Annotated in this window: 50 protein-coding genes and 2 tRNA genes (1 of these 52 only partly in view); 18 read left to right on the top strand and 34 right to left on the bottom strand. The window is 66.2% G+C overall.

The window, feature by feature from the left end:
• The 4 genes from IL252_RS10655 to IL252_RS10640 all read right to left on the bottom strand — a co-directional run.
• Positions 1–396 carry the 5' portion of a carbohydrate ABC transporter permease gene (locus tag IL252_RS10655; RefSeq protein WP_208627984.1) on the bottom strand. 597 nt of this gene lie to the left of the window's left edge, so the window shows 396 of its 993 coding nt (coding positions 1–396); its start codon is at positions 394–396; its stop codon lies off the left edge, out of view.
• 1 nt (position 397) lies between these two features.
• Complete coding sequence (locus IL252_RS10650) at positions 398–1,387, bottom strand: carbohydrate ABC transporter permease (RefSeq protein WP_170094249.1); 990 nt, start codon at positions 1,385–1,387, stop codon at positions 398–400.
• Between the two features lie 77 nt (positions 1,388–1,464).
• Positions 1,465–2,994, bottom strand: a complete 1,530-nt coding sequence (locus IL252_RS10645; protein WP_208627983.1) for an extracellular solute-binding protein — start codon at positions 2,992–2,994, stop codon at positions 1,465–1,467.
• A 501-nt stretch (positions 2,995–3,495) separates the two neighbouring features.
• Positions 3,496–4,572: a TrmB family transcriptional regulator gene (locus IL252_RS10640; protein WP_208627982.1), complete on the bottom strand. Its 1,077-nt coding sequence runs from the start codon at positions 4,570–4,572 to the stop codon at positions 3,496–3,498.
• Positions 4,573–4,841: 269 nt separating this feature from the next.
• On the opposite strand from IL252_RS10640, the gene IL252_RS10635 reads away from it, so the two are divergent.
• Together IL252_RS10635 and gfcR are read left to right on the top strand one after the other, a co-directional pair.
• Positions 4,842–5,633, top strand: coding sequence for a hypothetical protein (locus tag IL252_RS10635; protein WP_208627981.1), 792 nt, complete (start codon positions 4,842–4,844; stop codon positions 5,631–5,633).
• A 359-nt stretch (positions 5,634–5,992) separates the two neighbouring features.
• On the top strand, positions 5,993–6,625 hold the full coding sequence (gfcR, locus tag IL252_RS10630; protein WP_153553338.1) for a transcriptional regulator GfcR: 633 nt from the start codon (positions 5,993–5,995) through the stop codon (positions 6,623–6,625).
• Here the strand turns inward: gfcR and IL252_RS10625 are convergent.
• From IL252_RS10625 to IL252_RS10600, 6 genes are all read right to left on the bottom strand, one after another.
• Positions 6,622–8,280 carry an alpha-glucosidase gene (locus tag IL252_RS10625; protein WP_208627980.1) on the bottom strand — a complete coding sequence of 553 codons (1,659 nt, stop codon included), beginning with the start codon at positions 8,278–8,280 and terminating at the stop codon, positions 6,622–6,624. The two genes, gfcR and IL252_RS10625, sit on opposite strands and share 4 nt — an antisense overlap.
• 78 nt (positions 8,281–8,358) lie before the next feature.
• Positions 8,359–9,456 (bottom strand): Xaa-Pro peptidase family protein, encoded by a 1,098-nt coding sequence (locus tag IL252_RS10620; protein WP_208627979.1) that lies wholly within the window; start codon positions 9,454–9,456, stop codon positions 8,359–8,361.
• On the bottom strand, positions 9,453–10,559 hold the full coding sequence (locus IL252_RS10615; RefSeq protein ID WP_208627978.1) for a Gfo/Idh/MocA family protein: 1,107 nt from the start codon (positions 10,557–10,559) through the stop codon (positions 9,453–9,455). The genes IL252_RS10620 and IL252_RS10615 overlap by 4 nt, the downstream gene beginning before the upstream one ends.
• A 67-nt stretch (positions 10,560–10,626) precedes the next feature.
• Positions 10,627–11,349 (bottom strand): TIGR00266 family protein, encoded by a 723-nt coding sequence (locus IL252_RS10610; protein ID WP_208627977.1) that lies wholly within the window; start codon positions 11,347–11,349, stop codon positions 10,627–10,629.
• 97 nt (positions 11,350–11,446) lie between these two features.
• A complete protein-coding gene (locus IL252_RS10605; RefSeq protein ID WP_208627976.1) occupies positions 11,447–12,412 on the bottom strand; it encodes a sugar phosphate isomerase/epimerase in 966 nt (321 codons plus the stop codon).
• Positions 12,413–12,471: 59 nt separating this feature from the next.
• Complete coding sequence (locus IL252_RS10600; protein WP_244257060.1) at positions 12,472–13,944, bottom strand: methyl-accepting chemotaxis protein; 1,473 nt, start codon at positions 13,942–13,944, stop codon at positions 12,472–12,474.
• A 184-nt stretch (positions 13,945–14,128) separates the two neighbouring features.
• Here IL252_RS10600 and IL252_RS10595 point away from each other — a divergent pair, with 184 nt between their 5' ends.
• The 3 genes from IL252_RS10595 to IL252_RS10585 all read left to right on the top strand — a co-directional run bounded on the left by IL252_RS10595 (position 14,129) and on the right by IL252_RS10585 (position 17,344).
• Positions 14,129–15,373, top strand: a complete 1,245-nt coding sequence (locus IL252_RS10595; RefSeq protein WP_208627974.1) for a mandelate racemase/muconate lactonizing enzyme family protein — start codon at positions 14,129–14,131, stop codon at positions 15,371–15,373.
• 240 nt (positions 15,374–15,613) lie between these two features.
• Positions 15,614–16,294, top strand: a complete 681-nt coding sequence (locus tag IL252_RS10590; RefSeq protein ID WP_208627973.1) for a class I SAM-dependent methyltransferase — start codon at positions 15,614–15,616, stop codon at positions 16,292–16,294.
• Positions 16,295–16,357: 63 nt separating this feature from the next.
• Entirely contained in the window at positions 16,358–17,344 is a 987-nt protein-coding gene (locus IL252_RS10585; protein WP_208627972.1) for a 1,4-dihydroxy-2-naphthoyl-CoA synthase, read from the top strand.
• A gap of 51 nt (positions 17,345–17,395) precedes the next feature.
• Here IL252_RS10585 and IL252_RS10580 read toward each other — a convergent pair whose 3' ends face one another.
• On the bottom strand, positions 17,396–17,836 hold the full coding sequence (locus tag IL252_RS10580; protein WP_208627971.1) for a DoxX family protein: 441 nt from the start codon (positions 17,834–17,836) through the stop codon (positions 17,396–17,398).
• Positions 17,837–18,051: 215 nt separating this feature from the next.
• Here IL252_RS10580 and IL252_RS10575 point away from each other — a divergent pair, with 215 nt between their 5' ends.
• From IL252_RS10575 to IL252_RS10565, 3 genes are read left to right on the top strand one after another with little or no spacing between them, the layout of a single operon-like run.
• A complete protein-coding gene (locus IL252_RS10575) occupies positions 18,052–19,002 on the top strand; it encodes a 1,4-dihydroxy-2-naphthoate polyprenyltransferase (protein ID WP_208627970.1) in 951 nt (316 codons plus the stop codon).
• Complete coding sequence (locus IL252_RS10570; RefSeq protein ID WP_208627969.1) at positions 18,999–20,036, top strand: mandelate racemase/muconate lactonizing enzyme family protein; 1,038 nt, start codon at positions 18,999–19,001, stop codon at positions 20,034–20,036. Before IL252_RS10575 ends, IL252_RS10570 begins: the two co-directional genes overlap by 4 nt.
• Entirely contained in the window at positions 20,030–21,571 is a 1,542-nt protein-coding gene (locus IL252_RS10565; protein ID WP_208627968.1) for a class I adenylate-forming enzyme family protein, read from the top strand. The genes IL252_RS10570 and IL252_RS10565 overlap by 7 nt, the downstream gene beginning before the upstream one ends.
• Here IL252_RS10565 and IL252_RS10560 read toward each other — a convergent pair.
• The 3 genes from IL252_RS10560 to IL252_RS10550 all read right to left on the bottom strand — a co-directional run bounded on the left by IL252_RS10560 (position 21,568) and on the right by IL252_RS10550 (position 24,248).
• Positions 21,568–22,356, bottom strand: coding sequence for a mechanosensitive ion channel domain-containing protein (locus IL252_RS10560; RefSeq protein WP_208627967.1), 789 nt, complete (start codon positions 22,354–22,356; stop codon positions 21,568–21,570). The genes IL252_RS10565 and IL252_RS10560 overlap by 4 nt on opposite strands.
• Positions 22,356–23,165, bottom strand: coding sequence for a diadenylate cyclase DacZ (dacZ, locus tag IL252_RS10555; RefSeq protein ID WP_153553351.1), 810 nt, complete (start codon positions 23,163–23,165; stop codon positions 22,356–22,358). Before dacZ ends, IL252_RS10560 begins: the two co-directional genes overlap by 1 nt.
• Positions 23,166–23,237: 72 nt before the next feature.
• Positions 23,238–24,248, bottom strand: coding sequence for a nicotinate-nucleotide--dimethylbenzimidazole phosphoribosyltransferase (locus IL252_RS10550; protein ID WP_208627966.1), 1,011 nt, complete (start codon positions 24,246–24,248; stop codon positions 23,238–23,240).
• Between the two features lie 96 nt (positions 24,249–24,344).
• On the opposite strand from IL252_RS10550, the gene IL252_RS10545 reads away from it, so the two are divergent.
• On the top strand, positions 24,345–24,572 hold the full coding sequence (locus IL252_RS10545; RefSeq protein WP_018256071.1) for a hypothetical protein: 228 nt from the start codon (positions 24,345–24,347) through the stop codon (positions 24,570–24,572).
• 303 nt (positions 24,573–24,875) lie between these two features.
• Positions 24,876–25,901 (top strand): sensor histidine kinase KdpD, encoded by a 1,026-nt coding sequence (locus IL252_RS10540; protein WP_208627965.1) that lies wholly within the window; start codon positions 24,876–24,878, stop codon positions 25,899–25,901.
• A gap of 106 nt (positions 25,902–26,007) precedes the next feature.
• Here the strand turns inward: IL252_RS10540 and IL252_RS10535 are convergent.
• Positions 26,008–26,091, bottom strand: a tRNA-Leu gene (locus IL252_RS10535).
• Between the two features lie 33 nt (positions 26,092–26,124).
• Positions 26,125–26,643, bottom strand: coding sequence for an MOSC domain-containing protein (locus IL252_RS10530; protein WP_208627964.1), 519 nt, complete (start codon positions 26,641–26,643; stop codon positions 26,125–26,127).
• A gap of 94 nt (positions 26,644–26,737) precedes the next feature.
• Between IL252_RS10530 and IL252_RS10525 the strand changes: the two genes are divergently transcribed.
• Entirely contained in the window at positions 26,738–27,049 is a 312-nt protein-coding gene (locus IL252_RS10525) for a transcription initiation factor IIB family protein (protein WP_153553354.1), read from the top strand.
• A 62-nt stretch (positions 27,050–27,111) separates the two neighbouring features.
• On the opposite strand, the gene IL252_RS10520 is transcribed toward IL252_RS10525, so the two are convergent.
• The 5 genes from IL252_RS10520 to IL252_RS10500 form a co-directional block, all read right to left on the bottom strand.
• Positions 27,112–27,600, bottom strand: a complete 489-nt coding sequence (locus tag IL252_RS10520) for a phosphopantetheine adenylyltransferase (RefSeq protein ID WP_170094226.1) — start codon at positions 27,598–27,600, stop codon at positions 27,112–27,114.
• A gap of 62 nt (positions 27,601–27,662) precedes the next feature.
• Positions 27,663–28,274, bottom strand: coding sequence for a winged helix-turn-helix domain-containing protein (locus tag IL252_RS10515; RefSeq protein ID WP_208627963.1), 612 nt, complete (start codon positions 28,272–28,274; stop codon positions 27,663–27,665).
• A gap of 288 nt (positions 28,275–28,562) precedes the next feature.
• On the bottom strand, positions 28,563–29,645 hold the full coding sequence (locus IL252_RS10510; protein WP_208627962.1) for a glutamate--cysteine ligase: 1,083 nt from the start codon (positions 29,643–29,645) through the stop codon (positions 28,563–28,565).
• 25 nt (positions 29,646–29,670) lie between these two features.
• Positions 29,671–30,312 (bottom strand): fibrillarin-like rRNA/tRNA 2'-O-methyltransferase, encoded by a 642-nt coding sequence (locus tag IL252_RS10505; RefSeq protein WP_208627961.1) that lies wholly within the window; start codon positions 30,310–30,312, stop codon positions 29,671–29,673.
• Positions 30,309–31,148, bottom strand: coding sequence for an NOP5/NOP56 family protein (locus IL252_RS10500; RefSeq protein WP_208627960.1), 840 nt, complete (start codon positions 31,146–31,148; stop codon positions 30,309–30,311). Before IL252_RS10500 ends, IL252_RS10505 begins: the two co-directional genes overlap by 4 nt.
• Positions 31,149–31,324: 176 nt before the next feature.
• Between IL252_RS10500 and IL252_RS10495 the strand changes: the two genes are divergently transcribed.
• Entirely contained in the window at positions 31,325–33,298 is a 1,974-nt protein-coding gene (locus IL252_RS10495) for a long-chain fatty acid--CoA ligase (protein ID WP_208627959.1), read from the top strand.
• A gap of 196 nt (positions 33,299–33,494) precedes the next feature.
• Here IL252_RS10495 and IL252_RS10490 read toward each other — a convergent pair whose 3' ends face one another.
• From IL252_RS10490 to IL252_RS10470, 5 genes are all read right to left on the bottom strand, one after another.
• On the bottom strand, positions 33,495–34,946 hold the full coding sequence (locus tag IL252_RS10490; protein WP_208627958.1) for a DASH family cryptochrome: 1,452 nt from the start codon (positions 34,944–34,946) through the stop codon (positions 33,495–33,497).
• Positions 34,947–35,070: 124 nt separating this feature from the next.
• Positions 35,071–37,062, bottom strand: coding sequence for a SpoVR family protein (locus IL252_RS10485; RefSeq protein WP_208627957.1), 1,992 nt, complete (start codon positions 37,060–37,062; stop codon positions 35,071–35,073).
• On the bottom strand, positions 37,059–38,375 hold the full coding sequence (locus IL252_RS10480) for a YeaH/YhbH family protein (RefSeq protein ID WP_208627956.1): 1,317 nt from the start codon (positions 38,373–38,375) through the stop codon (positions 37,059–37,061). The genes IL252_RS10485 and IL252_RS10480 overlap by 4 nt, the downstream gene beginning before the upstream one ends.
• Entirely contained in the window at positions 38,366–40,648 is a 2,283-nt protein-coding gene (locus IL252_RS10475; protein ID WP_208627955.1) for a PrkA family serine protein kinase, read from the bottom strand. The genes IL252_RS10480 and IL252_RS10475 overlap by 10 nt, the downstream gene beginning before the upstream one ends.
• Positions 40,648–42,720 carry a PrkA family serine protein kinase gene (locus IL252_RS10470; RefSeq protein WP_170094214.1) on the bottom strand — a complete coding sequence of 691 codons (2,073 nt, stop codon included), beginning with the start codon at positions 42,718–42,720 and terminating at the stop codon, positions 40,648–40,650. The genes IL252_RS10475 and IL252_RS10470 overlap by 1 nt, the downstream gene beginning before the upstream one ends.
• A 423-nt stretch (positions 42,721–43,143) precedes the next feature.
• Between IL252_RS10470 and IL252_RS10465 the strand changes: the two genes are divergently transcribed.
• Entirely contained in the window at positions 43,144–43,527 is a 384-nt protein-coding gene (locus IL252_RS10465) for a DUF5820 family protein (protein ID WP_208627954.1), read from the top strand.
• Positions 43,528–43,632: 105 nt separating this feature from the next.
• Here IL252_RS10465 and IL252_RS10460 read toward each other — a convergent pair whose 3' ends face one another.
• Positions 43,633–45,612, bottom strand: coding sequence for an ATP-binding protein (locus IL252_RS10460; protein ID WP_208627953.1), 1,980 nt, complete (start codon positions 45,610–45,612; stop codon positions 43,633–43,635).
• Positions 45,613–45,658: 46 nt separating this feature from the next.
• Positions 45,659–47,617, bottom strand: coding sequence for a PAS domain-containing protein (locus IL252_RS10455; RefSeq protein ID WP_208627952.1), 1,959 nt, complete (start codon positions 47,615–47,617; stop codon positions 45,659–45,661).
• An 87-nt stretch (positions 47,618–47,704) separates the two neighbouring features.
• Here IL252_RS10455 and IL252_RS10450 point away from each other — a divergent pair, with 87 nt between their 5' ends.
• Positions 47,705–48,166, top strand: coding sequence for a UPF0179 family protein (locus tag IL252_RS10450; protein WP_208627951.1), 462 nt, complete (start codon positions 47,705–47,707; stop codon positions 48,164–48,166).
• A 149-nt stretch (positions 48,167–48,315) separates the two neighbouring features.
• Here the strand turns inward: IL252_RS10450 and IL252_RS10445 are convergent, their stop codons facing one another.
• From IL252_RS10445 to IL252_RS10435, 3 genes are read right to left on the bottom strand one after another with little or no spacing between them, the layout of a single operon-like run.
• Positions 48,316–49,110, bottom strand: coding sequence for a succinylglutamate desuccinylase/aspartoacylase family protein (locus IL252_RS10445; protein WP_208627950.1), 795 nt, complete (start codon positions 49,108–49,110; stop codon positions 48,316–48,318).
• Between the two features lie 48 nt (positions 49,111–49,158).
• Positions 49,159–49,653: a DUF309 domain-containing protein gene (locus IL252_RS10440; protein ID WP_208627949.1), complete on the bottom strand. Its 495-nt coding sequence runs from the start codon at positions 49,651–49,653 to the stop codon at positions 49,159–49,161.
• 50 nt (positions 49,654–49,703) lie between these two features.
• Positions 49,704–49,985 carry a DUF4187 domain-containing protein gene (locus tag IL252_RS10435; protein WP_208627948.1) on the bottom strand — a complete coding sequence of 94 codons (282 nt, stop codon included), beginning with the start codon at positions 49,983–49,985 and terminating at the stop codon, positions 49,704–49,706.
• Between the two features lie 99 nt (positions 49,986–50,084).
• On the opposite strand from IL252_RS10435, the gene IL252_RS10430 reads away from it, so the two are divergent.
• The 4 genes from IL252_RS10430 to IL252_RS10415 all read left to right on the top strand — a co-directional run bounded on the left by IL252_RS10430 (position 50,085) and on the right by IL252_RS10415 (position 53,118).
• Positions 50,085–50,168 (top strand) — tRNA-Leu (locus tag IL252_RS10430).
• A gap of 521 nt (positions 50,169–50,689) precedes the next feature.
• Positions 50,690–50,887, top strand: a complete 198-nt coding sequence (locus tag IL252_RS10425) for a hypothetical protein (protein ID WP_153553377.1) — start codon at positions 50,690–50,692, stop codon at positions 50,885–50,887.
• 57 nt (positions 50,888–50,944) lie between these two features.
• Entirely contained in the window at positions 50,945–51,787 is an 843-nt protein-coding gene (locus IL252_RS10420; protein ID WP_208627947.1) for an inositol monophosphatase, read from the top strand.
• A gap of 164 nt (positions 51,788–51,951) precedes the next feature.
• Entirely contained in the window at positions 51,952–53,118 is a 1,167-nt protein-coding gene (locus tag IL252_RS10415) for a DUF63 family protein (protein ID WP_208627946.1), read from the top strand.
• On the opposite strand, the gene IL252_RS10410 is transcribed toward IL252_RS10415, so the two are convergent.
• From IL252_RS10410 to IL252_RS10400, 3 genes are all read right to left on the bottom strand, one after another.
• The gene (locus IL252_RS10410; protein ID WP_208627945.1) at positions 53,115–54,431 is read right to left on the bottom strand and encodes a hypothetical protein; all 1,317 of its coding nucleotides are present in this window, start codon (positions 54,429–54,431) and stop codon (positions 53,115–53,117) included. The genes IL252_RS10415 and IL252_RS10410 overlap by 4 nt on opposite strands.
• Before the next feature lie 104 nt (positions 54,432–54,535).
• Complete coding sequence (locus tag IL252_RS10405; RefSeq protein ID WP_208627944.1) at positions 54,536–56,263, bottom strand: YcaO-like family protein; 1,728 nt, start codon at positions 56,261–56,263, stop codon at positions 54,536–54,538.
• Positions 56,264–56,296: 33 nt separating this feature from the next.
• Entirely contained in the window at positions 56,297–57,115 is an 819-nt protein-coding gene (locus IL252_RS10400; RefSeq protein WP_153553382.1) for a transcriptional regulator TbsP, read from the bottom strand.
• Positions 57,116–57,227 lie beyond the last annotated feature (112 nt).

Genomic DNA, 57,227 nt, shown 5'->3' with positions numbered 1-57,227 from the left:
GCCGAAGACGTAGCCCGCCAGACTGGCGACGACGAGTACGATGATCGTCGTCGTCACCGCCAGCGCGAAGCTGTTCAGCATGTACAGGTGGAACGGGATCTCTCTGAACACGTCGACGAACGCGCCCGGATTGAACCCCTGTGGGACCGGCAGCGGGAACGGGACCGTCGCCCCGAACAGCTCGATTTCGGGGATGAAACCGCCGCCGATGATCTCGCTGTTGGGCGTCACCGCCAGCACCAGCAGCCAGTAGAAGGGAAACAGCGTGGTGACCATGAAGAAGATCATCGCGGTGTAGAACAGCGCCCGGTAGACGCGTTCCGGGTCTTCGATCGCCCGCTGGACCCAGCGGTTGAGCGGTCCGTCCGGCTCGTCGGTGTCGTCTATCGTCGCCATGTTAGATCGCCTCCTCTCCCTGCCAGAGGATCAGCGACATCACGACCAGCCCGATGATCGCCGCCGTCGTGAACGCGATGGTCCCGGCGGCCGCGTTGAAGCCCGAGAAGAAGGACTCGACGACCATACAGGACAGCGAGGGCACGACGGTACAGCTGGAGACGATGTCGATGATCCCGTACACCCGCATGGCCGCGACCGACCGGAACAGCACCGCGACGGCGATGGTCGGCAGGATCAGCGGGAAGGTGATGTGTTTGAACTGCTGCCACTTCGAGGCCCCGGCGACTTTCGCAACGTCGTAGAGGCCACGGTCGATGCTCTGGAGGCCGGCGAGGATCAGCAGCGCCATGAACGCCGAGGTCTTCCAGATGTCGGCGACGATGATGACGAACGTCGCACTGGCCGGATCGTTGAGCGTGTTCGTGGGGGCGAGCAGGCCGAGGTCTGCCAGTGGCGGCGTCAGGAACCCGATGCTGGGCTGGAACATCAGGTAGAACATCATCCCCTGAATGACGACCGGCACCGCCCACGGGATGATGATCGCAGCACGGATCCAGCGGCGACCGTAGAAGTCCTGGTCGAGGATCAGCGCCTGCCCCATGCCGATGATCGTCTCGAAGAACACGCTCACGAACGCGAAGAGCAGCGTCATCGTCAGCGCGCTCGTCACGAGGCCCTGAATACCGAAGCTCTGTGGTAGGAACGTCGGCTGTCCGGGGAGGTACCGATCCATGTTCCCGGTGAACAGGTCGACGTAGTTCCCCGGGCCGACGAACTCGCCGAGTCCGGTAAACGTCTGCGCGAACAGCGACATCTCGAAGGTCCGCAGGAGGGGGTAAATAGCGATGCTTCCCAGCAACACGAACACGGGCGTCAAGAGCAGGTACGCGTAGGTGGTGTCGCTGAGGTTCTCCATCCAGCGGGTGACACGAACCAGCGGCCCCGAGCGGCGTGATTCGCGTTCACCACCCGCCGTCTCGGTACTCACGGGCGGTCACCTCTCATATCGACATCCCATCCATGTTTAGTGATGACATACCAGAGTTGTAAAGCTAGGCGCTGGGTTCAGTTCTGTTCGGTGGCTTCGAGGCTGGAGGTCAGCGAAGCCATCGCGTCCTCGGCCGAGGTTTCCTGGCCGACGACCCTGTTGGCCGACTGGGCGATGTCGCTGGACTGCTGGCTCCAGACCGGCGTGACCGGCCGTGCCATCGCATTCTCACCGGCCACCTGGAGCGTGTCCATGTACCGCCCGACCGGTGCGACGTTCCGGGCCTCGTTGGAGTTGAACAGTTCGGGACGGGGCGGGAGCCACCCCTGCAGTCGGAACAGTTCGAGGGCGAAGTCCGGCTCCATGACGGCCGAGACGACCTCGTCGATGACGTCGAGGTTGTCGCTGTTGGGGTTGAACGTGAGGTGCCAGCCACCGAGCGCCGAGGTCGTGCCACCGGTTCCGGGCTGGGCGGCCTCGCTCTCGGAGACGGCGTAGGGGATCGGCATCGCACCGAGGTCCTCGCCGAGTGCGGGGTCGTCGGTCTCTTCGGGGTTCCGGCCGGTCAGCGCGAGCGAGTACGGCCAGTTGCGGTGGAACACGGCGTCGCCCTCGGCGAAGGGCGAGCGAGAGGGCTCCTCGATCCAGCCGAGGATGTCCGTCGGCGCGATGTTGCCGGCGTAGTCCGCGAAGGTCCCGTCGAACTCCTCGTCGTGGACGAACTTCCGCATCATGTTGAGCGCGTTGTGAACCTCGGGCTCGTCGACCGTGATCGGCCGCTCGCCGACCGGACCGAAGAGGTTCTCGCGGCCGCCGAAGTACGCGCCGCCCCACGAGGACATGACCTCGTTGAACGTACAGCAGGCGGTGCCCTCGTAGATGTCCCACTGGGTCGTAAAGCCGTACTCGGCGTCGGCGTTGTCCTTCACGTCGGCGACGATGTGGGACCACTCCTCCCACGTCATCGGCTCGGTCGCCCAGTTCTCACTTTCCGGGTCGTAGCCCGCCTGTTCGACGAGGTCCTTGCGGTACTGCATCGTCGGGAAGTCGGGGAACAGCGGCACCCCGTAGAGGTCGCCCGACGACGGCTCTCGGGCCGTGTCGGTGAACCCGCTGAAGTAGTTCTCGTTGATGTCCGAGAGGAGGTCCTCCGGGAGCGTCTCCGAGAGGTTCTGGATCAGCCCGCGCTGGATGAAGATGTTCACCCAGCCGTTGTCCATCTGGAAGATGTCGGGATCGCTCTGGTCCGCGTTGAGGATGCGGTTGTAGTTCGACCGGACCTCGCCCGTGTCCGAGGCGCTCGGGACCCACTCGATCTCGATGTCGTCTCTGAGACCACCGGCCTCGTGGAGCGCCGTCTTCATCTCCTCGCCGGCCGTCTGGACCGCGGTCGGACCGATCCCCCACTGGATCGTGGTCGTGCCGCCGTCGCCGCCGTCGCCGGTGGTCGTCCCGGTGTCGCCGCCGTCGCCGCCGTCGCCACCACCGACCAGATCCGCGCAGCCGGCGAGTGTCGCCGCGACGCCCGATGCACCGCTGGCTGCGACGAACCGCCGTCGGGAGACACTGCTTCGCTGTCCGTCGTCGTCCGAATGATTATTTGACATCGTCTTTCGTTGAGTTGCAGCCATCCTACTTAAGCGTTGCCGAAAGTTAACCACACCTGTTGTAAACAGAGATTATACACAGTCCTATAGTACATATTTTTTGTTATGATATCGAAGAAGGCAGCTGCTATCCGGCCACCATTTATAAACAACCGGCCTACCGCGGCGAACAGAGACGTTACACGCGAAACTAATTGTTAGTTTCTCTCAGTCGTTAACAGGGGGTGAAAACGGTCGGTAACGAGAGCGTACCGGGCCAGCGATCGGTGAAACGACGGTTCCAGCGTCGAAGCAATGTCCCGAGTGTCTCTCGTGACGACGATGTACTGTCGGCTGTTCTGTGAACGATTTCGCTACTCCGCAGAGACGAATATTTCACGACGTTACTCCAATAGGGTCGTCAGAAAACAACGACGGCGTTCCGTCTCACACTGTCGGCCGCCACTGTGTCGAGCGATGCACGACCCAGCGAGATGGATCACAGATTTACAGCCGGTAGTATCAGTCGTAGCGAACGTCCTCGATCGTGATCTCCGAGGCCTCGACTTCCTCGATCACGGCCCCCCACCCGCCGACTTCGACCGATCCGTCGTCGGTTTCGAGCGTGATGCTCACCCGACCCGCGAGCTGTGACAGCGGGAGTTGCTGGTCGCGGCCGGCAGTCTCGCCCGTGTACCGCACGCGCTCGATCCGACCGTGGAGGGTGACGGTCTCGTGGGTGTCCGTCTCGTATCCCTCGACGGTCGCGACGATCGTCGCGCCCTCCTCCAGCAGCGGATCCACGTCGCGGACGCAGTGACGGAGGTCGACGTACGTCGTCGGCGTCTCCGGCGTCCGGAGCGTGTAGATGGTGTCCCAGATCTCCCAGAGACAGGTGAGGAAGAACCAGTGGAACACGTACGTGTGGGTCCGGTCGCTGACGAGGACACCGTACTCGTTGACCGACTGGCTGTGGGGCGCAAAGCAGGTCCACCGTCGGTCCACGAGCACGAGGAACGGGGAAGGCGTGTCTCGGTGGCGGGCTTCGGTACAGACGCTCGCGAGTGCTTCCTCAGAGGGGAGTCGATCGCCCTCGCGGGTACAGAGGCTGAGTTTGACGTGGACGCCGCGGTCGCGTGCGTCCCCGAGCGCGTCCTTCAGCGAGTGAAACTGGTCGACGTCGACCGCGATCTGGATCTGTTTCTCGGCGTTGTCGATGATCTCGCGGGCGCGGTTCATCACCGTCTCGAACCGCTTGACGATGCTCACCTCGTGTTCGGCGACGGCGGGCTGGTTCCAGCGGTCCTCGATCTCTTCGGCCGCCGAGAGGTACTCGCTGGATCGGGACCGGAGGTCGTCCAGTACCGTCTCCGGGTCGTGGGCGCGTGCCGTGAGACTGTCCTGCTGGTACGTCTCGATGTACCCCTTGGACTCGAGGTCTCGGAGCACGTCGTAGATCCGCGGATCGGGCACGTCACACGCGTCCGCGATGTCGGTCGCCGAGGCGCTCCCGAGTTCGAGCAGGGTCACGTAGGCCTCCGCCTGATACGGAGACAGCCCCGCGTCTTCGAGAACGTCGATGAGATCGTCGTCTTTCATCGTTTGACTGGCGCTTCCGGAGGATGAGTTATATGTTCGTTGTTCTGTACGGCATCCGTTCCCGTGAGTGACACCCCGTTCGGCGGTGAGCCCGCGAGCGGCCGGCGGATTGACGCCGGCTGTCGCTGCTCGCCGTCGATGGGCCCGTCGGCCGCGAGCGACTGGTTGGCCATGCAACTACTAACCACACCAGTTGTTAAAAATATTGGTGGCGGCGGGCAACGTCGACTTCGACAACGCTGAAGCCACTGGCAGCCGTCGATGACTCCATGAGTGTCCTCGGCGCGCTCCGGAATCCGGCACACACCGGCTCGCGGCGCTGTATCCCGTGTACGCTGGTCAACGTCGCGATGCTGTGGCTCGCCGTCAACGTCGTGGTCGTGCTCGGACAGCCCTTCGCGGGGGCCGCCGTCCTCGTCGTCGGACTCGTCGTGATCTGGCTCCGGGGGTATCTCGTCCCCTACACCCCGCAGTTCGCGCCCCGATTGGTCGCGGCGTCACCGATCCCGACGACGTGGTTTCACGACACCAACGAGCCGGGATCGATCGCAGACCGGTCCCGAGACGGGGACCGACTGCTCGGTGAGCTCCGGCGGGCCGGTCTGCTCGACGCCGACGAGGAGCGCGTGTATCTCGATCCCGACTTCGAGGGGCGCTGGCACACCGAGATGGACCGGCTCGCGTCCCAGTCGCTCGACGACCTGGCAGACGAATTGGCGTCGGTACCGAGCGTGCCGTCGGCGCGCCCCGTCGAGCAGGACAGACAGGAGTGGCTCGCCGTCGGCGGACAGACCGCACTCGTCGCTCGCCACGTCGCGATCGCCGAACTCGGTGCCGTCAGCGCGCTCGAACCACACGTCGACGATCCCGCGGACCGCCTCGCGATGGCCAGACCACTCCGGGAGTTCCTCAGCGACTGTCCGGCCTGTGGTACCCCCTTCGATCGATCGTCGGAGGTGTCCTGCTGTGGCGGATACACGAATCCGCGCGAGAAGCCGCGCGAGACGCTCGTCTGCCCGGAGTGTGAGCAGCGGTTCCTGCGGCTCCCCGAGCCAGAGTGACACAGCGGTCCCGCTGACCGGGGCTGTCCGGTCGCGTACGATAGGTGACAGTGTGGATCGTGGCCCCAGACCGCACGACAGCGTGCCGGCGGCGGCCACCGATCCACGGTGGCTACTACAGAACGGTGGCCGGGTTTGGTGTGGGGGGTAACGGCAGATGTAGTGGGGGGAAGGGTGTCTGCCTCCGTCGTTCGGGGGGAGAACGACGGTCTGTGTACCCAGCCGTTCCCGATTAACAGCAGGTGTTGCAAAAGTCTGACGGTCGGAGCCGTCGCTGCGGTGACCGTCGTCGGACGTGGGGAATCCGGGGTCGTCGAGATCCCCTTGGGTATTAATCCCTCCCGCTCAGATGGACCACCATGAAGAACATCGACGATCTGATCGAGAGTGCGGCAGATCTGGCAGAGCACGGCCTTTCGAAGGGCGAGATCGCCGACGAGCTGAACGTCTCTCGGGAGACCGCGAGCTGGCTCGTCGAGCAGAGCGGGAGCGGGACCGACTCGACGAGCGAGCCAAACGGCGGCCCGTACGACATCCACGTCGACTGGAGCACGATCGGCAGGGACAGCAGCCGCCTCGCCGCGGTCGGCTCCGCAATGGCCGACCTCCTGCTCAAGCAGGGCGAAGCGGTCGACCTCGTGATGGGGATCGAGAAGGCGGGCGCGCCCCTGGCGACGACTGTCGCCCGCGAACTCGACGCCGACCTGGGGACGTACGCACCCAGCAAGCACCAGTGGGACGACGACAGCGACCACTCGCTCGACGGCTCGTTCTCCCGGAACTTCGCCCAGATTCGCGGCCGAGACTGCTACGTCGTCGACGACACGATCACCTCCGGGACGACGATGACGGAGACCATCGAGGCGATCCGGAATCAGGGCGGGAACCCCGTCGCCTGTGTCGTCCTGGCCGACAAGCAGGGGCTCGGCGACGTGAAGGGCGTCCCGGTGTACTCGCTGCTGCAGGTCATCCGGGTCGGCTCCGAGGACTAGACGCGGTAGACGGCCGCTTCGTAGGGCCGGAGAGTGGCACCGGAGAGGTCAGTCGGAGACTCGTCGTAGTTCGAGAGGAGACACGCTTCGGGCACCCCGACCGGGAGTTCGACGGACGCTGCGGACCCGGACGTGTTCAGCACGACGACGACGCAGTCGTCCTCGTGGCGTCGCTCGTAAGCGTACACCTGTCGGTCGTCCGGTAGCAGATCGCGGAACTCGCCGTAGATCAGCGTCGGCGTCGACGAGCGCAGATCGATCAGCTCTCGGTAGTACGACAGGACCGAGTCGGGATCGGCTCGCTCGCGTTCGACGTTGACCGTGGAGTAGTTGGGGTTGGCGTCGATCCAGGGCTCGCCGTCGGTAAAGCCCGCGTGGTCGTCGTCGGACCACTGCATCGGCGTCCGCGCGTTGTCGCGGGTGCGGTACTCGACGATCGACCTGACCGCGTCGTACTCGCAGTCGCGCTCTGCCATCAGCTCGCGGGCGTGGTTGATCGCGTCGACGTCACGGAGGTCCTCGATCGTCGGAAACGGCGCGTTCGTCATCCCGAGCTCCTGGCCCTGGTAGACGAACGGCGTGCCCCGGAGCGTGAGCACGAACGTCCCCAGCATCGTCGCCGACTCCCGGCGGTACTCGTCGGGGTCGCCGTAGCGAGAGACGACGCGGGGCTGGTCGTGGTTCTCCCAGTAGAGCGCGTTCCAGCCGTCGTCGGCGAGTTCGGTCTGCCAGCGGTCCGTGATCGCCTTGAGCTCGGTTAAGTCCCACTCGCCGACCGACCAGCGCCCGTCGTCTCCGTAGTCGAGTTTCGTGTGCTGGAAGTGAAAGGCCAGGTCCAGCGGGCCGTCGGCCCCTGCGTAGGTCCGCGCCTGTTCGACGGTCAACTGGGGCATCTCGCCGACGGTCAGCCCGTCGTAGTTCGACAGGACGCGCTCTTCGAGTTCCACGAGGTAATCGAGCAGTTCGGGTCCGTCGACGAAGTGCTCGGAGCCGACCCACTCGCTGTCGGGGTCGCCGTCCGGGAGCCCCGCGGCCTTCGAGAGGAGGTTGATCACGTCCATGCGGAAGCCGTCGATCCCCTGCTGAAACCACCAGTCGACGATCTCGTAGACGGCTTCGCGAACGTCTTCGTTGGCCCAGTTCAGATCTGGCTGACTCGTATCGTAGAGGTGGAGGTACTGCTCGTCCCGGACCGCGTCGTGTTCCCACGCCGATCCGCCGAAAAAGGAGTCCCAGTTGTTCGGTGGCCGGCCGTCGTCGGTGTCTCGCCAGTGGTAGAAATCCTCGTACTCCGGATCGCCGCGTCGCGATCGCTGGAACCACTCGTGGTCGACCGACGTGTGGTTGACCACGAGATCCATCACGAGGCGCATGTCGCGGGTGTGGATCTCGTCCAGCAGTCGACGCCAGGTGTCCATGTCGCCGAACGTCTCGTCGATCGACCGATAGTCGCTGATGTCGTAGCCGTTGTCACGCTGGGGCGAGTCGTAGACGGGGTTGAGCCAGATGACGTCGACGCCGAGATCGGCGACGTAGTCTAACTTCTCGATGATACCTTGCAGATCACCGATCCCGTCGCCGTCCGCGTCGTAGAAGCTGCGGGGGTAGATCTGGTAGACGACCGCCTCTTTCCACCAGGTGCGTTCCTGTGCCATACGAGAACCACTAGAGAGTGCCTACTTAGACCTTTGCAAGAGATACAACAGCAGTTGTAAACGGATCTCGGCCGGGTGCTACAGGTAGAGTACGTCGTGGCGGTCGAGAGTCAGGTCGGCCCCGACGGCCGAGACCGTCGTCCGAGGCCACTCTCCGGTCACCGAGATGGGCTCGACGCTCTCGTCGGTGACCAGATGCGTGTCCTCGCTCTTTGCCCCCTGGACCGTCGGATTCCACGAGTACGCCATCGGCAGGAACACCGGCGCGTCGTGGGTCGGCGTCGCGATCCACTCGCGACCGGCGAAGCCGGCCGCACCGCCCTGGTGGTGGTTCTCCCACTCGCCGGACCAGCCGAGTTGGGCGTAGGCGTCCTGAACCGCCGCGAACACGTCGCCAGCAGTCCCGCCCTCGCGGCCGACGCGCTGGGTCGCCGCCAGCGCCGTGGTCTCGACGCGGGCGGCGTCGTCGGTCCGTTCGGCCAGCCACTCTGGGGCGTCGAAGGCGATCGTCCGGGAGGTACTGACGAAGAGCCCGTCCCGCATCGCCGTGATGCTCGCCAGCGCGTAGTCGCCGAGTTCCGTCTCCGTCGACGTGTAGTGTCGGTACACGGGCGCGCGCTCGCTCCCGCCGACGAGGACGACCGGTGCCCAGATCCCCTCGGCTTCGAGCTCGCGGTGGATGTCGGCCGTGATCTCCCGTTCGGTCGCGTCGGTGGTTGCGTCGCGCAGGACGCCCTCGAACGCTCTCGTCGCGTCGGCGGCCAGCGAACGGTACTGCTCGATCTGGTCGGCCGTCAGGGGCTGTCGAAGATCACGCGCTTGGACGCTGTCGAACCCGTCGACGTCGAAGTCGGCGGCCGCGGGCTGCGGGCTGTGTGCGCGGATCGCGTCGGCGACGCCGTCCTCGTACCACCCGACGGTCTCGACGGGCACGTCACCGACCTCCTCGTCGATCAGCCGCTGACCCTCGATGTTGTTCGTCACGACGATCCGCTCGTCGCCGTCGTAGCCGACCGCGGCGATCCCGATGTCGGTCGCCCGGTCGACGATGTTGTTCCCGCCGCCGGTGAGCCACGCGAAGGAGTTGGGCCGTGCGAACCAGACCGCTTCGAGCCCCTCCCGTTCGAGGTAGTCGTCCAGCCGATCGAGCAGCGGCGCGACGGTCACGTCGGTCATGCGACGCTCACCCACTCGCCGCGCTCGTCACTGCGCTCGATCGCGTCGAGGACCCGCTGGGCGCGGAGCCCGTCCTCGAAGCTCGGTTCGTAGTCGGTGCCGTCCCGGACGGCGGTGAGGAACTCGTAGTTCTCGTGAACGAAGGTGTGTTCCCAACCGAGGACGTGACCCGGCGGCCACCAGTGGTCGACGTATGGATCGTCGGCGTCGGTCACCAGGATCGTCTCGAAGCCGCGGTTGTCAGCGCGCTTGAGCTCCAGTTCGTTGAGGCGTTCGAGGGAGAACCGCAGACTCCCCGCCGACCCCTCGATCTCGATCGTGTGGTCGTTCTTGTGCCCGTTCGAGAAGCGCGACCCCTCGAGCGTGCCCATCGCGCCCGACTCGAACTCGACCTGCGCGCTGTAGGCGTCGTCGACGGTGACGTCACGAGTGTCGTCACTCCCTTCGACCGGGCGCTCGTCGACGAACGTCCGGAGATGGCCGCTGAGCCGTTCGATGTCGCCCGCGGTGTCGCCGAGCAGGAAGTGCGCGAGGTCGACCGTGTGCGCGCCCAGGTCGCCCAGCGCGCCGCTGCCGGCCATCTCCTCGTCGTTGCGCCAGCTCCAGGGGGCCTCGGGATCGACGAGCCAGTCCTGGAGGTAGCGCCCGCGGAAGTGGTGGATCTCGCCGAGTTCGCCGTCGTCGATCAGATTGCGCGCGTACCGGAGTGCCGGCACGAAGCGGTAGTTGAACGCCGTCCCGGCGGTGACGCCCGCCGCGGCGTCGGCCATCGTTTCGGCCGCGGCGAGCGTGGGCGCGAGGGGTTTCTCACAGAAGACCGGCGTGCCCGCTTCCAGTGCCGCGATCGAGGGCTCGGCGTGGACGTGGTTCGGTCCGAGGTTGTAGAACACGTCGACCTCGTCGACCACCTCGCGCCAGTCCGTCGCGGTCCGATCGAAGCCGAGCGTGTCGGCGGCGTCGGCGAGCGCCGCCTCGTCGCGGCCCACCAGCACGTCGCGGTTCGTCTCCGGTGCGTCCTCGAAGAACATGGGCAGGCGGTCGAGCGCGTTCGAGTGGGCCTTGCCCATGAACCGATAGCCAAGAATACCGATGTCGAGTGTCACACTCGGGGTTCGCCCCCTGGCCAGTATAGTTCTTGTCCTCGGACACGCCAGAGGGCGACGACGGGCGCTACAGGAAGTCGTCGACGTCGACGCCGCCGTCGCTGGTGGCCCCGCCGCTGTCACCGCCGGGGAGCAGCTCCGCGACTGCCGAGGCGAAGGCGTTGAGCCCGCGGGTCTGGTACCAGACCGTGCCCGGTCCGGTGAACTCGAAGACGAGCCCCTCGCCGCTGAGCAACGTCGACTTGATCCCGCCCGGACGCCGCGCGTCGAAGTCGACCGAGCCGTCCCAGGCGACGACGTTCTCGTTGTCGACGTGGTAGGTCTCGCCGGCCCCGAGCTCGATCGATTCGAGGCCGCCGAAGGCCTCGACGAAGACGGTGCCGGTGCCTTCGAGGGTCAGGGGCGTGATGCTGGCCCCGGCGAGCATCGACTTGAGGCCGCCGAACTCGGTCTCGATCGAGATCGACGGCTCGGAAGCCAGCCACGCGCCGTCGACCGCGTAGATGGTCTCGTCGGACAGTTCGTACTGCATCACGTCGCCGGGCGTGGGCGGGGCGAGCGTGACCGTTCCGGTGCCACCCGTCGCGGTGAACTCGTTGGCGAAGAAGGATTCGCCACCGAGCATCGACTTCGCGGAGCTGAGCAGCCCCTCGTTGCTCGTCGTCGTGTCCATCGAAATGTTGGAGGAGTGAGTCGTCATCGCACCGGGCTCGGCGAGGATCGTCTCGCCGCTGCCGAGTTCGACGACGACGTGCGTGTAGGACGGGCGGTGTGTGAGTTCGAACTCCATCGTATCACCTGGGGCGGGGTTCACAGAGAGCTACAATAAGCGTGCCGCCGGAGAGGACGGTCCAGCGGTTCCCAGCGACACGAGGGACTTCGGCGAGCTACACCCAGTGTGCCTGGCCGGGCGTCGTCTCGAAGATCACGTCGTCGAGGAGGGCGACGGCCTTCTCCAGGCCCTCGGTGGCAGAGGTCAGCGAGTCCTCGTGTTCGATCGAGAGTGCGCCGTCGTATCCCACCATCCGGAGCGTCGAGACCACGTCACGCCAGTGGTCTTCCCCGTGGCCGTAGCCGACCGAGCGGAACAGCCACGAGCGCTCCAGTTCGTCGGTGTAGGCGGTCGTATCGAGCACGCCCCGCGTGCGGGCCCGTTCCTCGTAGACTTTCGTGTCCTTCGCGTGGAAGTGGTGGATGGCGTCGCGTTCGCCCAGCAGTCGGATCGCGTCCGTGATCGAGATGTCCTGCCAGTACAGGTGGGAGGGGTCGAAGTTCGCGCCGACGTACTCGTTGGTCATCTCGCGCAGGTCCAGCAGCCCGTGGGGCTCGTAGACGAGCATGTTGGGGTGCATCTCGATAGCGATCTGCACGTCGTGGTCGGCCGCGTGCTCGGCCAGCTCGGACCAGTAGTCGACGGCCAGTTCCCACTGGTACTCCAGGGCCTCGGCGTGTTCGTTCGGCCACGGCGCGGTGATCCAGTTGGGGACCGTGCCGGCGTCGCTCCCCGCCGGCAGCCCGGAGAAACACGTCACGGCGTCGACCCCGAGCTGGTCGGCCAGCGTGATCGCCTCGCGGAGTTCGGTGTCGGCGCGGGCCGCGCGCTCGTCGTCCGGGTGCAGCGGGTTGTTGTGCGTCGCGAGCGCGCTGACTCGCATCTCGTACTCGTCGAGCAGGGCGTGTAGCTCGGCCTGTGCGTCCTCGTCGTCGAGGTACTGGTCGCGTGGCAGGTGGTCGTCGCCGGGGAAGCCACCACAGCCGAGCTCGACGGCGTCGACGCCGATGGCGTCGAGATAGGAGAGCGCGTCTTCGAGAGACTGGTCACCCAGCGGGACAGTGAGTACACCTACGTCCATGAGCGAGTTTACAATGGTCGTTGTAATAAAACCCTGGCGACGGGGTCACGCGGCCGGCGTCACTCCTCGATGGAGTAGCGGTCGAACAGCGTCGAGAGCTGCTGAGAGCGCATGGACAGCATCTTGACGTTGACGTACATCTCGCCGAGCGCGAGGTTCTGCTCTTCGGCGACGGCGGCGACGTGTTCGGCCTCTTCGACGTTCTCGCGGGACGTTTCGGCGGCGTCGTCGGCGATGGACGCGACCTCCTCCGAGCTGGCGGCCTGGTCGTCGGACGCGTCGCTGATCTCCTTGACGCCGCTGGAGGTCCGCTGGACGTGCTCCATGATCGACTCCAGCGATTCGAGGTTCTCCTCGACGGTCGTCCGTCCCTTCTCGACGGAGCCCTGCATCGCCTGGATCTCGTCGGCCGCCTGCTCGGTCTGATCCTGAATCTCGTCCATCAGGCTCTCGATCTGGTTGGTCGCGTCTTTGGTCTGTTCGGCCAGGGACTTGACCTCGTCTGCGACGACGCCGAAGCCGTTGTTGTTCGCTCCCGAAGAGGCGTGTGCGGCCTCGATGGAGGCGTTCAGTGCGAGGATGTTGGTCTGCTCGGCGATGTCGTCGATGAGGTCAACGATCTGACCGACCTCGTCCATCTGATCGTTGAGTTCCTCGATCGACTCGACCACGTCCTCCGTTCGCTCCGAAGTCTCGTCCATCGCTTCTCGGGCCTCGCGGCCGGACTCGATCCCCTCGACGGTGCGCTTTTCGGTCTTGTCGGCCATCTCGGCGACCTCGTTCGAGGAGGCCGCGATCTCCTCGATCGTTGCCGACATCTCGCCCATCTCGTCGCTGATCTGCGAGATCTGCTCGTGTTGTTCGTAGAACACGTCGGCGATCTCCTGGACCGACTCCGCGACGTTGCTGCTCGCGTCCTTGACTGCCTGGGTCGCTGCGGTGACCTGCTCGCTGGAGCCCGCGACGTCCCCGGCGAAGTCGCCGCCGGCACGGATCGTCTGCTCGAACGTCTCGGCCATCTCGTTGTACTCCGTGCCGAGTTCGTTCAGCGCGTCCGACGGCGTGTCGGTGGCCATCCGCCGTCCCAGTCGGCCCTCGCTGGCTGCGTCGAGAATCTCGCAGCTCTGCGCGATGTAGTCGTCCAGTTCTTCGATCGTCGCGGCGTTCTGTGCGGCGACGCCGCCGTCGGGCGCGGCGGCCGCCTCGCCCGCGGTCTCTGGAAGCGAGGACCGGGCCGTTTCGAGTTCGTCTCGGATCGACTGAAGCTCCGCTTCGAGCGTCGACCGGCGTGATTCGATCGTCTCCGTCTCGGCCCTGAGAGCCTCGACCTCGTCGGTCAGATCGTGCAGCCGTCCGGACAGTCGCCGGACGGAGTAGACGCCAGCCCCACCGGCAGCGACGACGCCCAGCACCGCCAGCGGGACGTACAGACCGCTCGGTGCGACGGCGGCGAGGAGTATCTGATACAGTGCGTGACAGAACTGTCCGCCGACGGCGAGTCCGACACCCCGTTTCGAAGTGAGTTCATTCATCATGGGCGACACGTTTTCGGGAGAGTTCTCTCGGCCCGACACATGGTCTTGTGTCACATACATCGTCGGGTATAAAGTGATGTATGGTCCCATTTCAGGCGCTGATAATTCTGCCGACCGTCGGCGTGGACGCTGGGGAAACTCGATGGAATACCTTTTTACTGATTCGTCGGAACGTTCGGACATGGGAAACGACATCGATTACGCGGATCTGCACGACCCGAACGCGGAGTACACGATGCGAGAACTGTCCGCCGAGACGATGGGTGTCACCGCCAAACGCGGCGGCGGCCGCGACGTCGAGATCACGGACGTTCAGACGACGATGGTCGACGGCAACTTCCCGTGGACGCTCGTACGTATCTACACCGACGCGGGCGTCGTCGGCACCGGTGAGGCCTACTGGGGAGCCGGCGTGCCGGAACTCATCGAACGGATGAAGCCGTTCGTCATCGGCGAAAACCCGCTGGACATCGACCGCCTCTACGAGCACCTCGTCCAGAAGATGTCCGGCGAGGGCTCCGTCGAGGGGATCACCGTGACCGCGATCGCGGGGATCGAGATCGCGCTGCACGACCTCGCCGGCAAGATCCTCGAAGTGCCGGCCTACCAGCTGCTCGGTGGCAAGTACCGCGACGAGGTGCGCGTCTACTGTGACTGTCACACCGAGGAAGAGGCGGACCCGGACGCCTGTGCCGACGAGGCCCGCCGCGTCGTCGACGAACTCGGGTACGACGCCCTGAAGTTCGACCTCGACGTGCCCAGCGGCCTAGAGAAAGATCGCGCGAACCGCCACCTCCGGCCGGGCGAGATCCGCCACAAGGCCGAGATCGTCGAGAAGGTCACGGAGGAAGTCAAAGACGAGGCCGACGTGGCCTTCGACTGCCACTGGACGTTCTCCGGTGGCTCCGGAAAGCGACTGGCCGACGCCATCGAGGAGTACGACGTGTGGTGGCTCGAAGACCCCGTCCCGCCGGAGAACCTCGAAGTGCAGGAAGAGGTCACCAAGTCCACGAAGACGCCGATCACCGTCGGTGAGAACCGCTATCGAGTCACCGAGGAACGCCGCCTGATCGAGAACCAGGCCGTCGACATCATCGCGCCCGACCTCCCGAAGGTCGGCGGCATGCGCGAGACCCAGAAGATCGCCGACGTGGCCAACCAGTACTACATTCCCGTCGCGATGCACAACGTCTCCTCCCCGATCGCGACGATGGCGAGCGCCCACGTGGGCACCGCTATCCCGAACTCCCTCGCCGTCGAGTACCACAGCTACGAGCTGGGCTGGTGGTCGGATCTGGTCGAGGAGTCCGTCATCGAGAACGGCTACATCGAGATCCCCGAAGCGCCCGGCCTCGGCCTCACGCTGGACATGGACGCCGTCGAGGAACACATGGTCGACGGCGAGACGCTGTTCGACGAAGCGTAACGAAGTGGAGCCCCATCCAGCTCGATAGACGAGTCAGCGAGTCTCTGGGCGTTCGATCCGGCCGAGTAGGCGGATGGAACCGGCGAGTCTCCGATTCGACTCGTTCGACGAAGCGTAGCGAGCTTCGTCGGGCTCGCTGAGCTTTGCGCAGCGGTGTTCGACGATCCGTAGTGGAGTGATCCGGATCGAAATGTCGTGGGATCGACATCTACATGTAGTCGAGAGTGATAGCTGCAGGTAATGTCGACGAGCAATCAGTTCGACGAGTGGGCGACATCGGGGCAGGAGCGTGAGATGGAAGACCACCACTGGCACACGGCAAAGCGGGCGCTCGCCCGGATGCCTGTCGAGGCCGGGGACACGGTGCTCGACCTCGGGACAGGGTCCGGGTACGCGCTGCGAGCGTTGCACGAAACGAAAGCCATCGACCGCGGCATCGGTCTCGACGTGAGTCGAGAGATGGCCTCGACGGCGAGCGATCACACGGACACCGGCGCGCTCGACTTTGCGGGAGGCGATTGCCACCAGTTGCCTCTCGCCGCCGACAGCGTCGATCACGTCTGGAGTATGGAGACGTTCTTCTTCGCCAGGCAGCCGATTTCCGTCCTCGAAGAGATCCGACGAGTCCTTCGCCCCGGAGGGACCTTCTTCTGTGCGGTGAACTTCTACGAGGAGTCCGAGCAATCACACCGCTGGCGAGACCGGATCGACGCTCCGATGTCGCTTTGGAGTCGTGCGGAGTACCGGTCGCTGTTCCGCGAGGCCGGCCTGCACGTCGCCACGCAGGACACGATCCCGGACGAAGAAATCGAGATCCCACCCGCGGAAGCATTCCCGACCGAGGAGTGGGAGACGCGAGCGGCGATGGTCGACCGGTATCGGACCTGGGGGACACTCTTGACCGTTGGTGTGGCACCGTAATCGGTGACGTTCGTCCAGGGCCGGGTCAGTATCTTTTTGCGCGGCCCTGCCCCACTCTCGGCCATGGTTTCGGAGCTGTTCGACCCCGACGCGTGGGTGGAGATCGACCGGTTCGACTTCTCGGACATCACCTATCACCGCGCCAGAGAGACCGGCGCGGTCCGGATCGCCTTCGACCGTCCCGAGGTCCGCAACGCCTTCCGCCCGGAGACCGTCGACGAACTCTCGACGGCGCTGGATCACGCAAAGCGCCTGACCGACGTGGGCTGTGTGCTCCTGACGGGCAACGGTCCCTCGGAGAAGGACGGCGGCTGGGCGTTCTGTTCCGGTGGGGATCAGTCGATTCGGGGAGAGTCGGGCTACGAGTACAGCGAGTCGCCACGCGACTCGGAACAGTCGAACGGGGAGGGGACCGACCCGCGAGACGATGCGGACGAAAATATCGCGTCCGACGAGCCCTCGCTCGACGAGTTTCGCGAGGACGCCCCCGACAACGTCGGCCGACTCCACATCCTCGAAGTGCAGCGCCAGATTCGCCACATCCCCAAGCCCGTCGTCGCCGTCGTGCCGGGGTGGGCCGTCGGCGGCGGCCACTCGCTGCACGTCGTCTGTGACATGACCATCGCCAGCGCCGAGCACGCGAAGTTCCTCCAGACGGATCCCGACGTGGGGAGTTTCGACGGTGGCTTCGGCTCGGCGTACCTCGCCAAGCAGGTCGGCCAGAAGAAGGCCCGAGAGGTCTTCTTCCTCGGGAAGACCTACGACGCTGCCGAGGCGGCCGACATGGGGATGGTCAACGAGGCCGTCCCCCACGAGGAACTGGAGGCGACGGCACTGGAGTGGGCCGAGCGGATGAACGGCAAGTCACCGACGGCGATGCGGATGCTGAAGTACGGCTTCAACGCGACCGACGACGGGATGGTCGGCCAGCAGGTGTTCGCCGGTGAGGCGACGCGGCTGGCGTACATGACCGACGAAGCCCAGGAGGGGCGGGACGCGTTCAACGAGGGGCGGGACCCGGACTTCGACGACTACCCCTGGCACTACTGACACTGTCGGCTGAAATCTGTGAAATTTCGCCGCCCGACGCGGGTCGGCGATCTAGAACAGCGCCAGCCCGACGCTGTAGGGCCAGGCGACCGCACCGAGGGCCGCGAACGCGAACGCGCCGCCGGCACCGAACAGGTTCTTCAGGAAGCTCGTCATCTCGTTTTGCCGTTCTTCGGGGTCGTCCATCGACCAGAAGTCGTGCATGGTAACGCCCGACAGCAGCAAGAACAGCCCGAGCGCGAAGCCAGACACCACCGGGAACGCGCCGACGGCGATCCCCGCGCCCGCGAACAGAAGCAGGCCGCCCGAACCGACGACCGAGAGCTTCGGGGCCGGCAGGCCCTTGAACTGAGCGTAGCCGACCATGTCCGCCGTGTTCGTGAAGTGGTTCACGCCCATGAACGCGAGGACGCCGCCAAAGAGGAGGCGTGCGAGCAAGAACAGCTCGCCACTGCCGGCGCTGGCGAAGAGTTCCGACTGAAGCGGGATCATGCGACCACCCTGTCTCGACGTTTCGTGAAGTTAGCTACTTTCATCACGTTACCAGCTACGGCGGTGCCGTATATATCGATTTGGCGACATTGCAGTTACCGGGTGACATCCGTGTCACGAGGGCGTGTCGCGCCGCGAAGCCACCCCCCAGCCGTGGCGCTCCCGACTCGATCGAACCGCAGTCGCTTTGGGCCTCCCAGCCCGAGTACGGAGCAATGAGTACGGCGACGGCGGACGTGTCCAAACGGAGAGCCTGGGTGATGGCCGCCCGCCCGCAGACGTTGCCGGCCGGTTCGGCACCCGTGATCGTCGGGGCCGGACTGGCACTCCACGACGGCGTGTTCGCGTCGCTTCCGTGGCTGGCAGCGCTGGCGGGGGCGCTGCTCCTCCAGATCGGGACGAACTTCGCGAACGACTACTACGACGCGGTCAACGGGGCAGATACGGACGACCGAGAGGGCTTTACGCGAGTGACCGCGGGCGGTCTCATCCCCGCCCGACAGGTCAAGTACGCGATGGCCGCCACGTACGGACTCGCGGTGGTCGTCGGCGTCTACCTCGTCGCGGTCGGTGGCGTGCCGATCCTCGTCGTCGGCCTGACGAGCATCGCCGCCGGGATCCTCTACACCGGCGGCCCCTACCCCTACGGCTATCGGGGACTGGGCGATCTGTTCGTGTTCGTCTACTTCGGCGTCGTGGCCGTCACCGGCACCTACTACGTCCAGGCGGTGGCCACCAGCGATGTCGGCCTGTTCCCGACGTGGCTCCCCCCCGAGGTCGGCCTCGCGACGGCGGTGGTGGCAAGCCTCCCCGCCGCGGGCCTCTCGACGGCGATTCTCGTCGTGAACAACATTCGCGACCGCGAGACCGACGCCGAGGCCGGCAAGCGAACGCTCGCAGTCATGTTCGGCTACCGCTTCAGCCGACTGGAGTTCCTGGCGCTCGTGGGGATGGCCTACGTCGTCCCGATCGGCTTCGCTCTCGACGACGCGTTCGGCCTCCCGGCGCTGGCCCCGCTGCTCTCGCTGCCGCTCGCGGCCTCCGTGTCGAAGACGGTCCTTCGTCGCACCGACGGTGAGGCGCTCAACCCGGCCCTCGAACGGGTCGGTCAGACGGTGTTCGTCCACTCGGTACTGTTCGCCCTCGGCCTCGCACTGACAGCATGACACTGAACCGATTCACACTCCCGCTGACGACGCCGCTGTCGACTGCTCACGGCCGGATCGAGTCCCGGGAGGGATTCGTCGTCGGATTCGAGCACCGCGGAACCGTCGGCGTCGGCGAGGCGACGCCGTTGCCCGGCTGGACGGAGTCGCTCGACGACTGCGAGGCGGCGCTGACGACGGCCCTAGAGACCTACGCGGAGCGTGGCCACAGCGCGGCGCTGTTGGAACTGGACGCGGCGACGGTGCCGGCGGCGCGCCACGGCGTCGCGACGGCGTTGCTCGACGCCGACGCCCGCGCCGACGGCGTGTCCCTCGCCCGCTGGTTCGATCCGGACGCCGGGACCGGTTCGGTACCGGTGAACGCGACGGTCGGCGACGGGAGCGTCGAGGAGACGACGCGGGCGGCCAGAGCGGCGGTCGACGACGGGTTCGACTGCCTGAAGCTGAAAGCCGGCGTCCGCTCGGTCGCAGACGACGTCGAGCGCGTGCGGGCGGTCCGTGCTGCCGTCGGAGACGACGTGACGATCAGAGTCGACGCCAACGGCGCGTGGGACCGAGACAGCGCCCGCCGGGCGTTCGAGGCGTTCGCCCCGCTGGGCGTCGCCTACGTCGAGCAACCGCTGCCGGCCACCGATCTCGACGGCCACGCAGCCCTCGGGAACGAGACCGTCGGCGTTGCCATCGACGAGGGCTTTTGCGAGCACACGGCCGCAGCGGTGTTGGCCACCGACGTCGACGCCGTGATCCTCAAGCCGATGGTGCTTGGCGGCCCCGGCAACGCCCACACGATCGCGATGCGGGCCCGAGAGTCGGGTATCGAGCCGATAGTGACGACGACGATCGACGCCGCCGTCGCACGGGCGGCTGCGGTCCACGTCGCGGCCGCGATTCCGGCCGTCGAACCCTGCGGGCTCGCGACCGCCGACGCGCTCGCAGACGACCTGACGGACAATCCGGCTCCGGTGAACGACGGCCGCATCGCCGTCCCCGAGGGCGACGGTCTCGGCATCGATCCCGAGGAGGTCGGATGGTGAGACTGCCCGGTCCCGAGGAGTGGCCAGTCGAGAACCCGCTCCCCGAACGGTCGAACGACCTGTTGCGCGAGCGTGCCAGGGCGACCCCCGACGCGACGGCGCTGATCGACACGGACGGCGGGGACACGTGGACCTACGCGGAGTTCGACAGCCGAGTCGAGGCGTGGCGTGGCGGGCTGGCGGCGCTCGTCGACGAGCCAGCGCCCCGGATCGGGCTCGTGCTCCCGACGGGACCGGCGTTCGCGACGGCGCTGTTCGCGATCGCCCGCCAGAACGGTGTCGCAGTGGCGCTGAACGTCCGCGAGGCGACCGAGACCGTCGCGCGCCAGGCCACCACGGCGGGTGTCGATGCGGTGCTCTGTTCGCCCGCCACCGAGTCGACGGCCCGCGCGGTCGCCCCTTCGGATGCCACCGTCTGTTCGATCGCGGAGCCGTCGTCCGAAGACGTGAGACGCCTCGAACCGACCGAACCCGTCGGGCCGCCCGCCGAAGCCGACGCCAGTACCGATCGGCTCGTCCTCTTTACCTCCGGGACGACCGGCACACCGAAAGGGGTCCGGCTGACGCGGGGGAACCTCGTCGCCAGCGCCGTCGGCTCGGCCCACCGACTCGGCGTCTCGGCGAGCGACCGCTGGCTCGTCTGTCTGCCGATGTACCACATGGGCGGGCTGGCCCCGCTCGTCCGCTCGACGCTGTACGGCACCACGACAGTGCTACAGCGGTCGTTCGACCCGAGCGAGACTGCACGCGTCCTCTCGGCGGCGTCGATCACCGGCGTCTCGCTGGTCCCGACGATGCTCACGCGGCTCCTCGACGAGGGGTGGCGGCCGGCCGACGGGCTCCGGTTCGTCCTGCTCGGCGGGGCACCCGCACGGCCGGCGCTGATCGAGCGCTGCAGGGACGCCGGGGTGCCAGTGTACCCCACCTACGGAACGACGGAGACGGCGTCACAGATCACGACCGCGACGCCGGCAGCGGCCTTCGCCCGGCCCGAGACCGTCGGCCGCCCCCTCGACGGCACGTCTGTCGCCGTCCTGAACGACGGCGATCCGTGCCAGCCCGGCGAAGTGGGCGAACTGGTCGTCTCGGGACCGACGGTGACGCCGGGCTACCTCGACGAGAGCCAGACGGCAGACGCCTTCGACGAGTGGGGGTTCCGGACGGGAGATCTGGGCTACCGCGACGACGACGGCCGCTGTTTCGTCGTCGGCCGCGTCGACGACATGATCGTGACCGGCGGCGAGAACGTCCGCCCGGCACGCGTCGCACGCACCATCGAGCGACTGTCGGCCGTCGAAACCGCGGCGGTCGTCGGCGCTCCGGACGAGGAGTGGGGCCAGCGCGTGGCCGCAGCGGTGGTCCCCGCGACGGACGAACTCACCGCTCCTGCGGTGATCGAGGCAGTCGCGGACGATCTCGCGGACTTCGCCGTCCCGAAGACCGTCACGCTGGTCGATGCACTGCCCAGGACACAGTCGGGGACGGTCGACAGAGAACAACTGCGAGACCTGCTGGGCCGGTCGGAGAACGACTAGTCGCGGATCCGGACGATCCCGCCAGCGAACACCTGATCGTTGGGGACGACGTACTCTTCGCCCTCGCTCTCGATGTGAGTGACGAAGATGTCGACCTCCTGGACGATACCACGCTGGCCCTGGATACGGACCTCGTCGCCGATGCTGTACGGCTGGCTGAGAACGAGATACACGCCCGCAGCCCCGGCCGACAGCAGCTGTTTGAACGCCAGTCCGCCGAGGAACACGAGACCGAACGCGTAGGCGGCGAGCACGATCAACAGTGCCTCCGTCGCGACCCCGAGCTGGCCGAGCGCGACGAGTCCGGCCAGAAAGATGATGCTGTACTTGACCAGTTCGGGGAGCAGTTCCGCCTCCGGCAGCTTGATGCTCCGGAACTTCTCGCTGACCGAGAGCTTCGCCTTGTCTCCGGCGATGAGCCCGATCATGAGGGCAAACAGCGCCACGAAGAGGTTCGGCAGGTAGGCGACGAACGGGGACCACAGCGACACGTCCCGGAACCGCTGTGAGACGGCCCCCGCGAGCATCATCGCGGCGATGTAGAGCGAGATGCCGACGAGGGTGGCGATCAGCCCGACGGTCGACGTTCCGAACCGCTGGGCCGTCCGCTCGAACGCCGTCCCCTCGACGGCCTCGTCGATGCCGGCGTCGCTGAGGAAGTAGTGCATGTACCGCCACGCGAGATACGCCAGCAACACCCCGAGAACGAGGATACTGATCGCGACCGCCGTCACGGCCTCACGCGAGAACAGACTGCGGACGATCGCCGGCCAGTCGAGCTGCATCAGTACTCCTCCGGATCGACCTCGAGTATCAACTCACCGCTCTTGAACGCCCGGACGAGTCCGTCACTCTCCGAGAGGACGATCGCGATGGCGTTGGTGTCTCGGGTGACCGCACCGGCAGCCATGTGGCGAGCGCCCAGTCCTTTCGGAATGTCGACGCCCTCGGCGGACGGTTCGAGGTACCGGTAGGCCGAGACGATCTTGCCACCATCAGAGATGACGAAGGCCCCGTCGAGCCGGGAGAACTCCTTGAGCATCACGTTGACGATCGGATCGCCGACGTGGACGTGGGACTTCTCGAAGGGATTGTACGACAGCGGGCGGGACTTGTTCATCACCTTCCCGGCGTCGCCGACGACGAACAGCGCGCCCACCGGCTTGCCCTTCTGTCCTTTCTTCCCGAGTTCGACGGCCACGTCCAGTACGTCGTTGATGACCGACGGCTCCGCCCGGGAGTTGACGAACAGCCCGTAGACGCCGGAGGGCGAAAACTCGGCGACCTGGACGCGAACGATCGAATCCGGCGTGTCGTCGAACACGTCTCCGATACAGACCACGTCGGCGTCCTCCTCGACGTACTCCTGTTCGAGCGCACCTTCGACACCGAAGCGGATCCGGTCGGCCATGTCGGTGAACTCCAGGGGCAACTCGACGAACGTCTCCGCGTCGACCGTGTTTTCGGGAGCGATTACCACGACCTCGGTGTCGTCGTCCTCGAACGACTGGTACAGCGACGCGCTCGGAGAGAACAGAAACACCGCGTCGGTGTCGGCGACGATGTCGTCGAGGAACTCGCGCAACGCGCTCATCGTTTCTCTTTTACTGGGGTGCGTCAAAAAGGTTTGCTGGCCGTCAGACGCGCGTCAGATGGCTGTCCGCCGTCAAGGCTCGAACGCGAGGTCGTCGGCGATCGCAGCGATCCGATCCCGAACCACCGCCGGATCGAGTTCGGCCCGATCGGCCAGCGCCAGCGCACCGCCCATCCCGACGCCCTCCTTGGCCTCGCCCGCGACGAACCGCTCCATCGCGACGTGGTCTGCCCGATCGAACGCCGGATCGGTCACCGTCAGGTCGAGGTCGAGATCCGCCGCCAGTCCGCGAACGTCGGCCGAGGGATCGTCGTCGACGAAAGACGTGGTCGCCAGCGACAGCGGCCCCTCGATGCCGACGTGGCGCAAGAGCGCGCCCACGGTCGCCAGCTGGGTCCCGCCGGCCAGCGTCACCGCTCGCCCGGTCTCGATCGCCCCGATCGCGACCCCCGCGGCGACGGCCAGTACCGGATCGCCCATCCGGCGGACAGCCCGCTTTGGCTGGTCGGCCGCCGCGCCGGGCTCCAGCGCACTCGCGGTCAGTCCCTCCTCGACGACGGACTCCTTCTGATCGATCGGGTTCTCTGGAAGCGACGAAGAGACCACGCCGCGCTCGCCAAGCGCCCGCAGGACGCCGAGTGCCGTCGTCGTCCCCCCCGGAATCGTCTCGCCGATCACGACCTCGTCGGCGGGCAGCGAGCGGCCGAACTGCCGGGCCGCCTCGAACGCGCCCGGTGCCGACGGCACCGGGTCCTGTTCGCGAACGTCTCGGCCCGGCCTCGCGCCGACCGTCACCGTCGGCGCACCGCTCGGCTCGGCGAGCCCGCCGTCGACCACAGTCACGTCCAGGTCCAGTAACTCGACGACCGCACGCGTGACGACGGCGGGCGTGAGACAGCCGGTCGGGCTCTGAGGGACCGCTGGCGCTCGCACGACATCGCCGTAGCGCACGATCTCGGCGTCGGCAGCGGGTGTGTGTGCCAGCAGCGATTCGTCGGCCCCGGCCGCAGAGATACCGTCGATCTCGGCCGTCCGTGTCGAACCAGCGACGAGGACCAGTCGCATGCCACCGTCTGTACTCATTGCAACAGTTCCCGGCGCAGGCGGACTTGAACGCGTCGGTTACGGCCGAGTCGGTTCGCCCCACAATTTATTGTCGCGGCCACCGCCCGCATCAGTATGGAGGACTTCGAGGAACTCGTCTCGTCGCTGACCCCCCGAGAAGACAACGACGCGATCTCGTCGTACCAGAACACGACCGCCGTCGCGTGCCCGGCCTGCGAAGAGCCGTTCGACGACATGGTCGTCTGCAAGAACGAGTTCACGTCGCTCAATCTGGACATGGATCTCGACCTCTGTACGACCATCGACGACGGCAACGTCGTCATCTTCACACACAAACCCTGAGGTCGCAGAGAGCAGGAGGTCAGTCTCCCCGTGCGATAGCTGTGTGCGGTGGCGCGCAAATACACTGTCCGAATCGAGAGGTATTATCTCGTTTCGATAGTTCATCCAACCGGTGGCTGGCCTTGGCGTGAGTCGTCGACCGGGCTGTTATTTCGATCGATAACATCTACGACTCTTTTGTGACTCACTGATAGATAGATGGACGTGATAGAGAGGTATCTGGGGACGAAGCCGCGTTCTAACGCCGTCGATGTGATTAGCCTTACAGCACTTCTGCTGTTGGTGTGGACGACAGTCGAGCCAGTGTCTCTCTACGCACTGGATTCGCCGGTACTGCTCACGCCGAAGTATATTGTCGGCATCCTCACAGTCGTCCCGTCCTGTCTCGGAATGATCTACGGATCGCGGTGGTCACGGCGGCGCGGATTTTCGACCGAGCAGTGCTCGACGATCAAGCTGTACTGGCTGACCGGTGGGATCTGTTTTCTCGTGTTCAACGTCGTCCTCATGGCCTCGATCTCGACAGAGAGTACCTGGATACTCGTGAGTTGGATCCGCTGGTCGCTCGCGGTCGGTTTCGGCATCGGCCTCGTTGTCGGGATCGCACAGGTTCGGGTGGTCGTCAGCACACTGACTGCAGAACGCGAGTCGCTTCGCGCGGAACACATGGAAAAGCAGCGAGACCTGATCGACCAGATGAACGGTATTTTGCGCCACGAGGTACTCAACTCTGCGCAGGTTATCACCGGGAACACGTCGGTGTTGATGGACGCCGCGGAACCCATCGATCCCGACGACGAGAGGATCGAACGCGTCCACAGGCAAGGCGAAGAGATAACGACCGTCATCCAGGAAGTACGTGCGCTACTCAGTACGATCGAAGACAGCCGAGAACTGACGGAGACGAACCTCACGAACGTCGTCCGAAACGAGATCCAGAAGGTGCGCGATCAACGTCCAGACATCGACGTCGAGCTGCGATGCCAGGAAGACTACTACGTCCGGGCCGACGAGTTGGCGGGGCGTATCTTCGCCAACATCTTCAGAAACGCGGTCGAGCACAACGAGACCCCATCGTTGCAGATCGTGGTCGACATCGAGAGCGTCGACGACTCCGTCGTCGTCACGATCGAAGACAACGGCGACGGGATTCCAGAACACAAACTGGCGACGCTGTTCGACCGACCACAGGTGAGCGATCACGGACTGGGGCTCTATCTGGTCAGCGAGATCACGGACAGCTACGACGGCTCCGTCGCCCTCTCGAAGACCGGCGAAGAGGGCACTGTCTTCGAGTTCCGGTTCCCGGTTCCAGAACCGCGGCCGTAGCTTCGAACCGAGAACGAGGCGAGTCACCTCTCCGTTCGTCTTCTGGTGTTCGAATCCGGCCCGCTCTCTCCTTCGTTTGCTCGCTCCGCTCGAAAAATTCGGTCAGTGCGCGGGACCGGATTTGAACCGGCGGACCCCTACGGGATAGCGTCCTAAGCGCTACGCCTTTTCCGTGCTTGGCTACCCGCGCTCAAGAGTGGCTATTCCCGACCGCTTCAAGTACTTAACGCTCTCCGGCGCGGTCCCGGATGGCGTCGGCCAGCGAGTCCGGGTCGTCGAGCCGTTCGACGACGGTGAGATCGTCGTCGACGGCGATGGCTCCGGACTCGACAACGTCCGCACAGATACCGCCGCGTTCGTCGCCCAGAGCACGCGCGACGCCTGCCTCGTCGGCTATCTTTTCGACGTGGGCACAGGGCGGCCGGCGTCGGGTCCCTTCGAAGACGGCGTCGCCGATCCGGAACTGCGTGTCGAGGAGTTCGCCCACGTCGACGCCGTCGACGACGACGTTGCGTCGGTGACGGCCGTCGAGCAAGTCGATGTCGAACGCCTCGCGAATGTGTGTCAGTGCCTCGCGAGAGACCAGGGTCACCTGACACACGTCGTAGGGCGCGTAGTGGCCCGTGCCGGTGAAGTACCGGTCGCCGCGGAGACCGCTGTCGGCGACAGCATCGAGCGTGTCGTGCGATTCCATCGGTTCGCCCGCGTCGGGTGCGGTCCAGAGCTGGCTGACCGTCGGCATAGTGGATCGTCGGTCGGGTGACGGATATAGTATAGTAACAATTGAACCGAGGCACCGACGAGCGTTTAAGTTCGATCGGGGCCAACGCCGGTGTATGTACCGCGCGAGCGACCGGCGGGAACACGAGGAGTGGCTGGAGAATCTCGAAGCGACGGCAGATCGACTCGACCTGGAGGGGACGGCACGGTCCCGAGCGGTCGATCTGTTTCTCTCGTCGATGCCGGTCGAAGAGGAGCGCTCCAAGCGTGCGGTGATGGCGGCGAGCCTCTACGTCGGTGCGCTGGTCAGCGGACAGGAGCGGTCACAGCGCGCCGTCGCCGACGCGGCGGACGTGTCTCGGCTGACGATTCAACAGCGGTGGAAAGGACTGCTCGAAGACGCCGGGCTGGACGCGCCGGACTGGTGATCGTGCCCTCGGAATCTCGTCTGTGAAGATTCGGTCGGATACAGAATCGCACGCCGGCAGCATCAGGCCCGTTCCGGGCGACCGTCCCGGTCGGGCGTGACGTTGCCGTGCTGGTCGATCTCGCCGCGGACGATCCGCGTGCTCGAAATCACTTCGTCGTCGTCGGCGTAGACGTGTGGGACGACTTCGATGTCGAGCGTGTCGTGGCCACGCTCGCTCCGGATCTCGTTGATCCGCTTGCCACCGGTCTCGGTCTCGGGAGAGACGATCAGTACGTCGAACTGGGGTTCGGTGGCGATGCCGGTCGGTTCCGTCAGCTCTCGAACGTCGTACTCGCGGTCGTACTCCGCGGCGAAGTCGGCGAGTTCCTCCTCGAGGTCCTGGCGGCGCTCCTCGAAAGAACGGACGTAGCGGTCTTCGTCCCGAAGCTCGGGCGCGAGATCATCGCTGGTCAGCCCGACCGTCACGTCGCCCAGTTCGAACGCACGCTCGAACAGCGCGCGGTGACCATCGTGAATCGGATCGAACGTCCCACCCAGCGCGACCTTCATACAACGTGGCAGAAGGGCTCTCGATTTAGGGGCTTCGACTCCGGCAGTACGAGACGAGGTGGCTACTCGTCGTCGTCAGCGGCCGTTTCGTCGTCGCTGTCGGCCGTCTCGTCGTCAGGGGTCTCGTCGTCGGTCTCGTCGCTGACGCTGATGGTGACCGGATCGGTCTCGGTGTCTTCGGTGTCGTCGTCGCGCCCGCCCAGGTAGTCGTCGAGATTGAACACGGTGTTGAGCTCCGACTGGACCTCGTCGACCACGTCCGTCACGAGGTCGCTGGGTGCCATCGCAGCGTACTCGTAGGGGTTGTTCCCCGCGCCGTCGCTCTCGCGTTTCTGGCGGGTGACCTTCCCCTCCTCGTGGAGTTCCGCGAGCGCTTCTCGGACGGTGCTCGGGTACAGTCCGGTCCCCTCTGCGATCTCGTCGCTGGTGCTGTCGGGGCGCTGCCGGAGGTGGACGTAGATCCGTGCCCGAGTCTCCGTGTCCAGCACCCACGACAGCAGGTCGACGATCCCCTCGTCGAAGGACTCGACGGCGCGGTCGGCCTCCTCTTCCAGCCGTTCGCGCACGTCTACGTCGTCGTCCAGTTCCTCGTCGAAGGGATCGTCGTCGAACGGGTCCTCGCCGAAGTCGTCGTCCGTGTCCTCGTGATCGTCGGATGTGTCGTCTGTCGTCATGTCGTTTCTAGAAGGACGGAAGTCGCCAGCGCACTAAAAGCTTGGGTCCTTTCTGGAAGGTCAAAATATCTTTTGTACGGATATCACTTAAAGAATGGCTGATACCCCCCGCCATTATCGCGGACGAGATATCTCGGAAACTATTTACCATATACCCCACAATGTAGCGGTAGCGGTGTGGCATGGGATGGTACACCGCAGGTGGACGTTCGGCCGGCGTGGTGACCCGGCCGTCACCGGGATGCCCGCAACGGGTTCGAAGTGACGTGGAGTGGGGGTAGTACCCAATTACGCGTTCTTTTGCAAAACGAGATCGTCTGCGAGAGTGGCGACGCTTTGCTTTCGGAGGCGGCGCTGGCGATTCGCGCCGCTCTCGCGGTCGTAGAGCGTCCGGAGGCCGTCGACGTCGAGCCGGTCACACTCCCGGTCGACCAGTTCTCCCAGCGGAGCCGTCGACCCCGTTCGGGTGAGCAGCGAGGCGTCGTGGCCGTGGCGCATCGCTCGCCACTTGTTCTCGTCCAGGTACTCTCGCCGGGTGTCGGTTCCCGAGGCACCGTCTTCGAACTGGTCGGCCAGGGACGCGACCAGCGCGTGGACGTACTCGACGAAGGCGAGCACGTACTCGGGGTTCCGCTGGCCGTCCGGCGTCCGGACTTCGACGGTGCCGTGCCCGGAGTGTGGTCGCACGTCGAACCACAGTTCTCCCCGGTCGCGGATGCTGTCGGTCTCGACCATCCGGCGCTCGAACTGCTCGTAGGCCGCGTACGACTCGAACGCGGTCGGCATGCCCGTGTTCGGGAGCCCCTCGAAGATCTTCGCACGAGCGGACGCGAGCCCGGTGTCGTAGCCGTTCCAGTACGGCGAGTTCGCGGACAGCGCGAGCACGAGCGGGAGGTGCCAGCGGAGTTCGTTGGCGATCCAGACGGCCTTGTCCGCGTCGTCGACGCCGACGTGGACGTGCAGCCCCGCCGTCGTGTTGCGGTGTTGTGGGTACTGGATGCGATCCAGTTGGGAGCGGTAGCGGGGTTTCTGAGCGTGTTCGAGTTCGCGCCACTTCGCGAGCGGGTGGAGTCCGGCCGCCGCGATCTGGAAGCCGTTGGCCTCGGCGTGATCGATCAATGCGTTGCGAACGTCTTCCAGAGCCGATCGTGCGTCACCGAGCCCGTCGAGTGTCGGCGTCTGGGTCTCGACGACGGTCTTGAACAGTTCGTGGTCGAGCCGTCCGTCGAGGATCGTCGGCGGGTCGCTCTCGTAGACCAGCTCGTCCGACCCTGCGGTCGGCCGGCCGTACTCGTCGACGACGTAGAACTCCTCTTCGATCCCGAGCGTGCCCATCCGGTCGAACGCGGCGGCGGAACCCGTCTCCTCCATCGGTCACAGTGTCGGTTGCCGGGCGTTAAAACGTTCCGTCACGCCGAGGGCGGGCGACGACGCCGAGGTGATCGTCGTGGTGCGGTGTCAGCGACTCGCTGGCATCGATCTCGTAGCGCTCTTCGAGCGTCGTCAGCACGTCCTCGAAGACGGCCGCTGGATCGGCGGTCACGTCCTCGCTGCGAGCTTTGATCGACAGCAAGAGTCGTCCGTCCGGGCGGAGGAAGCGTGCGTTGCGGTTGGCGACGAGTGCCTGGCCGCGCGTCGCCACGTCCTGGACGAGCACGTCGACCGGTTCGACGACGTGGGCGTAGGAGTCGGGCTCGCGAGCGTCTTTCAGCAGCGGGAAGAGGTTCGGTCGCGGTGCCGCCGCGTCGAGCAGGTCCCTGACCGGCCGTGGCGCGAACTCGACGGCGTAGGTCGGTCCGGCGAAGTCCGCGACGTGGCTGACGGTCGTCCCGGCGGCGGCACCGAGATAGAGCACCGTCTCGCCGCCGGTCAGACCGGTCTCCATCCCGAGTGCGAGCATCGCCCCGAGCTTCGAGCGGTCGGGGTCCCACCGTCGCCACGCACCGTCGGTCGCCTCGCCGTACACCGGCTCGCCCCGCGTCGCCAGTCCCGTCTCCCCGTCGAAGTCGTGGCGCTCGACGCCGTCCGGGAGCGTCACTCGCCGTCACCTCCCGTTCGGGACTGGATCGTCTCGATGCGCTCGTCGAGTTCCGCCTGGAGATCTGGCCGCAGGTCGCCGCTGTAGTGGTCGATCCGTGCGGCGATGGTGAGCTTGCCCGCGAGCGCGCGGGCGGCCGACCCGCGGTGGTCCGGGTGGGTCCCCCGAACCGCCTCGTGAGTGAAGATGATCCCGTGTTTCGGCGAGGGGGCCGACCCCCGGAGGTGCGCGAACAGTGCGTCTTCGGCACCCAGGACCTGCACCGTCCCGCTCGGTTTTTTCGCGAGCGATTCGAGCCCGCCGGCCAGCGAGACGAGGCGAGCGGCCAGGACGGGCCCGGCCAGTGCCGCCAGGTTCGGCGCGACCTCGGGAGCCGTCCGGTCGATGTACGCTCTGAGACGGTCGGCTTCCTCGTCGAGGTCGACCACCCGCTGGGCGAGCGACTGCACCCTCTCCCCGGCCGGATCCGACGGCTCACTCGCGGCCAGCTCGCGGGCGTACTCGACCCCACTGCCAGCGTCGGCCGAGCGGCTCTCGCCCCACTCGGCGACCCGCTCTGCCAGCTCGTTTGCCGTCCGTTCGCAGTCGGCCATCGACCGCACGGCGTGGACGAGCTGGCGGTCGTCGGCACCCTCTCGCTCCTGGACGGCCTGCTCCGCGGCCGCCGTCGTCGCGGCGCGCAGGCGGTCGTAGTACTCGTCGGTGTCCTCGGCGAATCCAGCGTCGACGGCCAGCCGCGGCCACTCGGCCGGTTCGTCGGCGCTGTCCTCGCGGATCGCGGCGACCGCTGCCTCGTCGTCGTCGGGATCGAGCCCGGCGAACCACCCGTCAGTCATGGAGCGTGTTTGCAGGGCCGCCGCGTTAAAAGGCGCGGTCGGTCCCGTCGATCGCGGGCGAGCAGCTGGGCCTTTCGGAGAGGCGACAGTAAACACCGAACAACGGGAACGAGCGGGAACGCCGAGGCAGTTATACGCCCCTATTTATATCACGGTCGACCGTGTATTTGTGTCTCATGGCTGGGTCAAGAACGGTGCCGTCGTGGCGTGAAGCGGAGCGAGAGTACTCGGACGAGGTCGTCGCCGACACGACGATCCCGGAGCTGTTCGAGGCCACCGCACAGCGAAACGCGGACAGGACCGCCCAGTTGTACAAGGGCGGCACCTACGACCGCTCGCTGACACCCACAGTGATGCCGGCGGCTCCGGACGGAGAGTACGCCTCGATCACCTACGACGAGATGCAGTCGATGGTCCACAACCTCGCGGCGGGCTTTCGCGAACTCGGCGTCGACCACGACACGCGCGTGGGCCTCTTTTCCAGTACGCGTATGGAGTGGGCGCTGTCCGACTTCGCGGCGCTTGCGGCCGGCGGCATCGTCACGACGGTCTACACCGAGTCCTCCCCGCGTCAGGTCAAGTACCTCCTGAGCGATCCCGGCGCAGACGCCGTCGTCGTCGAGAACGAGGCGCTGCTCGATCGGCTCCTCGAAGTCGAAGACCGACTCGACCTCTCCTTTATCGTCACCATCGACGAGTACGACACCGACCGCGACGACGTGTACACGCTGGGCGAGCTCCACGAGATCGGTGCCGAGGCCTACGACGACGCGCGCTACCAGTCCTGGCTCGAAGAGCGCTCTCCGTCGGACCTCGCGAGCCTCATCTACACGTCCGGGACGACCGGGCAGCCGAAGGGCGTCAAGCTCACCCACAGAAACTTCCGCTCGAACGTCAACCAGGTGTACAAGCGACTCGCCCCCCGCCCCGACAAGGACCCGGAGCACCCGACGCTCTCTCCGGGCACCACTTCGATCTCCTTCCTGCCGCTCGCACACGTCTTCGAACGGCTCGCCGGCCACTTCGTGATGTTCGCCGCGGGTGCGACGGTCGGCTACGTTGAGGACCCCGACACGCTCGCCGACGACATCAAGCTGATCAGGCCCGACACCGGTGCGAGCGTCCCCCGCGTCTACGAGCGGATCTTCGATCGGATGCGCGATCAGGCCAGCGAGTCGCCGATCAAAGAGCGCATCTTCGAGTGGTCGACCGACGTGGCCAGAGAGTGGGCCCGGACCGACGATCCCGGGCCGCTCTTGCGCCTGAAACACGGCATCAGCGACCGACTTGTCTACAGCCAGCTCAAGGAGAACCTCGGGGGCAACATCGAGTTCATGGTCAGTGGCGGCGGCAGCCTCTCGAAGGAGCTGTGCGAGACGTTCCTCGGGATGGACCTCACGATCGTCGAGGGGTACGGCCTCACCGAGACCGCCCCAGTCGTCAGCGTCAACCCGCCCGAAGACGTGCGACCGGGGACGATGGGCGTTCCCGTCGTCGACGAGGAAGTCAAGCTCGACACCCACGTCGTCGATCAGGACGACTTCGAGACCAGCCGAGACGTGGGCGAGTTGCTGGTCCGGGGACCGAACGTCGCCGACGGCTACTGGAACCGAGAGAAAGAGACCGCCCAGTCTTTCGAGCCCGACGGCTGGTTCCACACCGGCGACATCGTCGAGCAGACCGAGGACGACTTCCTGATCTACCACGACCGCCTCAAGGAGGTGATCGTCCTCTCGACGGGCAAGAACGTCGCTCCCCAGCCAATCGAGGACGCCTTCTCGACCAGCGACCGCGTCGCACAGGCGATGGTCGTCGGCGACGACCAGAAGTTCGTCGCGGCGATGTTCGTCCCGAACTTCGAGCAGCTGCGTCGGTGGGCCGACCGCGAGGGGATCGACCTGCCCGACAGCGAGGCCGAGATGTGTGACGACGACCGCGTCCACGAGTGGATCCAGGAGGCCGTCGACGAGGTCAACGAGGACTTAGAGAAAGTCGAGAAAATCAAGAAGTTCGTGCTGGTTCCCAGAGAGTGGACCGCAGAGAACGACCTCCTGACGCCGTCGATGAAGAAGAAGCGACGCAACATCAGGAAGGCCTTCGAGGACCGCCTCTCGGAGATCTACGAAGAGCCCGTCACGATGGACGACTGAGACGACCGGCTGTACATCTGTGACCGATTTCGCCACCCCGGGGTGGCGAAGATCTTCACGAAGGTACAGCCGACAGTATGAGACCGAGAAGTGTCGCCGCTTGCCCGGTCGACCGCACGACCGCGGCAGGTGATCCGGTCAGGAGCGACGACGATCCGTCTGACACTGTCAGTTCGAGCTGGCTCGACGGCGGCCGTCACCGGAGCTTCTCGTACGACGCTTCGAGGTCGATCATCGGCGCGGGGTAGTCGATCCCCAGTTCGACGCCGTGGTGGGCCTGCTCGCGCTCGCTCATCGTCCAGGGCTCGTGGACGTACTCCGGCGGGAGTGCCGACAGTGCTGGACACCAGCGAGTGACGTACGCCCCCTCGGGGTCGTAGTGCGTCGCCTGCCCGACGATCTCGAAGTAGTTGTCTCGCGAGTCGTTGCCGACCTGTGACTGGTACGCCCAGTTACACCAGTTCGAGGCCACGTCGTAGTCGACCAGCCGCGACTCGAAGTAGGCCGCTCCGAGCCGCCAGTCGATCCGGAGGTTGTTCGCGAGAAACGAGGCGACGTTCTGGCGACCGCGATTGCTCATGTAGCCCGTCGCGTTCAGTTCGCGCATGTTGGCGTCGACGAACGGAATCCCCGTCTCGCCACGCGCCCAGCGCTCGAACTGCTCTCGGTCGCGCCGCCACCGAATGTCGTCCCGCTCGCGGATGCCGCCGGGCTGGAACCACTTCGCGCCGTACTTCGCGAGCTGGTACTGGAAGAAGTCCCGCCAGGTCAGTTCGAAGACGAGCCAGTACGTCGAGTCGTTGGCCACTCGGTCGGTCTCGTACTGCTCGACCTCGCGGTGGAGCCGGCGTGGCGAGAGACAGCCAAAGGAGAGCCACGGCGAGAACTTCGAGGAGTAGTCGGCACCCACGAGCCCGTTGCGCGTCTCGCGGTACTCCCGCAGGCAGTCGCGCTCCCAGACGTACGTCGCGACGCGATCCAGCCCCGCCGTCTCGCCGCCGGTCCAGTCGAGGACGCCGCGGTCGTCGACTGCAGCCTCGTCCTCGCCGAAGCCGAACTCCGCGAGCGTGGGGAGGTCGTCGGCACCGCTGGTGGCGCGACGGCCCCCGTCGGGGGCGTGTACCCACTCCGGGGCCGGTTTGGGCGGTCGGACGGTCGCCTTCGCTTCGGTTCGATCCTTCCACGGCGTGAAGGTGTCCTCGATCTCGTCGGGCGGCCTGGGGAGGTCCTCGCGGTGGTACAGCGTGTGCGTCCAGAACGTCTCGAAGCCGATCCCGGCGTCGGCCAGCCCCGCCCGAACGCTGCCTGCTTCGGCTCGCTCTTCGGGACCCGGGAGCGCCTGCCAGTAGACCGCGTCGGCGTCGAACTCCGCAGCGGCCTCGGGGACGACCGTTCCGGGGTCACCGCTGCGAACGTACAGTTCGCCGTCCCGGTCTCGTAACGACTCGCGCAGGTCCGCGAGGCTCTCGATCAGGAACTGCGCCCGATGGGGGCCGACCTTGTCGAGCCCGAACATCCCCTCACCGGTCAGTCGGTCCGGGAGACAGTACAGCGGCACGACGGTGTCGGCCTCGGCGACGGCGCGTCGCAGCGTCGCGTTGTCGTGACAGCGCAGATCACGGCGGAACCAGACGAGAACGGTGCTCATGACACAGCCAACGGCCGCTACCGGCCTGGTACCAATGGATAACAGCGTAGGTGTCCGGTCGGCCGAACGGGTGGAAAACTGCACGAAGAAGGACGATCTCGCGGAGACTCGTCGGCCCGGAGCGCTACGACAGCCACTCGTCGGGCTTGGTGTCGTAGTCGATGTCGTCGGCGTCTAGGTGTTCGACCTCGGACCAGTCGACCTCCTGCATCGTGACCTCCTCGCCGTCGTACCGCAGGCGCTTGCCGACCTCCTCGGGCTCTGGTTCCTGGTCGCGTCGGCGCGCGACCTCCACGTCGTGTTCGTCGAACTCCTTGTCGATGGTCAGGAGATTGACCGGCCGTCCCCAGAGTTCGAAGACGCGTTTCAGCGTCTCCGTGGCCTGTTCGAGGTCCAGTACGACGCCGTTGTACTGGTGGGTCAAGAGGAGTTCGTTGCGGTTGCGGTAGTTGCCGTCGGCGACGGTGATCGTCGGCTTGCCGAAGTTGGTGAACTGCAACATCAGCTTCTTTTTCACGTCTTCGGCGGCCGTCGAGGTCGCACGGAAGTCACCCGAGGAGTGGGTGTACTCGTAGGTGAAGTAGTCGTGTTCGTCGACGAACTCCTGGGTGAGGAACTCGTCGAGGAAAGTCACGTCGTTGTGGCTCTCGCGAACCTCGCGCATCCGCTCCCAGCCCCGAGCGTAGTCGACGTCCGCGAGGGCGTCGGCCACGCTCTCGTACCGGGTGTCGTCGAACATGTACCGCGAGATGCGCTCCAGTTCAGACTGGCTGATGCGCGAGACGAACCCGCGGTACTGTGGCTTGACCAGCGAGTAGTGGCGTTCGGCCATCCCCGCTTCGGTCAGGACCTTCCACGGGTAGGTCTCGACGTCGATCTCGCCGTCGCGGGCGCGAGCGAGCGCGTCGGCGTCGACCCGCGGATCGTCGGGGTCGAGGTCGTCGAGGCTGGCGGGCACGTCGGTCACCGCTGGATCGGGCGCGATCAGGTCCTGGACCCGCTCGAAGTCGATCACGTCGTGGAAGTTCCGCCAGGTCACGTCCTCGACGCGGAGCAGTCGCTCGACGACTTCCCGACGGTTCTCGCTGTTTTCGAGGTACGTCCACAGTTCGAGGCCGAGCTTGTAGGGGTTGAGCCCGCCAGACCCGAGGACTTTCGACATGTGGTCGGCGTAGAGGACGAACTCGTCGGCGCTGGCGAACTGCTCGCCCGCCATCATGGCAGATTCCCAATAACTCGCCCATCCCTCGTTCATCACCTTCGTCATCTTCTGGGGAGCGAAGTAGTAGGCCTCCCGGCGGAGCATCTCCAGTACGTCCGACTGCCAGTCAGCCATCTCGACGGCCTTCTCGCCGTCGGCGTCGTACTGCATCCCGTGGGTCTGGAGGAACGCGAGGACGTCTTTCTGTGGCTCTTCGGGGAACGTGATCGGCTCGTCGTCCTCGCGCTGGGCGTCGAGCCACTCCTCGGTGAACACCTGGCGACGGACTTCCTCGGAGAGTTCGAGATCGCCGAGCTGGTCGGCCACTTCCGCCAGATCCTCCTCGTCGGGCCGGTCCTCGCCGTCGACGGGCGCGTAGGGCTGGTGCTGGTCGATGTTGTCTTCCAGACAGAGGACGTGGTCGATCCACTTCTCGACCTCGGCGCGGTCGATCTCGGGGTCTTGCATGTACTCCTCGATCGTCTCGGCGTGGCGTCCCAGCATCGCCGCGGCCTCGGGATCGTCTGCGAACAGTCCGAACCAGTCGTTGTTCGCGAAGAAGTCGGCGTGCGCCTCGACGTGGGTGATGACGGCCTTCTGGTCGGCCAGCTCGTTGGACTCCTGGAGGAAGGCGTGGGCAGGGTTGTCGTTGTTGACGATCTCGAAGGCCTTCCCGCCGAGGAACTGCCCCTGCTTTTGCTGGCGGTCGTAGGCCATTCCCCACCGCCAGTGTGGATACCGCTGCTGGAACCCCCCGTAGGCGATCAGCTCGTTCATCTCGTCGTAGTCGACGATCCAGTAGTTGACGGGGTAGGGGGTCAAACCGAGTTTCTTCGCCAGATTCGCCGCCTCGTCGACTGACGTTTCGAGTTCGGCGGCGACGCGCTGTTTGCGGATGTGGTCGTCGGTGCTCATGATTCGTCCTCCGTGCTCAGGATCTCGTAGATCGCGTCGGTCACGTCCTCCGGGCTGGAGACGTAGGCCACGGCCACGTCGTCGGTCCCGCGGAAGTGACGCTCCACTTCCTCGGCGTGGGTCGCGTTGATCGCGTTGCCCGACGGCTGGGTCTCGACGTAGGCGTGGAGGTTCGCCGGGATCTCCTCCATCAGTGGGATGACGTGTTCCTCGGTGTCGTTCGAGGAGTTCTCGGAGTCGCCGGCTGCGAACACGTAGCGGTTCCAGTCGGCCCAGGGGTAGGCCGCTTCGAGACGGTCGAGCGCCACTTCGTAGGCGCTGGAAATGCGAGTGCCGCCGCCAGAGCGGATGCCGAAGAACTCGTCGCGGTCGACCTCCCACGCGTCGGCGTCGTGGGCGATATAGACGAACTCGGCGTGGTCGTACTTGCCCTGGAGGTACCAGTCCAGCGGCGTGAAGGTCCGCTCGACCAGTTCTCGTTTCTTCTGGCGCATCGACCCGGACACGTCCCGGATGTTGACGACGACGACGTTCTTCTCGCGCTCCTCCTCGATCTCCGGGTAGCGGTATCGCTCGTCTTCCCGCCGGAACGGGATCTGGTCGACGCCCTCCCGTCGGATCCGGTTGGCGGTACTCTCCCGGTCGACTGCGTCGGTCATCTCGTCGATGCTGTCCCAGACCGTCTTCTCGTCGGTCGGCAACTCGGTGTAGGCCTCCTCGATCCAGGCCTTCGAGACGGGGATGTGCTGCTCGCGGGCCCACTCGAAGACGGTCGCCGGCCCCCAGCCGTCGACTTTCAGCGCCTCGCGGACGAACGCCTCGTCGAAGTCCATCGCGAGCTTTCGCTTGAGTCCCTGTTTGAACAGCCGCTCGAAGTCCAGCGTCGAGGAGGGGCCAGACCTGGTGATGTCGGTGAAGTCGCCCTCGACCTCCTCGATCACCTGCTTGCCCTTCGGTTCGAGATCGAGTCCGAGTTGCTCGTCCAGTTCCTGGGCGAACTCCTCGGGATCCATCTCGTAGTACTCGTGGTCGCCGCCGTCCTCGCCGGGCTCGCCGTCCTCGTCGCCGTCGTCGTCTGGCTGGGGCTGGCCCACCGGATCGCCGGGCTGGGGCTGGCCGTCCTGACCCTGACCGACGCCGCCCATGTCTCGCTGGTCGTACTCGAACTCGGGGAGGTCGACGATCTTGATCGGGATCTTCACCGAGTCCTGACGGCTCTGGCCGAGGTCGCCGTACTGGATGAACTCGGCGAGGTCCTGCCGGCGTTGCTCGCCGACTTCGCGGTACCGTTCGAGGTCGTCTCTCAGTCCCATTTGTAACTCACCTGGCTCATGACGTGGCGACTCGTCAGCTCCGCCGACGCCGCGCTGTAGTCGAAGAGATCGCGCATGTTCTCGATCGTCGTCTCCTTCAGATCGGCCGTCTCGGTCCCGCTCGGTGGGTTGTCCCACTGGCGCGGGTCGAAGTCCTCGTAGGCCCGCCGTACGTCGGCCCAGTCGTGGCTCCCGAGCACCGTCTGGACGACGGGGATCTCCTTGGGGTTCACGTCGCCGACGCGGAACGTCTCGTCGCGGGACTGCCAGGCGTGGCGGTTCAGCGCCGTGATGATCTTCTCGGTCCGGAACGACCTGACGGCGTCGTCGGGCTCGTTGCCATCGTAGTTGTCCTCCGCGAAACGGCCGAGGTGCTCGATCTCGAACACCTTCATCTTCAGCGGGTCCGGCTCCTCGTACTCGCCGCGTTCGTTCTCGATTTGCTCGTCGGACTCCCAGGCGTAGACGTGTTCGACGTACTCCTCGACGGTCGACTCGTCGACGCGCTTGTCTCGCATGATCGCATCGAGCACGTCCCGTTCCTGTTCGGCGAAGACGTGGTTCTTGACCGGCACCACGCGCTCCTCGAACTCGCTGGCCTCGGTCGGTGAGAACACCGGGGCGCTGTCGAGCTGTTCGGCCATCCGGTTGAGCACGTCTCGCGGCATGAGAACCCGTTCGACCGGTAACTCGGCGTGGTGGCGGTCTTGTGGTTCGTGCAGCAGGTCCGCGATCACGTCCCGCGTGAACGTCACGGGGATCCCGCCCTCACCGTCGGCGGCGGCGTCGGAGAAGTCGAACTCCTCGGCCGCGATCCGGTCGTCGCCCTCCCGGAGGTAGCCACGGTCGAACAGCAACGCCTTGTCGACGAGGTCGAGTCCGCCCGGCAGGTCCGTCGCGTCGAGTCTGGAGACGATCGCGTACATCGCCGCCGCTTCGAGGGTGTGGGGAGCCAGCTCCACGTCGGTCACGTCGTTCGCACTGTCCCGGACGGCGACCGTGAGTGGTTCCTGGATCCACGTCTCCAGTTCCTCCCAGGAGTCGGCCTGCCACACCGTCGTCTCGTTGGTGAGTTCACGACGGAGGAGCTCTGCCTCCAGCGAGAGGTTCGTCAGGTACGTGAACTCGTGTTTGTCGAGGCGGCGCTTGAGTGCCTTCAGCGGGTCCTGTCCCTCGCGGTCGGCGTGCTGATTGAGCTGGGCTTCGAGGTCGGGGTTCGAGATGATGATCAGCTGCGTGTCGATGTCCATCCCGATCCCCTTGTCCAGCTTGACGTGGCCCTCGTCGGGGACGTTCAGCAGCTTCTGGAGCAGGTCGGCGTGCTGGGCCGCGTCCTCGACGATCGTCAGCAGGCCGTTGCCCTGCGAGAGCACGCCGTCGTAGGAGAACGCCTGCGGGTTCTTGCGCCCGCGAGAGTCCAGTTCTCGCAGCATTCCGTGCATCCACGAGCCGACGAGTCGCTCCTTGGGCGAGCCCTCGTCTTCGGAGTGGAGGACGCCGATGCCGTCGCCCACGTCGACGACGAAGTTCTTCACCCGGAGATGTTCCGGGCTCGTGACCGCAGAGAAGAGGTCCTCGACCCCCTCGCGGCGGTACTGCTCTTCGAGGAACTCGTAGGCCTCTCGCGAGAACGGATCGAGGTCGCCCTCCGAGCGCAGCGTGACGTGGTCGTCGAGGCGCTCGTTCAGCGCCGCGAGGAGATCGCGACGCACGTCCTGTGGGAACACCGTGAGCGGATTGACCTGGACCGGGCTCTCGTACCAGTCGTCTTCGTCCGCCACGGGGTCGTCGCCGTAGGTAAGCGTCCGGTCGCTCCCGCCGGCACCGGCGACGTTCCACTCGACGGTGTAGCGCCGCCCCTCGTCGGTTCGGGAGTACTCGCGGAGCCCGTTGATGAGACAGCGTTTGAGCTCCGATTTCCCGGTGGCCGTCGGCCCTTCGAGCCAGATGATCTTCTCGTCTTTCCCCCGGCCCGCCGCGATCGATCGCAGGTCGTCGACGAGCTTGTTCAACACCTCGGTGTTGCCCAGGATGGCGTGCTCGCCGTCGTTGTGGGGATCGTCGAAGAACCGATAGCGATCCTTTCGCTCGCCCTCTTCGATGACGGTTCTGGTGCCGGCGTCCTCGATAGCGTCGAGCAGGTACTTCGAGGCGTGAGAGGCCAGTGCAGGCCGTTCGAACAGTCGATCGAGGAAGGCCGCGAGGCTCACGGGCTCCTCGTAGGTGCTGTCGAGTGCCTCGTTCGCCCGACCGATGAAGTCCTCGCCGCTCATCACTCTTCCATCTCGCTTTTGGCGACCTCCGCACCGGCGAACTCCAGCACCTCCTTGGCCCCTTCCTCGGAGTAACCTTGCTCGATCAGCGCGTCGATCCACTCGTTGCGCTCGTCGTCGTCCATCTCGCCGCTGGAGACCAGCGCGGAGAAGTTGATGTTGTGTTTCTTGTCCTCCCAGAGCTTGCGTTCCAGGGCGCGACGCAGGCGGTCGTTGTCCTGGGGGTTGAACGTATCCCCTTCGCGTGCGCGCCGCGAGACCCAGTTGCTCACCTCCTGGCGGAAGTCGTCCTTGCGGTCTTCCGGCAGGTCGAGTTTCTCCTCGACGCCGCGCAGGAACTGCTCGTCTGGCTCCTGCTCGCGGCCGGTGAGATCGTCCTCGACGGTGTCGTCGTCGATGTAGGCCATGACGTGATCCATGTACTTCTCGCCCTGGCGCTGGATCTCGTCGACGTCGTAGGCCAGCGCGTGGCGCACGTCCTCGATCGCTCGCTGCTTGTACTCCTCGCGGACGAGTTCGAGGTAGCGGTAGTACGTCGAGAACTCCTCTTCGGGGATCGATCCGTGGTTCTCCAGATTTCCTTCGAGGTGATTGAACGTCGTCAGCGGCGAGAGGAACTGCCGGCTGCGGTGCATCGAATCCATGATCGCCTCGGCGATCTCGTCGCCGATGAACCGCGGCGAGACGCCGTCCATCCCCTCGCCGATATCGGCCGTCTCGGCGGCCTCCTCGCGCAGTTTCTTCACGTCCACGTCCTCGGCCTCGCCGATCTCGCCGTTGTAGGCTTTGGCCTTCTGGAGCATGTCGACGGTCTCTGAGTCCGGTTCCTCGATCCGGGTGAGGACGCCGAACAGACCGGCCATCTCCAGGGTGTGGGGTTCGACCTGGATGTCCGGTAGGTCGGCGTTGCGCAGCATCTTCCGGTAGATCCTGGCCTCGTCCTCGTAGCCCAGCACGTACGGGAAGTCGATGCGCTTGGTCCGGTCGTTGAACGCCTCCATCTTCTCGTCGCCCTTCTTGTCCCGGTACTCGGGCATGTTCGTCCGGCCGACGATCACCTGGTCGATGTCGATGCGAGGGTTGTTCTTTGGCTTGATCGTCTGTTCCTGGGTCGCGTGCAGGAAGTCATAGAGGAACTCTCGCTGGAGCTTCAACAGCTCCTCGCCGGAGAAGATACCGCGGTTGGCGTTGCAGAACGCTCCGGAGTAATCGAAGGCTCTGGGGTCGCTCTCGCCGTAGATCGCGATCTTCGAGTAGTTCACGTCGCCGGTCAGCTCGGTCTCGTCCTGGTTTTTCTTGTCCTTGGGTTCGAACGTCTCGATCCCCTGGCGCTGGTTCTCGTCGGCGATGAAGCGGACGATCTCGACGTGGTTGTCCAGGACCGATTCGAGGTCGTCGTCGTAGTGGGCGAGCAACCGATCCATGTAGAACTCGCTGGCCGGATCGAGCGACTGCTCGTTGCGGATCGTGTAGGGAGCGTCCAGCTCCTCGTTGATGTCCTCGATGACGCGGTCGCGCTGTTTCTGTGGTAGCAGGACGATCGGGTCCTGATTCATCGGCGATCGGACCACGTCGTCGGCCGGGTCCTGATCGTCGATCACGTCACAGAGGTTCGTCCACCGGAACGTGTACATCCGGCCGTCGTCCCGGAGCGTGTAGTCCTCGAAGTACCGTCGGATCTGTCGGTCGAAGTCGGACTTTCCGGAGCCGACCGGTCCCAGCAACAGCTTGATGCGCTTCTCTGGCCCCAGCCCGCGTGCCCCCGACTTGACCTTGTTGACGAACTCGTGCATCGCCTCGTGGACGACACGTCCGTAGAAGGTGTTCTCGCCGTCGTTGATCGGGTCTTCGGAGGCGAGCTTGTACTCGACGACGCCGGCATCTTCGTCGTACTCGGTGCCGTAGTAGTCGAACATGTCGGCGACGCGCTGGTGGGCGTTGCGAGCGATCGTGGGGTGGTCGTACAGCTCGTCGAGGTACCAGTCGAACGAGTGAGTCGTCCGGAGATCCGCCGGAATGGAATCCTGGTACTCTCTGCTCAGCTCCTCGAGTGATTCTTTGGTGCCTGTCATACTATCACAGCGTGTGGTCGAACGCTGACGACGCCGTCAGCCGTGCCGGAACCGGTGTCTCGGGAACCGTTCGGGTCAACAGTACTGGAACGCTCGGACCGGCGGTCCGGGCGTCTGTTGGTTTTTCGTGCCATGTGTATACGTACCAATGGCCGAAACGAACACCGCCGTTCTGGGCATTGGTACCATATCGCTGATCGAACCGTTTCCGATACTATTTAACGTATGGGTGATACAGACATATAATCCTTGTCTCGATCGCCACCAGAGTCGCCATTAATTCCAATATTTGTCATCGAGAAAGTACGATTACGTAAGTAGGTCGACCCGCGTGGGTCGTCTGGGACGCTCGGGAATCACCGCCACGCTCGTCACCCGACGAGCGATCGTCGGACCTTTCTCCGGGGCGGCCGTCGACCGAGCATGGGACTCGACGCGCTGAACCCGGCCTGGGAACGCTGGAACGAGGAGCGAGGGCGGATCGTGCTCGCGTACCGGCCGGACGTGTTCGACGGAGGGTCGTTGCCGGCGGCGTGTCTGCCGACGATCTACGTGACGCGTGGCAAACGGGGCCGTCGCCCCGGTGGCGAACGCGTCGGCCACGACTGGTTCGTCACGCTGTACCTCGAACCCGACGTCGACTGTGGCACCGATCGGTACGACGATCGGGCGGCGGCGATCGACGCCGCAGTGTCGCTCGCAGACGACTTCGACGCCGGCCGGATCGACTACAGAGACGAGTATCAGGTGCCCCGCGAGGAGTACTTTCGGGCGCTCGACGAAGTGGTCGGCCAAACAGACGAGTGATCGTCGCCGCGGGGTAACCGCTCACGCGAAGCGACCACAGCCGTCCGTCGGGGCAGCAGCGACCAGTTCGACGACGCCCTGTCCGGACGAAACAGGGAGGTGCCGTCACCACTCGTCGGGAGCGATCCGGCGGATCGAGACGTTGTCGAACGCTGCCGTCGCCCGATCCCGAGCGGTCCCGCTGTGGACCGCCAGCCCCAGCGTGATCGGGTCGGACAACGAGAGCGGGCGCTGGTCGATCGTCCGCCAGCCCCGGCCGTCGCGGGAGACGTAGCAGGTGAGGGTGTCGTCGATGCGATCCAGACGGAGCCAGCGAGCGTCTGCCACGCCCGAACCGAGACGCTGGCTGATCGGCGTCGCACTCCGGGACTGTCGCCAGCAGGTCGCTACCTCGTCGTCCGGCGTTCGGCCGACGGAGCCGTACGGCGCGCCGTCACCGGCGTCGTCCCTGACGGTCAGTCCGGCCTCGCTGTCGTGTCCGGCCGCTTCGAAGTCGGCGAGGCGGGCGCGGACGCTGATCGGTCCGGCGACGCTCGTGTAGACGTAGTAGAACCCCGCACGCTCGCCGTCGCCACCGCCACCGGTCACGACCCACTCGTCGCCGTCCTCGCTCACGCTCCCCGCGAGGGCCACGCTGCCGACGTCGCGAGCGTCCGTGAGATCGTAGGTCGCGTCGGCCGGCGCGTGGCGTGACGGATCGGTCGCCATCATGCAGTTCCGGAGTGCGATCTTCGCGCCGCCGGCACGACTGGCCTCGACGCCGACCTCCCAGTTCAGTCGGTCGGCGGCGTCGGCGACGATCGCCAGCCCCGTTCCCGTCCCGTCCTCGGCCGTCGTGAAGCCGGCTTCGAACACCTTGGCGCGCTCTGCCTCCGGGATACCGGGACCGTCGTCTGCGACGTAGAAGCCGTCCGCCAGCGCACCCAGCCAGACGGTCACGTCCGACCCCCCGTGATCGATCGCGTTGGTGAAGAGGTTCTCCAGGATCGGACGCAGCGCGGACCGTTCGGCGTTGACGATCGTCTCGTCGGGGAGATCGATCCGCAGCGTCGACGACTCCCGTGCGACGACTTCCCACACGTCTCGGGCCATGTCGGCCAGCCGCGTGTAGTGTGGGTCGCCGTCGTGTGCGCCGCCGACCAGGGTCTCGAAGTCGCTGATGAGTTCCTGCATCCGGCGGTTGGCGTTCTCCACGCGGTCGAGGGCCGCCTGGTCGCCCGCTCGGGCCAGTTCGAGATAGCCGTCGGCGACCTGGAGGGGCGACCGCAGGTCGTGGGTCACGAAGCCGGTGAAGCGTTCGAGTTGGTCGATCCGGCGCTGCATCTCCCGGCGCTCGCGCTCCCACTCGGACACGTCGCGCGCCCAGCCCACGACGCCGCGCAGTTCGCCGGCCCCGTCCGTCCAGGGGAGGATCGTGCGCTCGATCCAGCGAGCAGATTCGCCGGTGTCGTGTTGTTCGACGGCTCCGACGATCGGGTCCCCGGTTTCGAGGACCGACTGCGTTCGGTCGTGGGCGCGCTCGGAGACGTGGGACGCGCCGTCGCGCTCGCTCGCGAGGTCCGCGTCGGTGCGGCCGTACAGCAGCTCCGGATCCAGGTCATCGTCGCCAGCGGCCGCGACGTACTGTCCGGCGCGGTTCTTGACGAAGGGCGATCCGTCGTGAGCGTCGAGCAACTGCTCGAAGGCGTCAGTCTGGAGGCGGGCCGCGGAGTTGGCTTCGCCCCGACGAGCCACGTCCCGGACCGTCTCGACGAACGACGCACGCGATATCGTCGAGCGGGGGAGGTAGATACCGCCTGCGGCAGCGGTCGCGGCCGCCTCGTCGGCGTCGTAGGTCTCGGAGACGGTGATCCAGGGGACGCCGTCGACGGTCGAAACCGCTCTGGGGTCGACGCTCGAACGCCCGGATTCGGCGGCGACCACACAGACGACACCGGCGTCGATCTGGTCGGCCGTGAGCGGCTCTGTGACCGATCGAACGGCGAACCGGTCGAGATCGCTCAGCGGGTCCAGGGCGTCGGAGTCGGCGGGTCCGACGGCGAGGATCGTCGGCGTCTGTCCGAACGACCGACGGGAGAGCGTCATAGCTGGGGTTACACGCTGAGTAAAATAAACGTACGGACCGAAAGAATCAGCGCCCGTCGTCGGCCACTCGCACCGAGACGTCGTCGAACACCGCAGTACAGCGACGCTGGGACGCAGTGTCCGAGACTGTCAGTCCGACGTACGCCCGTCCGGACAGTGCGAGCGTGCGCTGGTCGACCGGCTGCCAGGACCGGCCGTCGACCGACACCGAGACCGTCACCCGGTCGCCGTCGAAGGTGAGGCGAAACCAGTCGTGCTGCCCGACGACCGCGTCCAATCGCTGGTTCGTTTCGGCCGTGGTCGCCGCCGTCTGCCAGCGGACCTCGGTTCCGCCTCCGGCCGTCCGCCCCACGGAACCAGAGACAGCGTCCGCCGACAGCGACGACCGGATCGTGAGGCCGGCGGTGCCGTCCGGACCGCCCTCGTCCAGCCGACGGAGCCGAGCCGTCATCTCGACCGGACCGTCGACGGCCGCGTACGCGAACTCGCTTCGCTGCCCCTCGTGGGAACTGCGCCCGCTGGAGAGGGTCCAGCGGTCGCCGTCGACGGCGACACGGCCCTCGAACTGGTCGCTCCCGACGGTGGCCGAGCCGTCGAGCGTGCGGTCCCCCCGCAGTTCGGGGACCTGGGGGCGCTGGGTGACCAGCATACAGTTGCGGACCTCGTAGCGCGCGACGCCGTCTGTGTGGGAGACGCCGAGCGTCCACCCCTGTGCTTCGACCGTCGACCGGACGCTCGGCGACACCGGCTCGGGGTCGTCGCCAGCGGCGTCGGCGTGGGTGTGCTCGACGTAGAAACCGTCGTCGAGCGGTCCCAGATGCACCTCGACGGATCGGCTCTCCCGGCCGCCGTCGGAGCGGTCGTTCGCGGCGACGGCCGTCTCGAAGAACGCTTCGAGGAGCGGCCTGATCGTCGATTCGGGTGCGTTGACGACAGCGTCGTCCGAGAGCGCCACCGACAGCGAGCCTCGACGATCGCCCACGACCGTCCACACGTCCCGAGCGATCGCCGCGATCCGGGCCGTCTGCGTGCGCTCGATGTCGACCTGCTGACCGTCGACGAGTCGTTCGAGGGCGTCGACGAGTTCGGCCATCCGGTCTGTTGCCTCCGCCAGACGGTCGAAGGCCACCTCGTCGCCGGCCCAGGCGAGGTCGAGATAGGCGTCGACGACCTGTAGCGGCGACCGCAGTTCCTGACTGACGTAGCTGGTGAACCGTTCCAGCCGGTCGATCCGGGTCTGCAGCGCGGCTCGGGTCTCGTTGCGCTCCGTGACGGACCGTTCGATGCCGACGACACCGACGATCGAACCGTCCACCCGCCAGGGGTAGATCGTCCGTTCGAGCCAGGCGGCTCCCTCGCCCTGACCGAACCGCTCGACGGCTCCGAGGATCGGTTCGCCGCTCTCGGCGACAGTGAGCGCGTCCCGATGACGGCGTTCGAGCAGCGGCGCGTCGGCGTCGCCTTCGCGTGCCAGCTGTTCGTCAGTCTCGCCCAGCAGCGAATGGTCGCGCTCGTCGGCGTTCGAGGCGGCGAGATACCGTCCGTCCGCGTCCTTGACGTAGATCGTCTCACTCCGTGTCGAGAGCAGTTGCTCGAACGCGTCCGCCAGCAGCGACTCGCTTCGCCTGCGCTCGCCCGACTCGGCACCACTGGCCAGTGCCGTCGCGAACTGGCCCCGAGAAGCCGACGGCGGGACGTAGCGGGCACCAGTGAGACCGACCGCACCGGCGCGGTCGGCCCCGCCGGCCGTGGGGGCGATCAGGACGGAAACGTCGTCGGTGACCTCGAACACGTCGGTCGCGAGATCGTCGCCGCTCCCGTCGGGGAGCGAGTCGCGCGCGAGCAGGCAGACGACGCCCTCGTCGAGCGCCGCGAGCGCCGCCTCGCGGTCGGCCACGAACGCCAGTTCGTATTCCGGGACCACTTGGGCCACCTGTGGCGGGTCGTCGAACCCGACGACGAGGACGGTCGGCTCGCCGTCGAGGTATCGCCGCAGATAGGTCACTACCCGACGTAGGGCCGTTCGGTACGTAAATATGTGGCCCGCGACCCAGTCGACACCTATAGTGGTCTGCCCCGAGAACGAACGACCATGACTACCGTGACGCTGATCGGCTCCCGCCTCGCGACGGCCAGCGAGGAGTTCGTCTATCGCGGCGAGGCAAGCGGCTGTGACGGCTGTCCCTATCGCGACCAGTGCCTCAACCTCACCGAAGGCGTGCGCTACCGGATCACGGACGTTCGCGAGTCGGGACAGGTCCTCGACTGTGCCGTCCACGACAGCGGCGTCAAGGCCGTCGAGGTCGAACCCGCACCGATCAAAGCCAACGTCAGCGCGAAAGGAGCCTACGCCGGGAGTAGCGCCACGCTGGAGGGGCCGTGTCCCTACACCGGCTGTCCGAGCCACGAGTACTGCGAGCCGGCGGGAGCGTCCTTCGACGAGGAGTACCGCATAGACGAGATCGTCGGCGATCCCCCCCACGACTACTGCGGACTGGATCGCGACCTCACGCTCGTCGAGCTGGCACCGCCCGAAGAGCGCAGCGGCCGCTGACAGTCACGCCCGCCGACGCGGATCTGCCGTCGTTCTGTCGACCGGGCAAACGGCGACACGACGCCGTCTCACACTGCCGGCTGTCACTTCGTGAGGATCTTCGCCACCCCGGTGTGGCGAAATCGGTCACAGATGTACAGCCGATCGTATCAGTCGTCACTCCGGAGACTGCCGGTCCGCTCTGCCGTGTAGCCGAACACGTCCTCGTAGCCGTCCGGCGAGAGCAACACCGGGTGGAACGGCTCGTCGGCGACGAGGGGATCGCCGTCGGTGGCGGCGAACGCCTCGCCGGCACCGACCTCCTCGAAGTTGTCCGCGTACACCTCGTAGACCTCGCCCATCGCCTTCGGGATCGGGTCGCCAAGTTCGTACACCGGTACGTCTCTGGGCTCGGTGCGTGACGCCGCTGGCAGCACACCGACCGCCTGGAGGAAGGCCCGCGTCAGCACGACGGCGTTGTCGGCCGCCTGCTCGGAGCCCTGATAGCCACACTCGACTTCGATCGTCGCCGGAATCCCGTCGAAGATCCGCCCCTCGTTCGAGCCGTCCGTCTCGATCACGGCGTCGATCGGGAGGCGCGGGCAGACGCTCCGCGCGAGGTCGTCGATCGTATCTACGAGCGCGAACATCCCGCCGTAGGACCGCGTCGAGTGCAGCGCCAGCGTCGTACAGTCCCCGATCTCCTCGACCAGCCTGGCCGCCAGTCGTTCCTCGCGGGAGCCGTCCGGCGAGCCGGGGAACGATCGGTTCAGGTCGGTGTCGACGTAGCGCTGGCCGCGCTCGATCGCCGCCTCGTTGGCGATCACGAACGCGACCGGTCGCTCGACGGTCGGCGACGCTTCGAGGAGTGTCTCGACCGCGTGGACACCGCAGGGTTCGTCACCATGGATCCCACCCACGACGGCGACCTCGGGATCGCCGTCGCCCAGTTGTTCGACGTACACAGCAGCATGCAGCGGCTCCACGGAGAAATATTACACGCTCGCCGGCCCCTACTCCAGGGACGCGGCGTACTCGAAGTCCCGCTCGCTCGCGGTCGGACACTCGTCGTCCAGCCTGATCTGCCAGCCGTGCAGAGCCGTCGGATCGTCCAGGGCGTCGGTCAACACCGTCCGCACGTCGAGTACGTCGACGCCGTAGTAGTCCGGGGGCGTCCCCTGGAGATACTGCAAGGCGGTCCGAAAGAGGCTCCGCATCCCGTCGTCGTTCTCGAAGTCGAAGTGCTTGTACGCACCCGCGGCGACCTGCACCATCCCGTGGAGGAACGCGCTCTCGGTGGTGCCCTGTCCGTAGTTGTACCACTCCGCTTCGAAACAGTCGTGGGCCTCGTGAAACTCCCCGGCGTTGTAGAGCCGAACGCCGTGGACCACGGCCCCGCGGAGAGTGCCGTGTTCCCACCCGTTCGACGCGCGACGATCCTGGTCCCAGCCCGTCGGGTTCCCGGAAATCGGCGGGGCGACATCGTGATCACGGGTGTGATCGTCCATACCGAGTCCTGGAGTGGCAGGGAGGTAATCCCTCCGCTCGACGGCGGACGCTACGCGAGCGCCGTCCAGTCGACGTGGGCGACGACGAGGACGACGACGCTCGCGACGATCCCGAGCAGGATCGACGCCTGAACGAATGCATAGAGCACGATCGCGCCCGCGACGACCCAGCCCAGGGCACGCTGTCGCTGGCTCGCGAGGAGCGACCCACTCGACTGCCAGCGGTCGCGGGCGTTCGCACACTCCTCGGCGTCCCCACAGTGGTCGTCGAGTGACTCCTCGTTCGCCAGCCGCACCCCGCAGAACGGACAGTACTCGATCTCGGAGGGCATATCCGGCGTCTCCAGTCGACCGGACAAAACAGTTTGGACGCGACAGCGTCGTTCCGTACTGCATATATACTTCCCCACACTGAATCCGAACGCAAGCGTGCGAGGGTAGCCAAGCCTGGAAACGGCGGCGGACTCAAGATCCGCTCCCGTAGGGGTCCAAGGGTTCAAATCCCTTCCCTCGCATGACGCGGCGACACGACACGTGTCGGCGCGGAATGCACTCGGAAGGGTTTGAATCAGGGAAGTCCCAGCGGCCGAACGCAGTGAGGCCGACGGTCTTCCCGTGGTTCAAATCCCTTCCCTCGCACTGGCCGACCGATGTCGCCGTCGGGTGACAATGTTCGCCCGACACGTGAGAACGGTCGGACACGGGCCCACGCGGCCCCTCGCAAACAGTGCAGGAAGATCTGCGAGGGCGTCCCCACGGACGCCCTCGTTGTGAGCGGGGAGCGCAACGCGCGACCCGCGAACGGAGCGATCTTCCCTCGCAAACTTCTACCGAGACGCTTCGAGTAGCCACGCTTGGAAACGGCGGCGGACGCAAGAGCCGCTCCCAGCGTCGTCGTGAACGAAGTGAACGACTGCTTGGAAGACACGCGAGACAGAAGTATCGCCACAGGCAACGGCGGCAAAGAAGCCCACTGTGTCAAGCGTTCGTTTCACCATGGCGTAGATTTAAGCCCGTCGGCGTGGTACATTGTCACATGGCCACGGATCAGCGCGAGCCAACCGGTCTGGACGTGACGCCGCTGGAGAACACGGCGTTCTTCTCCATCGAGACAGACGACGGGTACGTCCGCATCGAACAGTCTCTCGGGAACCAGGTCCTGTACACGCCCGAGGAGGCCCGTGACATCGCGGAGTCGATCCTCGCAGCCGCCGACGAAGCGCCGACGGAGTAGGTCGACGGGGCGGTCGGAAGCGGTGACGCTATTTGTCGGGACGACCGATCTCACGGTATGACAGACGCTCACCACCGAGCGGCGATCGCCGAGCGCGCAGCGCGTGCCGGCGGCGTCGTCGCTCGCGAGCGGTTCCGCGGGTCCTTCGAAGTCGAGACCAAGGCCGACAAGACCGATCTGGTGACGATAGCCGACAGAGAGGCCCAACAGCAGGTCGTCGCGACGATCCGAGAGGAGTTCTCCGGCGACCAGTTCGTCTGTGAGGAGGACAGCCCCCAGCTCGCCGGACCCGAGAGCGACGCGGCCGAAGCGACGCTGGTCGAGAGCGTGCCCGAGTCCGGCCCGGCCTGGATCGTCGACCCGATCGACGGCACGACGAACTTCGTCCGCGGGAATCGGACGTGGGCGACCAGCGTCACGGCGCTTGTCGACGGCGAACCGGTCGGCTCGGCGAACTACCTCCCGGCGATGGGCGACCTCTACGCGGCGGGGCCCGAGAGCGTGACGCGGGACGGCAAGTCGATGCGGGTCAGCGAGGAGGCCGACACCGACGCGTTCCTGGTCGCCGTCGTCAACCGCTGGGAGGACGCGACCGCGTTCGGCGACCTGTGTCGAATCGCCGACGAGGAGCTGGGCGACGTGCGACGGCTGGGCTCGTTCCAGGCGACCCTGTCGCTGCTGGCCGACGGCGGGTTCGACGCCGCGGTCTGTACGCAGTCCGCGAACGCCTGGGACACCGTGGCTGGCGTCCACATGGTCCGTGCGGCCGGCGGGACCGTCACGGACGTCGACGGCGACCGTTGGACCCCGGACAGCGAGGGGATGGTGGCGTCGAACGGTGCCAATCACGGGGCCGTGCTCGACGCCGTCGCGCAGGTCCGAGGGGAAAGCGCCGACTGATACGACCGGCTGGAAATCTGTGATCGATTTCGCCACCCCCGGGTGGCGAAGATCCTCACGAAGTGACAGCCGGCAGTATGAGACCGCCGCTGGAACGCGAGGCGTGGGTGAGAAGCAGATACAGGACCGGAACGCTAAAACGCCCACCTCACGGCGAGACATGCATGGACGCAGTGGCTCGACTGGAATCGAGACTCGACGGCCGCGACCCGCTCCGGCTCTGGGTCGCCTCGTTGGTTGGGCTGGTCGGACTCTTCTCCGGGGCCGCACTGGTGGCCACGCAGACGGTCTGGGACCGATTCGTCTGGCAGTACTTCTGGGGGCCAGTCGCGGCCGATGCACAGGCGGCCCGCTGTGCGTTGCGGGAGGGCAGTACCGTGGAGTTGGTGTTCAGCGCCGACGCCTGTGCGCAGGCCCAGGCCACCGGGACGGCGGTCTACGCCGAGCCGGGGTACACGATCGTCTCGGAGGTCGGCTACATGCTCGTGCTGGTGTACATGCTGGTCGGCGTCTACCTCTTCTTGCAGCGCTACGAGCTCGTCACCGACATCGACCTGTACTACCCGCTGGTTCCGTTCATGCTGCTGGGGGGCTCGCTCCGGGTGGTCGAGGACGCGACCGACGCCGCCGTCAGGGCCGGCGTCGACCCGGCGATCACGTACCCGCTGAACTCCCTGCTGGTCAGTCCGGTCATCTACTTCACGCTGTTCGTGCTGACGCTCGGATCGCTCGTCGCCGTGCGCCGACTGGAACAGGGGGGACAGATCGACGACGGCAACCGCGCTCTGGGCGTCGTCGGCTGGGGCCTGCTCGCGGCGAACCTCTTCTATCTCCTCTGGCTGTCGGTCACCAGAGAGTACGTCACGCTGTACCCCCAGATGGTGACCATCGTCGTCGTCGGTGCGATCGCGCTCGCGTACGTCAACTGGAAGGCGATCGAAGTCGCCTGGCCGGAGCTGACCGACGCGACGGCGTACATCGGCTTCTTCGTGCTCTGGGGGCACGCGATCGACGGGATCGCGAACGTGATCACGGGCGACTGGCTCGACGCGCTCGGGATTCCCGGTGAGTACTTCGCCAAGCACCCGGCAAACCGGATCATCGTCGACGTGACCGAGGCGGTCCAGCCGGCGTCGCTGTCGGCGACGATCGGCACGTCGTGGCCCTTCCTCGTCGTCAAGATGCTCGTCGCGTCGCTCGTGCTGTGGCTCTTTACCGAGGAGTTCGTCGAAGAGAGCCAGCGCTACGCGCTCCTCTTGCTGGTCGCCGTGACGGCCGTCGGTCTGGGTCCCGGAACGCGGGACATGCTGCGCGTCACCTTCGGCATCTAGGCCCGACCGGCAGCCCGCCCGATCGCTCGACCGGCGAGCAACAGCGGAATCCCGCAGACGACCACGGCGATCCCGTAGATCCCGTTCAACACCGCGACCAGCGTGCCGAGACCCAGCGGTCCGAACGGGATGCCCTGCTGGAAGAGCGCGAGAGCGAAGGCCACACAGGCCGTCGCGACGGCGAGCCCACGGCGTCGACGGCCCAGCGCGTACCCCGCTGGCAGGAACGCGAACAGCGCGGCGAACAGACCCAGGAAGACGCGCTGGGACCGAAGGAGACCGGACTGCTGGAATACCGGCAGCACGACGACGGCCGTACCGACGGCAGTCAGGAGTCCCGCGCCCGCGAGAGCGAGGACGTTCCGATAGGACAGCCGGTCGCGGACGGCGGGGACCGACAGCGCGACACCGACGGCGGCGAGGCCGACCCCCGCACCGACGATCGGAACGTCTGCCGTCCCGAGCAACGAGACCGGCGCTGTGGCTACCGTCGCCAGCACGCCGACGACGCCGAGTCCACCGAGAGCGGTGCCCACTTGCTCTGTCGACGCCCCGAAGTCGAAATCGAGCCACGAGACGGCACCACAGAGTGCGGCCACGAGACAGCCGAAAAGCGCCGTCGGGAGTCCGACGAGGACCGCGACGTTCAACGCGACCACCGGGCCGAGCATCGTCAGGATCGCGAGCGAACTCCACACGGCCCCGAGAGCGTCACCCTGCTGGGAGAATGTGACGATTCCGTAGCGGTCGAGGTCGGTCAGGGTCATGCGCGTGCGGTCGGGCGAGACGGTCGCGCCTGGGACGGTCCGTTCGACCGTCATCCCGTCGGGCGCGACGACGGTGAGACGGTCGGCACCGAGCCCGTCCAGAGAGCGGTAGCCGTAGCGTTCGGTGAACGCACCCGAGCGGAGCGTCCCGCCGACAGCGGGCTCGGAGAACTCCGGATCACGGTAACGAAGCGTCAGAACGCCGTCCGACGAGACGTTCGAGCCCAGGAGTGTCACGTCCCACATCGCCCGATCGGCGATCGCCGTCCGCAGGCTCTCGTTGGCTCGGAGCCGCTCGGCCGCGGGCTCTCGGAGCGTGTTTCGCACGGTCCAGGTCGCCGTCCCGTTCTCGGCGACCCGCACGGTCGCAGTACTCTCGACGACAGTCGCCTCGACACCGTGTGCGCCCGCGGTCTCGGCGAACGTCTCGCCACAGGCGTCACAGAGGGGACGAGGCGGCGGCGCACCGATCGCAGGGGCGACAGCGAGCGTGGTCGACGCGAGGAGGACGAGGCCGACGACGGCGGCGAATCTGCGGGAGGGCATATTCTGACATCCGAACGAGGGGATCAATAAAGTACGGGACGGTCAAACGGAGATTCGACAGACCGACGACGACCCGGTCACGCGATCGACACCCGTCGGCACATCTAGGGGAACGGGTGGTGTGGACGGTCGAGTCGCGGCTCGAAGCCGAGTTCGGTCGGGACCGTCTCCGCGCGCTCGCCGAAGAAGGCGTCGCCGAGGAACAGCGGCTGGGCCTCTGGCACCAGCACGCGGACGCCCTCGAAGCCGAGTTCGTCCAGATCCCGCGTCGTCGTCCGCGTCGCGTACGGCGTCAGCCCGGCCTCCGAGAGCGCTGCGACGAGGGCGTCCAGTTCGGCCTCGCCGTCGTCGACGGCGTCTGGACCGACCGCCTCGGCCGGGATGGTCTGGTCGTACGCCAGCAGGTCGACGGCTCGCTCTGGCTTGTCGGCGTACTCACCGATCGCGCCGCTCGCCTCCGCGGCCTGCTCGGGACCCATGCTCCGAAGCTCCATCCAGTTCTGGAGCGCCTCTTCGAGCGCGCCGAGAGCGGCCTGCTCGGGGTCGAGATCGGCCGCCGAGCCGATGGCGAAGCTGGGCCACTCGTCCCGGTGGACGGCGACGGCGACGACGGGCACGTCCACGTCCTGTGTCAGCAGCAGCGGCGTCACCGTCAGTCCCTCCGACGCGGCGCGCTCGTACAGCGTCCCGAACACGTCGTCGTCGACGGTCAGCCCCAGCGGCTCGAACGTCGAGTACCACGACAGCATCGCCGCGTCCCGTTCGATCACCTCGTAGAGCCCGGCCAACAGCGCCTCACAGCCCGACGATCCCAGACCCAGCCCGGTCGTCAGGGGCGGACGGACGCGGGACTCGGTAGGCGGGTGAAAGACGAGTTCGGCGGGCACCAGCGCCGACTCGTCGGTCGCGAGGTTCCGGGCACCGATCCAGTCGAGTTCGGTCCTCGCGTCCGCGTCGGCGTCGTCGGGCGCGACGAAGGCCTCGGGCGCGACCGCGTCGTCCAGCGACGCCGCCGTAGCGGTCGTCGTCTCCGCGGCCGTGTACACGCCGGCAGCGTAGCGCTCGTAGGACTCCCCCAGCGCCTTCATGAACGCCCCGTCCCAGTCGGCCGCGACGCCGGCGGCCTGTCGCGGGGCCGTGACAGCGCTGAACCCCGACGTGTCGGTGAGCTGTGCGAGGTAGTACGGTGCCGGGAACGACTCCGCCTCGCCGACCTGCTGGACGATCCCCACGCGGTCGTCCAGCGCTCGCTCGGCGCGTTCGAGCGCCTGTTCGATGTCGACCGCGGCGTGCGCGCGATCGATCGTCGTGTCGTGCTCGCCGCCACACGAACAGCCCGGCAGCGGGAAGAAGCGACGTTTCTGACGGGGCAACTCGACGACGTGTCCCAGCACCGACGACCCGGCCGCTCCGGGTTCGTCGGCGAGGTAGTCGGCGACGGCCTCTCCGGCGACCGCACCGGCGACACGGCGCGTCGCCGGGCCGGGTTCGTCGACGCCGTCGGCGGCCGCCGTCGTGTTGGCTTCGACGCGACCACGGAGGCAGTCGTAGCACTCCCGGTCGGGATCGAAGCCGGCGATCGACGCCGGGACCGTCGGCTGGCCACCGATACCGCCGATCTCGACCGCGATCCAGGGTGTCCCAGCGTCGAGGGCCTGCTCGCTGGCGGTCTCGAACGTCGCCGCCCCGGTCTCGTCGACGACGACGGCGAAGTCGGCGCTATCGACGGCAGGCGCTTCCCGGTGGTCGATACGCACGTCGAGGTCCTCGAGTGTCGCGAGGAGGCTCTCCGTCGCCGGTCCACTCCCCACAACGTCCACTACCGTACCCATGCCGACGAGTAACAGTAGTCGGGGTAAAAAAGCCTAGGAGGCGATAATGCCCTGCGCGACGCTCGCGAGCTCGTCACTGTCGACCGACTGGAGTCGCTCGTCGCCAAGCATCAGCCGGAGCCGCGGCCGGCCCACGTCGATGGGCACCTTCTCCGTGTCGATCAGGCCCATGTCTTCGAGGGTCGTCTTGGTGCGGGAGAACGTCGCCTTGCTCGCCAGGCCGATGTCCTCGCCCCACTTGCTGATGTCGTAGAGCAGTTCGCCGTTCTTGGCGGCGACCAGCAGACTGATCGTCACCTCGTCGAGCCCGTCGCCGTCGCCGCGTGCGGTCTGGAGCGAGGCGAGCACGCCCTCGAAGTCTGCGGCCGTCTCGGGACCGATGTCGGACTCCAGGGTGTCCATCACGCGGGACATCGCTGGCGTCCGCAGCGAGTAGCTGTCGGCGCGGTCCCACTCGTCGTCGTAGAACGACGAGATGTCGTCGAGGAACGCGTCCTCGTCGGACGTGAGTCCGGCGACCGCGTCACCGGCGTCGATGAGCGACACGACGCTCTCGGAGCCGATCAGCAGCGAGTGGTTCGGAACGTCGTCGAGGATCTTCAGCTCCAGCACGTCGGCCTCGATCAGGTCCGCGGCCGTGCTCGCGACGATGAAGTCGCCCATCTCGTCTTTCAGGGCGCGGTTCTCCGCGAGCAGGCGGACGGCGGGCGGATCCTCGTGTTCGTCCAGCACCGAGACGAGTTCCGAAAGCGTTTCTCTAGAGGGATTAACAACTGTGAGCGAACTGTCTTCGCTGTCCAGTGCTTCGGACAGAACAGTTCTTACGTCGTCTTCGAGTAGGTTCGAACGCATGCTTCTGTTAGACTACTACGATTTTGTCATATTTAATTTTACTGGCCGACTTCGCTTGAATTCGTCTGCAGAGATAATACTGCCACGCCGTCAAGACATAATTGTTGCCGGT

The sequence above is a fragment of the Halomicrobium sp. IBSBa genome (assembly GCF_017612575.1).
Classification (GTDB): Archaea; Halobacteriota; Halobacteria; order Halobacteriales; family Haloarculaceae; genus Halomicrobium.
The sequence above is the reverse complement of the archived record's forward strand: the minus strand, read 5'-3'. Positions and strand labels throughout refer to the sequence as shown.

Coding starts and splice junctions, on each gene's coding strand:
- IL252_RS10645 (WP_208627983.1), bottom strand. CDS start 2,994: ATGTCAAATAATCATTCGGACGACGACGGACAGCGAAGCAGTGTCTCC.
- IL252_RS10640 (WP_208627982.1), bottom strand. CDS start 4,572: ATGAAAGACGACGATCTCATCGACGTTCTCGAAGACGCGGGGCTGTCT.
- IL252_RS10635 (WP_208627981.1), top strand. CDS start 4,842: ATGAGTGTCCTCGGCGCGCTCCGGAATCCGGCACACACCGGCTCGCGG.
- gfcR (WP_153553338.1), top strand. CDS start 5,993: ATGAAGAACATCGACGATCTGATCGAGAGTGCGGCAGATCTGGCAGAG.
- IL252_RS10625 (WP_208627980.1), bottom strand. CDS start 8,280: ATGGCACAGGAACGCACCTGGTGGAAAGAGGCGGTCGTCTACCAGATC.
- IL252_RS10620 (WP_208627979.1), bottom strand. CDS start 9,456: ATGACCGACGTGACCGTCGCGCCGCTGCTCGATCGGCTGGACGACTAC.
- IL252_RS10610 (WP_208627977.1), bottom strand. CDS start 11,349: ATGGAGTTCGAACTCACACACCGCCCGTCCTACACGCACGTCGTCGTC.
- IL252_RS10605 (WP_208627976.1), bottom strand. CDS start 12,412: ATGGACGTAGGTGTACTCACTGTCCCGCTGGGTGACCAGTCTCTCGAA.
- IL252_RS10600 (WP_244257060.1), bottom strand. CDS start 13,944: ATGAATGAACTCACTTCGAAACGGGGTGTCGGACTCGCCGTCGGCGGA.
- IL252_RS10595 (WP_208627974.1), top strand. CDS start 14,129: ATGGGAAACGACATCGATTACGCGGATCTGCACGACCCGAACGCGGAG.
- IL252_RS10590 (WP_208627973.1), top strand. CDS start 15,614: ATGTCGACGAGCAATCAGTTCGACGAGTGGGCGACATCGGGGCAGGAG.
- IL252_RS10585 (WP_208627972.1), top strand. CDS start 16,358: ATGGTTTCGGAGCTGTTCGACCCCGACGCGTGGGTGGAGATCGACCGG.
- IL252_RS10580 (WP_208627971.1), bottom strand. CDS start 17,836: ATGATCCCGCTTCAGTCGGAACTCTTCGCCAGCGCCGGCAGTGGCGAG.
- IL252_RS10575 (WP_208627970.1), top strand. CDS start 18,052: ATGAGTACGGCGACGGCGGACGTGTCCAAACGGAGAGCCTGGGTGATG.
- IL252_RS10570 (WP_208627969.1), top strand. CDS start 18,999: ATGACACTGAACCGATTCACACTCCCGCTGACGACGCCGCTGTCGACT.
- IL252_RS10565 (WP_208627968.1), top strand. CDS start 20,030: ATGGTGAGACTGCCCGGTCCCGAGGAGTGGCCAGTCGAGAACCCGCTC.
- IL252_RS10560 (WP_208627967.1), bottom strand. CDS start 22,356: ATGCAGCTCGACTGGCCGGCGATCGTCCGCAGTCTGTTCTCGCGTGAG.
- dacZ (WP_153553351.1), bottom strand. CDS start 23,165: ATGAGCGCGTTGCGCGAGTTCCTCGACGACATCGTCGCCGACACCGAC.
- IL252_RS10550 (WP_208627966.1), bottom strand. CDS start 24,248: ATGAGTACAGACGGTGGCATGCGACTGGTCCTCGTCGCTGGTTCGACA.
- IL252_RS10545 (WP_018256071.1), top strand. CDS start 24,345: ATGGAGGACTTCGAGGAACTCGTCTCGTCGCTGACCCCCCGAGAAGAC.
- IL252_RS10530 (WP_208627964.1), bottom strand. CDS start 26,643: ATGCCGACGGTCAGCCAGCTCTGGACCGCACCCGACGCGGGCGAACCG.
- IL252_RS10525 (WP_153553354.1), top strand. CDS start 26,738: ATGTACCGCGCGAGCGACCGGCGGGAACACGAGGAGTGGCTGGAGAAT.
- IL252_RS10520 (WP_170094226.1), bottom strand. CDS start 27,600: ATGAAGGTCGCGCTGGGTGGGACGTTCGATCCGATTCACGATGGTCAC.
- IL252_RS10515 (WP_208627963.1), bottom strand. CDS start 28,274: ATGACGACAGACGACACATCCGACGATCACGAGGACACGGACGACGAC.
- IL252_RS10510 (WP_208627962.1), bottom strand. CDS start 29,645: ATGGAGGAGACGGGTTCCGCCGCCGCGTTCGACCGGATGGGCACGCTC.
- IL252_RS10500 (WP_208627960.1), bottom strand. CDS start 31,148: ATGACTGACGGGTGGTTCGCCGGGCTCGATCCCGACGACGACGAGGCA.
- IL252_RS10495 (WP_208627959.1), top strand. CDS start 31,325: ATGGCTGGGTCAAGAACGGTGCCGTCGTGGCGTGAAGCGGAGCGAGAG.
- IL252_RS10490 (WP_208627958.1), bottom strand. CDS start 34,946: ATGAGCACCGTTCTCGTCTGGTTCCGCCGTGATCTGCGCTGTCACGAC.
- IL252_RS10485 (WP_208627957.1), bottom strand. CDS start 37,062: ATGAGCACCGACGACCACATCCGCAAACAGCGCGTCGCCGCCGAACTC.
- IL252_RS10480 (WP_208627956.1), bottom strand. CDS start 38,375: ATGGGACTGAGAGACGACCTCGAACGGTACCGCGAAGTCGGCGAGCAA.
- IL252_RS10475 (WP_208627955.1), bottom strand. CDS start 40,648: ATGAGCGGCGAGGACTTCATCGGTCGGGCGAACGAGGCACTCGACAGC.
- IL252_RS10470 (WP_170094214.1), bottom strand. CDS start 42,720: ATGACAGGCACCAAAGAATCACTCGAGGAGCTGAGCAGAGAGTACCAG.
- IL252_RS10465 (WP_208627954.1), top strand. CDS start 43,144: ATGGGACTCGACGCGCTGAACCCGGCCTGGGAACGCTGGAACGAGGAG.
- IL252_RS10460 (WP_208627953.1), bottom strand. CDS start 45,612: ATGACGCTCTCCCGTCGGTCGTTCGGACAGACGCCGACGATCCTCGCC.
- IL252_RS10450 (WP_208627951.1), top strand. CDS start 47,705: ATGACTACCGTGACGCTGATCGGCTCCCGCCTCGCGACGGCCAGCGAG.
- IL252_RS10440 (WP_208627949.1), bottom strand. CDS start 49,653: ATGGACGATCACACCCGTGATCACGATGTCGCCCCGCCGATTTCCGGG.
- IL252_RS10435 (WP_208627948.1), bottom strand. CDS start 49,985: ATGCCCTCCGAGATCGAGTACTGTCCGTTCTGCGGGGTGCGGCTGGCG.
- IL252_RS10425 (WP_153553377.1), top strand. CDS start 50,690: ATGGCCACGGATCAGCGCGAGCCAACCGGTCTGGACGTGACGCCGCTG.
- IL252_RS10420 (WP_208627947.1), top strand. CDS start 50,945: ATGACAGACGCTCACCACCGAGCGGCGATCGCCGAGCGCGCAGCGCGT.
- IL252_RS10415 (WP_208627946.1), top strand. CDS start 51,952: ATGGACGCAGTGGCTCGACTGGAATCGAGACTCGACGGCCGCGACCCG.
- IL252_RS10410 (WP_208627945.1), bottom strand. CDS start 54,431: ATGCCCTCCCGCAGATTCGCCGCCGTCGTCGGCCTCGTCCTCCTCGCG.
- IL252_RS10405 (WP_208627944.1), bottom strand. CDS start 56,263: ATGGGTACGGTAGTGGACGTTGTGGGGAGTGGACCGGCGACGGAGAGC.
- IL252_RS10400 (WP_153553382.1), bottom strand. CDS start 57,115: ATGCGTTCGAACCTACTCGAAGACGACGTAAGAACTGTTCTGTCCGAA.